At 71.1% G+C, this 55,456-nt stretch carries 60 protein-coding genes and 1 tRNA gene (2 of these 61 cut by a window edge); 33 read left to right on the plus strand and 28 right to left on the minus strand.

Annotated features, from left to right (window positions below; translation table 11 throughout):
- The 4 genes from AC1DXJ_RS12620 to AC1DXJ_RS12635 form a co-directional block, all read right to left on the minus strand.
- On the minus strand, positions 1-364 hold the start of the coding sequence (locus AC1DXJ_RS12620) for a lysylphosphatidylglycerol synthase transmembrane domain-containing protein (protein ID WP_477637126.1). Its footprint begins 671 nt before the window's first position; the window shows 364 of its 1,035 coding nt (coding positions 1-364); the start codon lies at positions 362-364; its stop codon lies beyond the left edge, outside the window.
- A gap of 215 nt (positions 365-579) precedes the next feature.
- Positions 580-1,662, minus strand: a complete 1,083-nt coding sequence (locus AC1DXJ_RS12625; protein WP_477637127.1) for a glycosyltransferase family 4 protein — start codon at positions 1,660-1,662, stop codon at positions 580-582.
- The gene (locus tag AC1DXJ_RS12630) at positions 1,659-2,057 is read right to left on the minus strand and encodes a 6-pyruvoyl trahydropterin synthase family protein (protein ID WP_477637128.1); all 399 of its coding nucleotides are present in this window, start codon (positions 2,055-2,057) and stop codon (positions 1,659-1,661) included. The genes AC1DXJ_RS12625 and AC1DXJ_RS12630 overlap by 4 nt, the downstream gene beginning before the upstream one ends.
- A 3-nt stretch (positions 2,058-2,060) precedes the next feature.
- The gene (locus AC1DXJ_RS12635; RefSeq protein ID WP_477637129.1) at positions 2,061-3,044 is read right to left on the minus strand and encodes a zinc-dependent alcohol dehydrogenase; all 984 of its coding nucleotides are present in this window, start codon (positions 3,042-3,044) and stop codon (positions 2,061-2,063) included.
- 143 nt (positions 3,045-3,187) lie between these two features.
- Here AC1DXJ_RS12635 and AC1DXJ_RS12640 point away from each other — a divergent pair, with 143 nt between their 5' ends.
- The 3 genes from AC1DXJ_RS12640 (at position 3,188) to AC1DXJ_RS12650 (ending at position 6,180) form a co-directional block, all read left to right on the plus strand.
- Positions 3,188-3,994 (plus strand): CDP-alcohol phosphatidyltransferase family protein, encoded by an 807-nt coding sequence (locus AC1DXJ_RS12640; RefSeq protein WP_477637130.1) that lies wholly within the window; start codon positions 3,188-3,190, stop codon positions 3,992-3,994.
- A complete protein-coding gene (locus AC1DXJ_RS12645) occupies positions 3,991-5,670 on the plus strand; it encodes a CDP-alcohol phosphatidyltransferase (RefSeq protein ID WP_477637131.1) in 1,680 nt (559 codons plus the stop codon). The genes AC1DXJ_RS12640 and AC1DXJ_RS12645 overlap by 4 nt, the downstream gene beginning before the upstream one ends.
- A gap of 120 nt (positions 5,671-5,790) precedes the next feature.
- Positions 5,791-6,180: a hypothetical protein gene (locus tag AC1DXJ_RS12650; protein ID WP_477637132.1), complete on the plus strand. Its 390-nt coding sequence runs from the start codon at positions 5,791-5,793 to the stop codon at positions 6,178-6,180.
- A 46-nt stretch (positions 6,181-6,226) separates the two neighbouring features.
- Here AC1DXJ_RS12650 and AC1DXJ_RS12655 read toward each other — a convergent pair whose 3' ends face one another.
- Both AC1DXJ_RS12655 and AC1DXJ_RS12660 read right to left on the minus strand, forming a co-directional pair.
- Positions 6,227-6,598, minus strand: coding sequence for a thioredoxin family protein (locus tag AC1DXJ_RS12655; protein WP_477615183.1), 372 nt, complete (start codon positions 6,596-6,598; stop codon positions 6,227-6,229).
- 2 nt (positions 6,599-6,600) lie between these two features.
- Positions 6,601-7,227, minus strand: coding sequence for an SIMPL domain-containing protein (locus AC1DXJ_RS12660; RefSeq protein WP_477637133.1), 627 nt, complete (start codon positions 7,225-7,227; stop codon positions 6,601-6,603).
- 23 nt (positions 7,228-7,250) lie between these two features.
- Between AC1DXJ_RS12660 and AC1DXJ_RS12665 the strand changes: the two genes are divergently transcribed.
- From AC1DXJ_RS12665 to AC1DXJ_RS12720, 12 genes are all read left to right on the plus strand, one after another.
- Positions 7,251-7,946: a class I SAM-dependent methyltransferase gene (locus AC1DXJ_RS12665; RefSeq protein ID WP_477615185.1), complete on the plus strand. Its 696-nt coding sequence runs from the start codon at positions 7,251-7,253 to the stop codon at positions 7,944-7,946.
- Entirely contained in the window at positions 7,946-8,410 is a 465-nt protein-coding gene (locus tag AC1DXJ_RS12670) for a hypothetical protein (protein ID WP_477637134.1), read from the plus strand. Before AC1DXJ_RS12665 ends, AC1DXJ_RS12670 begins: the two co-directional genes overlap by 1 nt.
- Positions 8,411-8,427: 17 nt before the next feature.
- Positions 8,428-9,882 carry an NAD-dependent malic enzyme gene (locus AC1DXJ_RS12675; RefSeq protein WP_477637135.1) on the plus strand — a complete coding sequence of 485 codons (1,455 nt, stop codon included), beginning with the start codon at positions 8,428-8,430 and terminating at the stop codon, positions 9,880-9,882.
- Positions 9,875-10,294: a VanZ family protein gene (locus AC1DXJ_RS12680; RefSeq protein WP_477615188.1), complete on the plus strand. Its 420-nt coding sequence runs from the start codon at positions 9,875-9,877 to the stop codon at positions 10,292-10,294. Before AC1DXJ_RS12675 ends, AC1DXJ_RS12680 begins: the two co-directional genes overlap by 8 nt.
- A gap of 216 nt (positions 10,295-10,510) precedes the next feature.
- A complete protein-coding gene (locus AC1DXJ_RS12685; RefSeq protein ID WP_477615189.1) occupies positions 10,511-12,832 on the plus strand; it encodes a DEAD/DEAH box helicase in 2,322 nt (773 codons plus the stop codon).
- A gap of 128 nt (positions 12,833-12,960) precedes the next feature.
- Positions 12,961-13,527, plus strand: a complete 567-nt coding sequence (locus AC1DXJ_RS12690; protein WP_477615190.1) for a YqgE/AlgH family protein — start codon at positions 12,961-12,963, stop codon at positions 13,525-13,527.
- 31 nt (positions 13,528-13,558) lie between these two features.
- Positions 13,559-13,861 (plus strand): DUF3039 domain-containing protein, encoded by a 303-nt coding sequence (locus AC1DXJ_RS12695; RefSeq protein ID WP_477615191.1) that lies wholly within the window; start codon positions 13,559-13,561, stop codon positions 13,859-13,861.
- Between the two features lie 140 nt (positions 13,862-14,001).
- Entirely contained in the window at positions 14,002-14,964 is a 963-nt protein-coding gene (locus AC1DXJ_RS12700) for a zinc metalloprotease (protein ID WP_477615192.1), read from the plus strand.
- Between the two features lie 129 nt (positions 14,965-15,093).
- Positions 15,094-16,845, plus strand: a complete 1,752-nt coding sequence (locus tag AC1DXJ_RS12705; protein ID WP_477615193.1) for a DEAD/DEAH box helicase — start codon at positions 15,094-15,096, stop codon at positions 16,843-16,845.
- A gap of 44 nt (positions 16,846-16,889) precedes the next feature.
- Positions 16,890-17,282 (plus strand): hypothetical protein, encoded by a 393-nt coding sequence (locus AC1DXJ_RS12710; protein WP_477615194.1) that lies wholly within the window; start codon positions 16,890-16,892, stop codon positions 17,280-17,282.
- A 93-nt stretch (positions 17,283-17,375) separates the two neighbouring features.
- A complete protein-coding gene (locus AC1DXJ_RS12715) occupies positions 17,376-17,783 on the plus strand; it encodes a hypothetical protein (RefSeq protein ID WP_477615195.1) in 408 nt (135 codons plus the stop codon).
- 74 nt (positions 17,784-17,857) lie between these two features.
- A complete protein-coding gene (locus AC1DXJ_RS12720; RefSeq protein ID WP_477615196.1) occupies positions 17,858-18,067 on the plus strand; it encodes a dodecin in 210 nt (69 codons plus the stop codon).
- Positions 18,068-18,076: 9 nt separating this feature from the next.
- On the opposite strand, the gene AC1DXJ_RS12725 is transcribed toward AC1DXJ_RS12720, so the two are convergent.
- Positions 18,077-18,565 carry an Lrp/AsnC family transcriptional regulator gene (locus AC1DXJ_RS12725; RefSeq protein WP_477637136.1) on the minus strand — a complete coding sequence of 163 codons (489 nt, stop codon included), beginning with the start codon at positions 18,563-18,565 and terminating at the stop codon, positions 18,077-18,079.
- A gap of 92 nt (positions 18,566-18,657) precedes the next feature.
- On the opposite strand from AC1DXJ_RS12725, the gene hppD reads away from it, so the two are divergent.
- The gene (gene hppD, locus AC1DXJ_RS12730; protein ID WP_477637137.1) at positions 18,658-19,878 is read left to right on the plus strand and encodes a 4-hydroxyphenylpyruvate dioxygenase; all 1,221 of its coding nucleotides are present in this window, start codon (positions 18,658-18,660) and stop codon (positions 19,876-19,878) included.
- A 137-nt stretch (positions 19,879-20,015) separates the two neighbouring features.
- Entirely contained in the window at positions 20,016-20,990 is a 975-nt protein-coding gene (locus AC1DXJ_RS12735; RefSeq protein ID WP_477615199.1) for an RDD family protein, read from the plus strand.
- A 3-nt stretch (positions 20,991-20,993) separates the two neighbouring features.
- Here AC1DXJ_RS12735 and fahA read toward each other — a convergent pair whose 3' ends face one another.
- Positions 20,994-22,244: a fumarylacetoacetase gene (gene fahA / locus AC1DXJ_RS12740; RefSeq protein WP_477615200.1), complete on the minus strand. Its 1,251-nt coding sequence runs from the start codon at positions 22,242-22,244 to the stop codon at positions 20,994-20,996.
- Position 22,245: 1 nt separating this feature from the next.
- Positions 22,246-23,100: a hypothetical protein gene (locus AC1DXJ_RS12745; protein ID WP_477615201.1), complete on the minus strand. Its 855-nt coding sequence runs from the start codon at positions 23,098-23,100 to the stop codon at positions 22,246-22,248.
- Positions 23,101-23,176: 76 nt separating this feature from the next.
- On the opposite strand from AC1DXJ_RS12745, the gene AC1DXJ_RS12750 reads away from it, so the two are divergent.
- Positions 23,177-24,475, plus strand: a complete 1,299-nt coding sequence (locus AC1DXJ_RS12750; protein WP_477615202.1) for a homogentisate 1,2-dioxygenase domain-containing protein — start codon at positions 23,177-23,179, stop codon at positions 24,473-24,475.
- Between the two features lie 154 nt (positions 24,476-24,629).
- On the plus strand, positions 24,630-26,561 hold the full coding sequence (locus AC1DXJ_RS12755) for a bifunctional metallophosphatase/5'-nucleotidase (protein WP_477615203.1): 1,932 nt from the start codon (positions 24,630-24,632) through the stop codon (positions 26,559-26,561).
- A gap of 12 nt (positions 26,562-26,573) precedes the next feature.
- Here the strand turns inward: AC1DXJ_RS12755 and AC1DXJ_RS12760 are convergent, their stop codons facing one another.
- The 9 genes from AC1DXJ_RS12760 to AC1DXJ_RS12800 form a co-directional block, all read right to left on the minus strand.
- Positions 26,574-27,665, minus strand: a complete 1,092-nt coding sequence (locus AC1DXJ_RS12760; RefSeq protein WP_477615310.1) for a uroporphyrinogen-III synthase — start codon at positions 27,663-27,665, stop codon at positions 26,574-26,576.
- 20 nt (positions 27,666-27,685) lie between these two features.
- On the minus strand, positions 27,686-28,903 hold the full coding sequence (gene cobA / locus AC1DXJ_RS12765) for a uroporphyrinogen-III C-methyltransferase (protein WP_477615204.1): 1,218 nt from the start codon (positions 28,901-28,903) through the stop codon (positions 27,686-27,688).
- The gene (nirD, locus tag AC1DXJ_RS12770; protein WP_477624380.1) at positions 28,900-29,370 is read right to left on the minus strand and encodes a nitrite reductase small subunit NirD; all 471 of its coding nucleotides are present in this window, start codon (positions 29,368-29,370) and stop codon (positions 28,900-28,902) included. Before nirD ends, cobA begins: the two co-directional genes overlap by 4 nt.
- The gene (gene nirB, locus AC1DXJ_RS12775; RefSeq protein ID WP_477615206.1) at positions 29,367-31,946 is read right to left on the minus strand and encodes a nitrite reductase large subunit NirB; all 2,580 of its coding nucleotides are present in this window, start codon (positions 31,944-31,946) and stop codon (positions 29,367-29,369) included. The genes nirD and nirB overlap by 4 nt, the downstream gene beginning before the upstream one ends.
- A 10-nt stretch (positions 31,947-31,956) precedes the next feature.
- Positions 31,957-33,558: an FAD-dependent oxidoreductase gene (locus AC1DXJ_RS12780; protein ID WP_477637138.1), complete on the minus strand. Its 1,602-nt coding sequence runs from the start codon at positions 33,556-33,558 to the stop codon at positions 31,957-31,959.
- The gene (locus AC1DXJ_RS12785) at positions 33,555-35,765 is read right to left on the minus strand and encodes a molybdopterin oxidoreductase family protein (RefSeq protein ID WP_477637157.1); all 2,211 of its coding nucleotides are present in this window, start codon (positions 35,763-35,765) and stop codon (positions 33,555-33,557) included. Before AC1DXJ_RS12785 ends, AC1DXJ_RS12780 begins: the two co-directional genes overlap by 4 nt.
- A 34-nt stretch (positions 35,766-35,799) precedes the next feature.
- Entirely contained in the window at positions 35,800-37,224 is a 1,425-nt protein-coding gene (locus tag AC1DXJ_RS12790; RefSeq protein ID WP_477637139.1) for an MFS transporter, read from the minus strand.
- Between the two features lie 131 nt (positions 37,225-37,355).
- Positions 37,356-37,946: an isochorismatase family protein gene (locus AC1DXJ_RS12795; RefSeq protein ID WP_477637140.1), complete on the minus strand. Its 591-nt coding sequence runs from the start codon at positions 37,944-37,946 to the stop codon at positions 37,356-37,358.
- Positions 37,947-37,974: 28 nt separating this feature from the next.
- Entirely contained in the window at positions 37,975-39,282 is a 1,308-nt protein-coding gene (locus AC1DXJ_RS12800; protein WP_477637141.1) for a nicotinate phosphoribosyltransferase, read from the minus strand.
- A gap of 71 nt (positions 39,283-39,353) precedes the next feature.
- Here AC1DXJ_RS12800 and clpS point away from each other — a divergent pair, with 71 nt between their 5' ends.
- The 5 genes from clpS (at position 39,354) to AC1DXJ_RS12825 (ending at position 42,728) form a co-directional block, all read left to right on the plus strand.
- On the plus strand, positions 39,354-39,644 hold the full coding sequence (clpS, locus tag AC1DXJ_RS12805; protein WP_477624419.1) for an ATP-dependent Clp protease adapter ClpS: 291 nt from the start codon (positions 39,354-39,356) through the stop codon (positions 39,642-39,644).
- 1 nt (position 39,645) lies between these two features.
- Entirely contained in the window at positions 39,646-40,281 is a 636-nt protein-coding gene (locus AC1DXJ_RS12810) for a DUF2017 domain-containing protein (protein ID WP_477632582.1), read from the plus strand.
- 85 nt (positions 40,282-40,366) lie between these two features.
- Positions 40,367-41,218 (plus strand): glutamate racemase, encoded by an 852-nt coding sequence (murI, locus tag AC1DXJ_RS12815; RefSeq protein ID WP_477615212.1) that lies wholly within the window; start codon positions 40,367-40,369, stop codon positions 41,216-41,218.
- The gene (locus AC1DXJ_RS12820; protein WP_477632583.1) at positions 41,215-41,991 is read left to right on the plus strand and encodes an MBL fold metallo-hydrolase; all 777 of its coding nucleotides are present in this window, start codon (positions 41,215-41,217) and stop codon (positions 41,989-41,991) included. The genes murI and AC1DXJ_RS12820 overlap by 4 nt, the downstream gene beginning before the upstream one ends.
- Before the next feature lie 17 nt (positions 41,992-42,008).
- A complete protein-coding gene (locus AC1DXJ_RS12825; protein ID WP_477615214.1) occupies positions 42,009-42,728 on the plus strand; it encodes an MBL fold metallo-hydrolase in 720 nt (239 codons plus the stop codon).
- A 25-nt stretch (positions 42,729-42,753) separates the two neighbouring features.
- Here AC1DXJ_RS12825 and AC1DXJ_RS12830 read toward each other — a convergent pair whose 3' ends face one another.
- Positions 42,754-43,566: a deoxyribonuclease IV gene (locus AC1DXJ_RS12830; RefSeq protein WP_477637142.1), complete on the minus strand. Its 813-nt coding sequence runs from the start codon at positions 43,564-43,566 to the stop codon at positions 42,754-42,756.
- Positions 43,567-43,622: 56 nt separating this feature from the next.
- Here AC1DXJ_RS12830 and rph point away from each other — a divergent pair, with 56 nt between their 5' ends.
- The 7 genes from rph to AC1DXJ_RS12865 all read left to right on the plus strand — a co-directional run bounded on the left by rph (position 43,623) and on the right by AC1DXJ_RS12865 (position 48,141).
- Positions 43,623-44,387, plus strand: coding sequence for a ribonuclease PH (gene rph / locus AC1DXJ_RS12835; protein ID WP_477632585.1), 765 nt, complete (start codon positions 43,623-43,625; stop codon positions 44,385-44,387).
- Positions 44,384-44,992, plus strand: a complete 609-nt coding sequence (rdgB, locus tag AC1DXJ_RS12840; RefSeq protein ID WP_477637143.1) for an RdgB/HAM1 family non-canonical purine NTP pyrophosphatase — start codon at positions 44,384-44,386, stop codon at positions 44,990-44,992. The genes rph and rdgB overlap by 4 nt, the downstream gene beginning before the upstream one ends.
- Positions 44,993-45,100: 108 nt before the next feature.
- Positions 45,101-45,185 (plus strand) — tRNA-Leu (locus tag AC1DXJ_RS12845).
- A 46-nt stretch (positions 45,186-45,231) separates the two neighbouring features.
- A complete protein-coding gene (locus tag AC1DXJ_RS12850; protein ID WP_477615218.1) occupies positions 45,232-45,822 on the plus strand; it encodes a TMEM175 family protein in 591 nt (196 codons plus the stop codon).
- 4 nt (positions 45,823-45,826) lie between these two features.
- The gene (locus tag AC1DXJ_RS12855; RefSeq protein ID WP_477637144.1) at positions 45,827-46,453 is read left to right on the plus strand and encodes a DUF1684 domain-containing protein; all 627 of its coding nucleotides are present in this window, start codon (positions 45,827-45,829) and stop codon (positions 46,451-46,453) included.
- Positions 46,454-46,460: 7 nt separating this feature from the next.
- A complete protein-coding gene (locus AC1DXJ_RS12860) occupies positions 46,461-46,712 on the plus strand; it encodes an Ada metal-binding domain-containing protein (protein WP_477637145.1) in 252 nt (83 codons plus the stop codon).
- Between the two features lie 58 nt (positions 46,713-46,770).
- Entirely contained in the window at positions 46,771-48,141 is a 1,371-nt protein-coding gene (locus tag AC1DXJ_RS12865) for a CoA transferase (RefSeq protein ID WP_477637146.1), read from the plus strand.
- On the opposite strand, the gene AC1DXJ_RS12870 is transcribed toward AC1DXJ_RS12865, so the two are convergent.
- The 4 genes from AC1DXJ_RS12870 to AC1DXJ_RS12885 are packed head-to-tail and all read right to left on the minus strand — an operon-like array spanning position 48,142 to position 50,702.
- Positions 48,142-48,891 carry an energy-coupling factor ABC transporter ATP-binding protein gene (locus AC1DXJ_RS12870; RefSeq protein ID WP_477615222.1) on the minus strand — a complete coding sequence of 250 codons (750 nt, stop codon included), beginning with the start codon at positions 48,889-48,891 and terminating at the stop codon, positions 48,142-48,144. It lies immediately after the preceding gene.
- Positions 48,888-49,649: a cobalt ECF transporter T component CbiQ gene (gene cbiQ, locus AC1DXJ_RS12875; protein WP_477615223.1), complete on the minus strand. Its 762-nt coding sequence runs from the start codon at positions 49,647-49,649 to the stop codon at positions 48,888-48,890. Before cbiQ ends, AC1DXJ_RS12870 begins: the two co-directional genes overlap by 4 nt.
- 1 nt (position 49,650) lies before the next feature.
- The gene (locus AC1DXJ_RS12880; protein ID WP_477615224.1) at positions 49,651-50,016 is read right to left on the minus strand and encodes a PDGLE domain-containing protein; all 366 of its coding nucleotides are present in this window, start codon (positions 50,014-50,016) and stop codon (positions 49,651-49,653) included.
- Positions 50,013-50,702: an energy-coupling factor ABC transporter permease gene (locus tag AC1DXJ_RS12885; RefSeq protein WP_477615225.1), complete on the minus strand. Its 690-nt coding sequence runs from the start codon at positions 50,700-50,702 to the stop codon at positions 50,013-50,015. Before AC1DXJ_RS12885 ends, AC1DXJ_RS12880 begins: the two co-directional genes overlap by 4 nt.
- Before the next feature lie 164 nt (positions 50,703-50,866).
- On the opposite strand from AC1DXJ_RS12885, the gene bcp reads away from it, so the two are divergent.
- Together bcp and AC1DXJ_RS12895 are read left to right on the plus strand one after the other, a co-directional pair.
- A complete protein-coding gene (bcp, locus tag AC1DXJ_RS12890; RefSeq protein ID WP_477615226.1) occupies positions 50,867-51,337 on the plus strand; it encodes a thioredoxin-dependent thiol peroxidase in 471 nt (156 codons plus the stop codon).
- A gap of 34 nt (positions 51,338-51,371) precedes the next feature.
- Positions 51,372-51,659 (plus strand): DUF3618 domain-containing protein, encoded by a 288-nt coding sequence (locus AC1DXJ_RS12895; protein WP_477615227.1) that lies wholly within the window; start codon positions 51,372-51,374, stop codon positions 51,657-51,659.
- A gap of 54 nt (positions 51,660-51,713) precedes the next feature.
- Here AC1DXJ_RS12895 and AC1DXJ_RS12900 read toward each other — a convergent pair whose 3' ends face one another.
- The 5 genes from AC1DXJ_RS12900 to AC1DXJ_RS12920 form a co-directional block, all read right to left on the minus strand.
- Positions 51,714-52,199: a rhodanese-like domain-containing protein gene (locus tag AC1DXJ_RS12900; RefSeq protein WP_477615228.1), complete on the minus strand. Its 486-nt coding sequence runs from the start codon at positions 52,197-52,199 to the stop codon at positions 51,714-51,716.
- Complete coding sequence (locus AC1DXJ_RS12905) at positions 52,196-52,681, minus strand: cysteine dioxygenase (protein WP_477615229.1); 486 nt, start codon at positions 52,679-52,681, stop codon at positions 52,196-52,198. The genes AC1DXJ_RS12900 and AC1DXJ_RS12905 overlap by 4 nt, the downstream gene beginning before the upstream one ends.
- Before the next feature lie 428 nt (positions 52,682-53,109).
- Positions 53,110-54,354 (minus strand): glycoside hydrolase family 1 protein, encoded by a 1,245-nt coding sequence (locus tag AC1DXJ_RS12910; RefSeq protein ID WP_477615230.1) that lies wholly within the window; start codon positions 54,352-54,354, stop codon positions 53,110-53,112.
- Entirely contained in the window at positions 54,269-54,850 is a 582-nt protein-coding gene (locus tag AC1DXJ_RS12915; RefSeq protein ID WP_477615231.1) for a VOC family protein, read from the minus strand. Before AC1DXJ_RS12915 ends, AC1DXJ_RS12910 begins: the two co-directional genes overlap by 86 nt.
- A gap of 6 nt (positions 54,851-54,856) precedes the next feature.
- A protein-coding gene (locus AC1DXJ_RS12920) for an FAD-binding oxidoreductase (protein WP_477615232.1) crosses the window boundary here: on the minus strand, positions 54,857-55,456 show its final stretch. It continues 798 nt past the right edge of the window; 600 of the gene's 1,398 nt are visible here — the last part of the coding sequence; its start codon lies off the right edge, out of view; it ends in the stop codon at positions 54,857-54,859.

Consider the following 55,456-nt stretch of genomic DNA (forward strand, 5'->3'; position numbering starts at 1 on the left):
AGATGACGGACCGGAGGCCCTTGCCCGTGTCGCCGTGGTGGCGACCGAGCCGCACACCGCGGTGGACGTCCCCGAGCACCCCACCTGGGGTCGCCGTGTTGAGGAACTGGGAGCGGTAGCAGGCCGCCACCGCTGGGCGCAGCGGCACGTCCGCACCGAGCCCGGCGGCCACGAGGCTCCACCGCCAGGCGCAGCAGACCGTCGTGGCCGCGGTGAGGACCAAGGCCGCACCGAGCGACCACGCGTCGATGGCCCGCAAGGCGTGGAGCGACGAGCCGAGGCCAAGCTGCCACACGACGAACCCCAGGACGGCCGCCCCACCAAGGCGCTGGGTCACGACCGAGCCGCCCACGCGCAGCGCCACGGTTGACACACCTCTTGCCCCGCGCGACCAGTCGGGGTGAGGTCCAGTCATCGGCACGGCACGCCCCTCCAGGGTGGTTCCCACGCGGACCTGTCCCGGAGGGACATCGCCTGCACAAGCACTGACGTATGCCGCGTGGCCGGGGTTCACCTCCGCCCGTCGGCTCGAGATGCGCCGGCGGGCCGGTCGCCCGTGGGAATGGCTCACGGTGAGGGTCATGCCGCGACCTCGGCGAGCACGGCGGCGACCACTTGTGCCGTCGTCGACCACGGCGACAGCGTGGTTCGGCGTGCGCGGGCGGCAGCCCGGAGCCGAGCGCGGAGGGCAGCATCCTCGAGCCAGGACCGCACGGCCCGGCCCAGCTCGTCCGGCCCCGGCGGCACGAGCAGGCCCGGCACCGTGCCGTCGGGAGCTGTCCCCATCGCCTCCGCTACGCCGCTCACCGAGGTCGCGATGACCGGCAGGGCACGGGCCAGCGCCTCGGTGACGACGAGGCCGTACGTCTCGATCCGCGACGCGTGGACGAGCACGTCGGCCGCGGCATACGCCAGGTCGAGGTCGCGACCGGCGAGGGGACCGACGAAGGTGACCCGGTCGGCGATCCCCGCCTCATGGCACTGCGCTCGCAACCGGGCGACGTGGTCGGGGGCGAGGTACAGGGACCCGGCGCAGACGAGCCGCCACGGCAGGTCGTGCACGGAGGCCAGCGCGTCGAGCAGCGCGCCGTGGCCCTTGGCGGGGACGACCGCTGCCACGCAGAGCAGCTCGCCACCCGACGGGGTGCCGGCGCGAGGCGTGGCACTGTCGACTCCGGGCTGGGCCACCCGCACCCGGTCGGGAGCCAGGTCATAGCGGTCCACCAGCCACCGCCTCGTCCAGTGGCTGGTGGTCAGGACGGCTGCGGAGGCCTCGAGGACCGCGCGCTCACCCTGCGCGGGGTCGGGTTGCTGACCCGGCGGCTGCAGGGGCTCCAGCGGGCGCGGGTGACCCAGTGGCAGGTGGACGAGCACGACGACCCGAAGCCGGTCCGTCTCCGGCACGAGCACGTCGGGCGTGCACGACGCGACCAGACCGTCGACCAGGAGCACCGCCTCCCGTGGCACGGCCGCCAGCTCGCCCGCGAGGGTCACGCGGGTTCGGGCGTCGGGGTGTGGCCAGGGACCGGGCACCGCATGGACCTGCACCGACCACCCGAGCGCCGAGAGCTCCGAGCAGACCCGACGGTCGTAGGTGTTGCCCCCGCTCGGCCGTGCTGGGTCCTCGACGCTGTCGGGGACGACGACGTGCACGGTGGTCACAGGGTCCGCTCGTAGCTCGCCCACGCCACCGGGGACTCGGACAGCGTCACGGTGAGGGCACCGACGCGCCGGGCGGTGTCGCCGAGGTCCCCGGCGCGGACGCGGTCGGCCAGGCGGTCGGCCACCAGGCGGGCCAGGACCTCGGTCGTCGTGTTGGTGTCCGTGAGGGCCGGGTCCTCGTCCAGGTTGCGGTAGTTCAGGTCGGCGAGCACCTCGTGCAGCTGGGCCACCGCCCGCCCGATGTCGACGACGATGCCGTCCTCGTCCAGGGTCTCGGCGTGAAACGTGGCGTCGACGACGTAGGTCGCACCGTGCAGTGCCTGGGCCGGTCCGAAGACCTCGCCGCGGAAGCTGTGGGCGATCATCATGTGGTCCCGCACGGTCACTGTGAACACGGTCTACCCCTGGTCGTAGGTGATGAGGTGACAGATCGCCGGGAGGTTTCCGTCGTGGAGCGCGGCCATGACCTGCGGCAGCTCGTCGAACGTCGACCGGCCGGTGACCAGGGCGTCGAAGGCAGGGTCGCGCAGGAGCTCGAGGGCCAGGGAGAGCCTGTCGGCCGGGGTGCGGCGCGAGCGTCGGGCCGGCGAGACCATTCCGACCTGGCTGGCGCGGATACCCAGCCGGCGTGAGTGGAACGCACCGCCGAGGGCGAGTTGCACCTCACCCTCGCCGTACCAGCTGAGCTCCACCACCTCCCCCTCGGTGACGAGCAGCTCCAGGGACAGCTGGAGGCCCTCCGAGCTCGCGCTGGTGTGCAGGACGAGGTCCGCGCCACCCCGCTCCACCTCGTCAGGCACGGCGAAGCCGACGCCCAGAGAGGCCGCCACCGCGGCACGGGACTCGTCCACGTCGACCAAGGTGGTGCGGACTCCGGGAACCTGCGCAAGCAGCCGCGCGACGCAGCACCCGACCATGCCGGCTCCCACCACGACGACCCGGTCACCGACCAGGGGAGCGGCGTCCCACAGGGCGTTGACCGCCGTCTCGACCGTGCCCGCCAGCACGGCGCGCTGGGGAGGGATGCCGTCCGGCACGACCGCGACCGCGCCAACCGGCACGACGTACCTCGTCTGGTGGGGAAAGAGGCAGAACACCGTCTGGCCCACCAGATGGTCCGGGCCGTCCTCGACGACCCCGACGTTGAGGTAGCCGTACTTGACCGGCCCCGGGAAGTCGCCTTCCTGGAAGGGAGCCCGCATCGCGGCATACTGGCTCTGCGGGACGCGACCCCCGAAGACGAGGGTCTCGGTGCCGCGGCTGATCGCCGAGTACTCGGTGCGCACGAGGACCTCCGCGGGTCCGCACGCGGGAAGGGCCGAAGGCCGGATCTCACCGACCCCGGGTTCGGCCAGCCAGTACGCGCGGGCAGCGGCGGACACGAGCCCACCCTAGCCATCGCCCTCACCTCACCACTGCGGGTTTCCCTCCAGCCGGATCGAGACCTGCAGGGGAGCTGGGACCCGTGAACGCCGGTGCAGGCTGGGCCGTCCTAGAAGTCAGACGTTGCGACAGAGGAGGTGCGGTGCGCTCGTTGCGAGCCCTCCCGGTCGGCAGCGCAGTCGCCCAGCTGGTGCTGCTCGGCGCCCTTGAGCGGGCGGCCCACGTCGGCGCCGCAGGGCTGGCGACAGGCCTCGGGTGCGCCCTGCTTGGTGGGTCGCTCCTGGCCCGGGCCCTCACCGGCTGGCGACCGCATCGCCTGGGGCCAGGCGATCATGTCACGGTGACCCGGGCCACGCTCGCGTGCGTCGTGGCGTCGCTGACCGCGCAGTCCCTTCTCGGCCAGGCGCACCTCCCCGGTCACGAGCTCCCGACGGTGCTCGTGGCGATCGCGGGGGTGGCGCTGGTGCTCGACGCGGTCGACGGGTGGGTCGCCCGGCAGACGGGGACGGCGACACCGTTGGGCGCCCGGATGGACATGGAGGTGGACGCCTTCCTCATCCTCGTGCTCAGCGTTGCTGCCTCCATGGTGCTCGGCTGGTGGGTCCTCGCCATCGGGGTCTTCCGCTACGCGTTCATGGCAGCCACCTGGGTGGCGCCATGGCTCAGCGGGACCGTGCCACCTCGCTACTCACGCAAGGCGGTTGCCGCCCTACAGGGCATCGTGCTCACCGTGGTCACGGCACAGCTGCTGCCCCGGGAGGTCTCCGGCGCCGTCGTCGTGGTGGCACTCACCCTCCTGGCCTGGTCGTTCGGGACGCAGGTCGCCGAGCTGTGGCCGGCTCGGCGGCAGAGGGTCGGACGGCACGGGATCACAGGTGACGTCATCGCCTCCCGCGCGCGGCCCGTGGGTCCTGAGACCGGGAGCCAGCCGGCGAGGGTGCTCGAGTGACGCGCCCGTCGAGGAGGCGTCGCCCGGCGCGACTGGCCGGGACGATCGGCGCCGTCGCGACCGGCCTGATCGTGTGGGTGGTGCTCGTGGCGCCCGACGACGCCATCGGCAGACCGGTGGACTGGCTGGGGCGCCTGCCGCTCGAGCCCCTCGTGTTCCTGGCGGTGGTCCTCGTGCTGCCCTCGCGGTGGCGAGAGCCGCTCGCCCTCGTGGGCGGCCTGGTGCTGGGGGTCCTCACGGTGCTCAAGCTCCTCGACCTCGGCTTCACCTCGGCGTTGAGCCGACCCTTCGACGTCGTGACCGACTGGACCTACCTGCGGGACGTGTACGGCCTGGTCGATGACTCGGCGGGCCGCACCGCTGCGACCGCGGCCGTCATCGGTGCGGTCGTCCTGGTCCTCGGCCTGCTCGTGGGGTGCCCCTTGTCGGTGCGCCACGTGGTGCGGCTGCTGCATCCCCGCGTCGACCGCCACCGGCGTGGCTGGGCCACGGTCCTCGCCGTCGCGGCCGGCACGTGGCTCGCGGTCGCGGTCGCCCACGTCCAGGTCGCCCCGGGCACGCCTCTCGCGGCCACGCCGGCCGTGGGGCTCGTCACGGGCCACGTGGGTCAGGTTCGCTCGGCGGTGCGCGACCACGAGGTCTTCGCACGCGCGATCGCGAGGGACGCCTTCGCGGCGACGCCGGCCGGTGACCTGCTGTCCGGGTTGCGCGGCAAGGACGTCCTCATCGTCTTCGTGGAGAGCTACGGCGAGGTGGCGGTGACCGGCTCGCCGGAGTCGGCGTCCGTCTCGTCGACGCTGGCCAGAGGCACGAGCCAGCTGCGTTCGGCCGGCTACTCGACGCGGAGCGCCTGGCTCGACTCACCCACGTTCGGGGGCACCAGCTGGCTGGCCCACTCCACCCTCCAGTCGGGTGTCYGGGTGGACAGCCAGCGGCGCTACGACCAGCTCGTCGCCACCGACCGGCTGACCCTGAGTGGCGCCTTCGAACGCGCCGGCTGGCGCACGGTGGGCGACGTCCCCGCGAACCGCAGCGACTGGCCCCAGGGCCGGTCCTTCTACCGCTATGACCAGGTCTACGACGCGCGCAACGTGGGGTATGCCGGCCCACAGTTCGGTTACGCGACGATGCCGGACCAGTACACGCTCAAGGCGTTCGCCGACCGGGAGCTGTCGACAGGGGCCCGCGCCCCGGTGATGGCCGAGATCGACCTCGTGACCAGTCACGCCCCTTGGGCTCCGCTCCCGACCATGGTCGACTGGTCGTCGGTCGGAGACGGCTCGGTGTTCGGCCCCGTCCGCGCCCGGGCCCAGACGAGGGCCCAGACCTGGCGCGACCCCGAGTCAGTGCGAGCGGCCTACGGGAAGTCGATCTCCTACTCGCTCGAGAGCCTCGTGTCCTTCGTGCGGACGGTCCACGACGACAACCTCGTCCTGGTGCTGCTGGGCGACCACCAGCCCTCGACCGTGGTCTCAGGACCCGGGGCCAGCCACCGGGTGCCGGTCACGATCGTGGCGCACGACCCGGGCGTGACGCAGCGGGTCAGTGGCTGGAACTGGCAGGAGGGCATGCGTCCCGGTCCCGACGCGCCGACCTGGCGGATGGATGCGTTCCGCGACCGCTTCCTGGCGGCGTTCGGTCCGCCCGCGGACCCGCCAGTGCAACAGGACCACTGAACGCGAAGGCCACTGAAGGCGAAGGCCACCGAACGCGGCGACCACTGAACGGGAACCGCCCCTGAACCGTCTCCACCACCAGGACGCCCGTGCGGCGTCGGCCGGGAGAAGGAGGGCGTCATGAAGTGGCGAGCACTGGGTGCGGCGGCACTGGTGGTGTCGGCTGCGGACCACCTGAAGCTCTGGTTCGGCGGCGTGCGCCACCAGTCGGTCGGGCCCGCCTTCCTCGTGAACGTCGTCGCCGGCGTGGTCATCGCGGTCCTGCTGCTGCGCTGGGAGCACTGGGTGCCGGCGTTCCTGACCTTGGGCTTCGGAGCGTCCACGTTGGGCGCGTTCGTCCTCGCCACGACCGTGGGCTTCATGGGGATCCACGACCGGTGGGAAGGCTTCTACGTCTTCGCGGCCGCGATCTCCGAGGTGGTCTGCATCCTGGTGGGCGGCCTGCTGCTCCTGCACTGGTGGACGAGCAGGTCGGCCAGCCACGGCCCCTCGCTCGCGGCGCACCGCTGACGCGGGGCGGCCGATCGCCGAGCGGTGGAGCAGACGAACGCGGCGATTAGCTCTGGGTGGCCTTCTGCGACTCGATGTCCGCGCGTACGGCGTCCATGTCGAGGCCCTGCACCTTGGTGATGACGTCCTCGAGCATGGGCGCGGGTAGCGCGCCGGCCTGGGCGAAGACGAGGATGCCGTCGCGGAACCCCATGAGCATGGGGATCGAGGTGATGTTCGCGGCGGCGGCGAGCGCCTGCTCGGCCTCGGTGTCCACCTTGCCGAAGACGACGTCGGTGTGCTTCTCCGAGGCACTCTCGAAGACCGGTCCGAACCGCTTGCACGGGCCGCACCACTCGGCCCAGAAGTCCACGAACACGGTGCCTCCCTCGAGGATCGTCTTCTCGAAGTTCTCCGCCGTCAGCGTCGTGCTTGCCATCTCTAGGTCCACTCCCATCGGACCGCGACGGTCGCGGTCACCGAGTTCTCGCCCAGCTCGACGGACAGGTCTGCCGCCTTGCCGGCTGCCATCATCGCAAACCGGGGCTGGGCTCCACCCCGATCAACATCGGACAGCCGCTCAACCTTCCCGAGCTCGCGGCCGGCCAGCGCGGCATACTGCTCCGCCTTCGCCCTGGCGTCCGCGAAGGCGGCCTCGCGCGCCTGGGCGAGCAGGGGTGCGGAGTCGGCGAGCTCGAGCCCGATGTGGTCGATCGTGAGGGCGTTGCCCGCGACGCCGGCGAACGCGGCGACGAGGCTGCCGACCAGGGCCGGGTCACGCACCGTCACCGACAGGCTCTGGTATGCCGTGTACCCGACCACAGTGACCCCCTCGCGGTCGTGCCGCGGGTGGACGCCGGTGCCCGTCGTCCGCAGGTCCGCGTCCAGCACGCCGTGGTCGCGCGCGGCCTGGGCGAGTCCCTGCGCCCGGCTGCCTGCATCGGCGAGGGCGGACGACACGTCGTCGCCGTCGCAGCGCACCCCGGCCCTGACGCGGACCACGTCCGGCGCCGCGGACGCGGTGCCGGAGCCGGTGACTTCCACGTGTGACCCGCTGTGTCGTGTCATGCGTTCAGCCTAGGCTGGAGCCGATGAGCACTCCTGGACCTTCCACAGATGTGATCCGCCGCTACTGGGACGACTTCGCCGCCGAGTACGACACCTACCCCGACCACGGGCTGCTCGACTCCGACATCCGCGCCGCGTGGAAGGACCTGCTGCGCACCTGGCTGCCGACGACGCCTTCGCTGGTGGCGGACCTGGCCTGCGGCACGGGCACGATGAGCGTGCTGATGGCCGAGATGGGCCACCAGGTGCGAGGCATCGACCTGTCACCGGAGATGGTGCGGCGAGCGGTGGCCAAGGCTGCACCGTTCGGGTCGGCCATCGAGATCGCGGCGGCGGACGCGAGCGAGCCGCCCTTCGAAGCGGGTTCGTTCGACGTGGTCTTCGCCCGTCACATCCTGTGGACGCTTCCGGACCCCACGGAGGCGCTGCGTCGATGGGCCACCCTGCTGAGGCCCGGCGGCAGGATGGTGCTCGTCGAGGGGCGCTGGGGACTGGAGGCTGCCGACGGCAAGCCGGACCTGCCCTGGCGTGCCGGCGTGCCATCCGACGAGCTCGCCGCCGTCGTCCGCGAGCTGGTCGGGGAGACGGTGGTGGTGCAGCTGACCGACACCGTCTTCTGGGGTCGCGAGATCGAGCACGAGCGCTACCTGCTTCGCGCGATGTCCCCGACAGCGGCCCCCGCAGCTGCCCCGACGGCGGCCCCGACGGCGTCGGCCTGATGCGGGCCCGGGCGCGGCGGGTCAAGGTCGTCGGCTGGGCGCTTGCCGCGCTCGCGGCACTCATGCTGCCGTGGACGGCCTACCTGTTCGTGGCGTTGCCCGGCACCGCGCCGGCAGCGCACTTCGACCTCGCGTGGGGCGGCTTCGACGTGGCGCTCCTGGTCCTGCTGGCCGTAACCGGGTGGGCGGCGCTGCGTCATGCGCGCTGGCTCGGCGCCGTCGCGGGTGCCACCGCGGCGCTGCTCGCGACCGACGCGTGGTTCGACGTGGTGACGGCGCCGACGCCGAGCGAGCGGTGGGTCGCCCTGGCGATGGCCGTGGTCGTCGAGCTGCCGTTGGCGGTGGTGTGCGCCTGGCTCGCCGTGAGGGGGCAGGAGCTCGTCGAGCAACGGCTGGCCCTCGGCCTGCGGCGCCGTCGCGTCGCCGGCCACGATTCGGCACCGGTTCGGCGTACCCCGCGGTAATCGGGAGAATGCCGACCATGAGCGCAGCCCCGTCCGTGTCCAACTCCATCACCGTCCGGTTGACCCTCCCGGCCCGCGCCACTGCGGTCTCCGAGCTCACCGGCGTCATCGAGAAGGGCGGCGGGCTGGTCACCGGGCTCGACGTCACCGCCTCCGGCGCCGACCGCCTGCGCGTCGACGTCACCGCGGCTGCCCGCGACACCACCCACGCCGACGAGCTCGTCGAGGCGATGCGCGGGGTGCACGGCGTCGAGATCGGCAAGGTCTCGGACCGCACGTTCCTCGCCCACCTGGGTGGCAAGCTCAAGATCGAGTCCAAGGTGCCGATCCGCAACCGCGACGACCTGTCCCTGATCTACACACCGGGCGTCGCGCGGGTCTGCCTCGCCATCGCCGAGAACCCCGCCGACGCCCGGCGACTGACCATCAAGCGCAACACGGTGGCCGTGGTGACCGACGGCTCGGCCGTTCTGGGGCTGGGCAACATCGGTCCCTTGGCCGCGCTGCCGGTGATGGAGGGCAAGGCCGCGTTGTTCAAGCGGTTCGCCGACATCGACGCCTTCCCGATCTGCCTCGACACCCAGGACACCGAGGAGATCATCCACACGGTCAAGGCGATCAGCCCCGTCTTCGCGGGGATCAACCTCGAGGACATCTCGGCTCCCCGCTGCTTCGAGATCGAGGCCCGGCTGCGTGACGAGCTCGACATCCCCGTCTTCCACGACGACCAGCACGGCACCGCGATCGTCACCCTGGCCGCCCTGCGCAACGCCCTGCGCGTCGTCGGCAAGGACCTGAGCGAATGCCGGGTGGTGATGTCGGGCGCCGGTGCCGCCGGCACCGCGATCCTCAAGCTTCTGCTCAAGGCCGGCGCCACGGACGTCGTGGTGGCCGACCAGTTCGGGGTGCTGCACCCCGACCGTGAGGACATCGCGTCGGGAGAGCACCCCGCCCTCGCGTGGTCTGCCGCGAACACCAACCACCGCGGTGTCTCAGGCACGCTCAAGAGCGCGCTCGCCGGCGCCGACGTCTTCGTGGGTGTCTCCGCCCCGGGGATCCTCACCGGGGAGGACATCGCCACCATGAACGACGGGGCGATCGTCTTCGCCATGGCCAACCCCGAGCCCGAGGTCGACCCCATCGCGGCAGCCCAGCACGCCGCCGTCGTGGCCACCGGTCGCTCCGACTTCGCCAACCAGATCAACAACGTGCTGGTCTTCCCCGGCGTGTTCCGCGGACTGCTCGACGCAGCCTCCACGTCCATCGACGAGGACGTGATGCTGGCCGCCGCCAAGGCGCTGTCCGAGGTCGTCCACCCCGACGAGCTCAACGCGGCCTACATCATCCCCAGCGTCTTCCACCCCGACGTCTCCAAGGTCGTGGCCGCTGCGGTCAAGGCGGCGGTGCTCGGCACGACGCCCGAGGCAGTCGTGACGAGGCGGATGGCTGAGGAGCCCGAGCTCATTGGCTAGTGCGTCACCCGACGACCAGACTCCTGCGGGCTCGCCGCCCGCCGTGCTCAGCGCGGAACCGGGACAGGCAACCGTGGTCGTCGGCCCACGTCACGTCGTCTTCGGGCTGTTGCTGCTCGCCCAGCTGGCCGCGCTCTACTGGCCGCGGGTCGACCTCCAGGGCCCGGTGACGTGGAGCGACAAGGTCGTCCACGTCCTGCTGTTCCTGCTCCCCACGGTGGCGGGGCTGCTGGCCGGCGTGCGCCCGGCATACGTGGTGGGGTTGTTGGCCCTGCACGCGCCGGTGAGCGAGCTCGTCCAGCACTACCTGCTGCCGAACCGCTCAGGTGACCCGTGGGACGCCGTGGCGGACCTTTCCGGGGTGGTGCTCGGGGTCACGTCCGTCGTGGTCGGGCGGGCCTTCCGGCGCTGATAGACTGCTCTGGCTCAGTTCGGCGGCGCCTGGCAGCGCCAAGAGGTGGCATAGGCGCCACAGACGCATTCCCTACTCCGACTGCAGTCCCACCGGATGACAACTGTTGATCCGGTCCAACGGGCCCCAAGGGCCTGAGGCTCGTCTTCTTTCGTTGCCCTCGCCAGGTCGCTCGAGACGTGTCTACCTCGAGTACCTGAAGTGAGTTGAATATCAGTGCCCAAGAACCTGCGATCCGGCGCGCCCAAAAAGGCCCGGTGGACCCCAGAAAAGAAGGCTGACGCGAAGAAGGGCCCCAAGAAGGCCCACCGCGGCCAGTCCTCCGCGCCCTCCAGTGGCAGCTCGTATGCCGCTCGGCCGGCTCGCGACGGTGACCGTCGCCCCGAGCGTTCCGAGCGTTCCGAGCGTTCCGAGCGCCCGGCCCGCAGCTACGACCGCAGCGACCGTCCGGCCCGCACGTTCAACCGTGACGACCGTGCGCCGCGCAGCTACGACCGCAGCGAGCGCCCCGCGCGCAGCAACGACCGCGACGACCGCGGTGCGCGCAGCTACGACCGCAGCGACCGTCCGGCCCGCACGTTCAACCGTGACGACCGTGCGCCGCGCAGCTACGACCGCAGCGAGCGCCCCGCGCGCAGCTACGACCGCGACGACCGCGCCCCCCGCACCTTCAGCCGCGACGACCGTCCGGCTCGCCCCTTCAACCGTGACGAGCGGCCGCAGCGCCGCGACTCCACCCGTGACGACCGCCCGGCTCGTCGCAGTGACCGTAGTGCCAGTGACCGTAGTGACAGCCGTGGTCCCCGTCAGTACACCAACCGTGAGGACCACCGAGTGACCAGCTTCAACCGCGATGACCGTGCGCCGCGCAGCTACGACCGCAGCGACCGCCCGGCCCGCAGCAACGACCGCACCGACCGCCCGGCCCGCAGCTTCGACCGCGATGACCGCGCGCCGCGCAGCTTCGACCGCAGCGACCGTCCGGCCCGCAGCTTCGACCGCAGCGACCGTCCGGCCCGCAGCTTCGACCGCAACGACCGCCCGGCCCGCAGCTTCGACCGCAACGACCGCGCGCCGCGCAGCTTCGACGCCCAGGTCGACCCCGAGGCCGAGCGCATGGAAGCCGACACCTGGGTGAAGGCCACCCGCAAGACGGTCGACGGTCCCGTCACCGTCGACGCCGACAACGGCTTCGCCGGACTCGGACTCACCGAGCGTCTCGTCGAGCGACTGGCCCGCGACGGCATCACCACGCCGTTCCCGATCCAGGCCGCGACGATCCCGGACGCGCTCGCAGGCATGGACATCCTCGGCCGTGGCCAGACCGGCTCCGGCAAGACGCTGGCCTTCGGCCTGCCGATGCTGTCCCGTCTCGCCGACGGCGACAAGGCTGCCCCCCGTCGTCCGCGTGCGCTCGTGCTGGTCCCGACCCGCGAGCTCGCCATGCAGGTCTCCGACGCGCTCGAGCCCCTCGTCCACGTCCTCGGCCTCAAGCACAAGCTCGTCGCCGGTGGCCTGTCCTACACGACCCAGATCAGCGCCCTGAACCGCGGCGTCGACCTGCTCATCGCCACCCCCGGCCGGCTCAAGGACCTCATCGAGCGCGAGGCCGTGCAGCTCCGCGACATCCAGATCGCCGTCCTCGACGAGGCCGACCACATGGCTGACATGGGCTTCATGCCCGAGGTCACCGCGATCCTCGACCAGATGCCAGCCGGCGGCCAGCGGATGCTCTTCTCGGCCACCCTCGACAAGGGTGTCGACAAGCTCGTCGAGGGCTACCTCACGAACCCCCAGACGCACTCCACCGACGACGCCAAGGCCTCCGTCACCACGATGGAGCACCACGTGCTGCTCATCGACCCGATGCACAAGAAGACGATCACCGCCGAGGTCGCCAACCGTGAGGGGCGCACCGTGGTCTTCGTGCGCACCAAGCTCGGTGCCGACCGTGTGGCCCTCCAGCTGCGCGAGCAGGGTGTCTTCGCCGCGGCGCTGCACGGTGGGCTCAACCAGGGCGCGCGCAACCGCGTCCTCGGCGCCTTCCGTGACGGCAGCCTGCCGGTCCTCGTAGCCACCGACGTCGCCGCCCGCGGCATCCACGTCGACGACGTCTCTGTGGTCCTGCAGGTCGACCCGCCGGCCGACCACAAGGACTACCTGCACCGCTCGGGCCGTACCGCCCGCGCAGGCGACAAGGGCACCGTCGTGACCCTCGCCCTGCCGCACCAGCGTCGCACTATGGAGCGGATGGCCAAGGACGCCGGCATCGACGCCGTCCCGACCAAGGCGATCCCCGGTGACGCGCGCCTCGCGGCAACCGGCGCCGTGACCCCCAGCGGCATCCCGGTTCCCGAGGACAAGGTGCGCCGCGTCCTGGAGGGTCCGAAGCGCGGTGGCGGACGCCCGTCCAGTGGTCCCCGCGGCGGTGGCCCCCGTGGTCCCCGTCAGGGTGGCGGCAACCGCTCCTACCGTGACGACCGCTCCGGTGGCGCGCGCGGCGACCGGCCCAGCTACTCGCGCGCGGCACGGGGCTGAGCCACCCGGCATACCCGGCCCTCGGGTGACGCGCGCGGCAGCTGACCGCCGCAGCACCTGAGGTCCACATCAACTGAATGGCCAAAGCCCCGGTCCCCGCGACCGGGGCTTTGGCACGGGCAGGCAGAATGGGACCCGTGGAGACCACCGACCTGTCGGGCAACCTGCTCGTCGCGACGCCCCAGATCGTCGACGGGGTGTTCTGCCGCAGCGTCGTCCTCCTCCTGCACCACGACGCGGAGGGCGCGCAGGGCGTGGTGCTGAACCGCCCCATGGATGCGCGGGTGGACGTGGTGCTGCCCGACTGGCAGGCCTACGCCACCGCTCCCTCCGTGCTGTTCGAAGGCGGACCGGTCGGCCTCGACAGCGCGCTCGGCCTCGTCACCGTCCCGGGGGACTCCGAGCCGCTGGGGGTCAAGCGGCTGTTCGGCGGCCTGGGGCTCGTCGACCTCGACACGCCTCCGGCGATCGTGGTGCCCGAGGTGGCGGGCCTGCGGATCTTCGCGGGGTATGCCGGGTGGTCACCCGGGCAGCTCGAGGAGGAGGTCGCGTCGGGCAGCTGGTACGTCGTCGAGTCGGAGGGGCGCGACGCCTTCGACGACGACCCCGAGCAGCTCTGGACCCGCGTGCTGCGTCGCCAACGTGACCACCTGGCGTTCGTGGCGACCTTCCCGACCGACCCCGAGATGAACTGAGCCGCAGCACCGCCCGGCATACAATCGGGGGATGAGCGAGCCCCAGATCCCCCTGGACGACCCGCTGGTCCCGCAGGCCCAGCCCTCCACCACGACCGCGGTGCTGGAGCGCGAGCAGGTCGAGGAGCAGCTGCAGGAACCGGGCGACCACGAGCGGTTCTCGCACTACGTCCGCAAGGAGAAGATCCTCGAGAGCGCCCTGTCCGGCGACCCCGTCGTGGCCCTGTGCGGCAAGGTCTGGGTGCCGGGACGCGACCCGAAGAAGTTCCCGGTCTGCCCCACGTGCAAGGAGATCTACGAAGGGCTGCGCGCGCCGCAGGACGGCGGCGAGTGAGCGGTCGCACTCGCCGGGTCGCCCCCAAAGCCTGAACGACTCTTTACCTTTGTGCGTCCCTGAACAGGGGCGATGCCTCCTAGCGTGCGAGGTCGAGCCACCTCCCAACCCGGGAGGTGGTGACCCGCGAAAGGACGCACATGTTGCTTCGCTCTCGAATCGCCCTGTCCACGTTGGTGTGGGGGGCCGCCGCACTCGGCCTCGGCCAGGGCAGCGCACTCGCCCAGCCGATGGCCGGCGAGTCCACGGTCGCCGCCGACTGCGCCACGCACTCCGACTCGGTCAACGCCGCCCGGAGCGCGCAGGGTGGCAACCGCAAGGACGGCAACGAGCTGTCCGCCGCCCAGACCAAGGCCATGGAGGCCGGCCTCGCCAAGGCCATGGCAGCCAAGGGCTACACCAAGGCGGCCAACGGCTCGGCCAGGAAGCCCGGCGGTGGTGGTGCGTTCACGCCCACCTCGGTCAACGTCTACTTCCACATCATCACCAGCGGCACGACCGGCGACGTCTCCGGTCTGGTCGACGCCCAGCTGAGCGTGCTGAACAGCGCCTACGGCGGCTCTGGCTTCTCGTTCGTCAAGGCCGGGGTGAATAAGACGAACAACGCCGGCTGGTACAACCTCTCGCAGGGCAGCAGCGCGGAGCGGGCCATGAAGACGGCCCTGCGCCAGGGCACCATGGACGACCTCAACATCTACACCGCGAACCTCTCCGGTGGGCTGCTCGGGTGGGCGACCTTCCCGAAGTCGTCGTACGACGTCATGGACGGCGTCGTCGTCCTGGACCAGAGCTTGAAGGGTGGCAACGCCGCGCCCTACGACGAGGGTGACACCGCGACCCACGAGGCGGGGCACTGGTTCGGGCTCTACCACACGTTCCAGGGCGGCTGCGCGGGTCAGGGCGACTACGTCACCGACACGGCAGCCGAGGCCTCGCCGGCCTTCGGGTGCCCGACCGGACGGGACACCTGCACCAGCCAGGCCGGCCGCGACCCGATCACGAACTTCATGGACTACACGGACGACGCGTGCATGGACAACTTCACGCCCGGCCAGATCGTCCGGGCGCAGAACGCCTGGGTGACCTACCGACAGGGCCGCTGACCGATTCGGCCGGTAACGCCCCATCCATGACGCCTCCCGGCGACACGCTCTAGCACACCCCCGAGGCCCCGGCTCAGACGCCGGGGCCTCGGCATGTCGTCTCGCCGCACCGGATACCGTGGCCGCCCTATGAGTACCGCCGCCGCCTCCCACCTGTCACCAGCGTTCCCGGAGCGGGCGGCCTGGGGGACGGCCGCCAAGCTGCGTGCCTGGCAGCAGGCCGCGCTCACGGCATACCTGCAGGCGGATCCCCGAGACTTCCTGGCCGTGGCGACGCCCGGCGCGGGAAAGACGACGTACGCCCTCCGCCTGGCCACGGAGCTCCTCGGCCGCGGCACCATCTCGGCCGTGACCATCGTGGCGCCGACCGAGCACCTCAAGACCCAGTGGGCCGACGCCGCCGCCAAGGTCGGCCTCCACATCGACCCGAAGTTCTCCAACTCCTCGGCCCGCCACTCCAGCGAGTACGACGGGGTCGCGCTGACCTACGCACAGGTGGCGAGCAAGCCGTCGCTGCACCGCACCCGCACCGAGTCCGCGCCCACCCTCGTGATCCTGGACGAGATCCACCACGGCGGCGACGCGCTGTCGTGGGGCGACGCGATCCGCGAGGCGTTCGAACCCGCGACCCGCCGCCTCGCGCTGACGGGCACGCCGTTCCGCTCCGACACCTCCCCCATCCCGTTCGTCACCTATGCGGAGGACCGTGACGGCATCCGCCGCTCGTCCGCCGACTACACCTACGGGTATGCCGAGGCGTTGCGTGACGGCGTCGTGCGCCCCGTGCTGTTCCTCGCCTACGGCGGCGCCATGCGCTGGCGCACCAAGGCCGGCGACGAGATCGCGGCCCGGCTCGGCGAGCTGCTCACCAAGGACTCGATGGCGCAGGCATGGCGCACCGCGCTGGACCCCAAGGGGGAGTGGATCCCGTCGGTCCTGGCTGCAGCCGACAAGCGCCTGACGGAGGTACGCCGTGGCGTGCCGGATGCGGGCGGCCTCGTGATCGCGTCCAACCAGACGGCGGCTCGCGCGTACGCGCGGATCCTCGAGGCCCTGACCGGGCAGAAGCCCACCCTGGTGCTCTCCGACGACGCCGGTTCCTCGGCGCGGATCGAGGAGTATGCCGCGAGCGACTCGCGCTGGATGGTGGCCGTCCGCATGGTGTCCGAGGGGGTCGACGTGCCGCGGCTGTGCGTGGGCGTCTACGCCACCTCGACGTCCACCCCGCTGTTCTTCGCGCAGGCCGTCGGCCGGTTCGTGCGGGCCCGCCGCCGCGGGGAGACGGCTTCGGTCTTCCTGCCGTCCGTGCCCGTGATCCTCGAGCACGCGGCCCGGCTGGAGGACGAGCGCGACCACGCCCTCGACCGGGTCGCCAAGGACGACAGCGCCGCGTCGATGTGGGCCGAGGAGGACGCCCTGCTCGACGCCGCGAACCGCACCGCTCGCACGCCTGACATCGACGCGATGGCCTTCGAGGCGCTGGAGTCGGACGCGGAGTTCGACCACGTGCTCTTCGATGCCAAGCAGTTCGGGCTCAACGCCGTGACGGGCTCGGAGGAGGAGCAGGAGTACCTCGGCCTCCCGGGCCTGCTCGAGCCGGACCAGATGGCGGTGCTGCTGCACGAGCGGCAGACGGCCCAGAGCACCCGTCGGCCCCGCAAGGTCGAGCAGCCGGTGTCGGCCCACCGGGCCCTCGCCGCGCAGCGGCAGGAGCTCAACAAGCTCGTGGCCGCCTATGCCCGCAAGAAGGGCACGCCGCACGGCGTCGTGCACAACGAGCTGCGACGAGCCTGCGGCGGCCCGTCACTCGACGAGGCCACCTCGGAGCAGGTCGTGGCCAGGGTCGAGAAGATCAGGGCCTGGTTCGTCGGTCGTCGCTGACGTTCGTCCTGCGCCCGGTAGGGATGAGGTGACATGCTGCCACCATGGACGAGGCTGACACCATCTGGAACCGTGCGGCGCTCGAGGCCGGGGGACCGACCCCGGGCGTCGGAGACGAGGCGCTCGCGGCTGCGTTGAGGTTGCACAGCTCCGCGATGTCGAGCGGCGTCCTGGACGCCGTCCAGAACATGACCGACGAGGAGCTGGACGCCGCCGAGGCCGGCTACCGCTGGCTCCATGTGCCCGCAGCGTCGGAGGCCATTGCGGCGGTGCGTCGCGAGATCGCCGCTGGTGCGCTGGACGACGACGACCGGGCCAGTGCTCTCGAGCTGTCCGCGGACAACCACTACGACGAGGCCATCGAGGACGACGCAGCCCTCGACAACGCCTTCCGTGCCCGGTTGGGCACCGACCCCGACGCCTTCTCCTCGGTCTAGCCCGGGCCTCGGTCCAGCCCGGGCCTCGGTCCAGCTCGACCGACCGGACGCGGACGTTGCGTGGTGATGGGTGTTCACGACAGGGTGGCGGGCGTGGATCTCGTCAACGTCGTCTGGATGCTCACCGCCCTCGCAGCGGTGGTCGTGTTGCTCACCCGCTCGCGGCTCATCGCCACGGAGAAGCAGTCGGGGGTGACCGAGACCCCGCGTGGCCTGCTGAACACCCACACGGCGCTCGGGGTCGTCGCCCTGTGCGCGTGGGTCGCCTGGCTGGTCGGCGCGCCACGTCTGGTCGGCTGGGCGGCCATGGTCGCGTGGTGGGCGGTCGTCGTGATCGGCCTGCTGGTGCTGGCCCGGTGGGTGCCGACTCGTGGCCGACACGCCACCGGGGCCACCGACGACGGCTGGGCGCACGGGCCATGGCTGTCCGCACTGGGGCACATCGGCATGCTGCTGGGCATCTCCTTCTTCACGTGGTTCTTCGTGGGCGACCGCCTCTGAGGGTGGTCCGTCGGCGCCTGCGCCGCTAGCGTGACGAGGACGGCGACGCTGGGCCGCCGAGGACGGAGCAGGCAATGGCCAACCACGTGTACTCCATCTCCGAGGTCGTCGGCACCTCACCCGACAGCGTCGAGTCCGCCGTGGCGAACGCCGTCACCCAGGCCACGAAGACGGTGCGCAACCTCGACTGGTTCGAGGTGCAGAGCGTCCGCGGTCAGATCTCCGACGGTGCTATCGCCCACTGGCAGGTGACCGTCAAGCTCGGCTTCCGCCTCGACGACTAGGGGCCGGGGTTAGGGGGTCTCGGCCGCGGCACGGACCAGCGGCAGGGTGCGCAGCGGGATGCGCGTGGCCAGCGAGATGGCCGTGTTGGCCCGGATGACGTGCTCGTCGTCGACGACGGCATCGATGACGCGTTGCAGGTCGGCGTTGTCGCGCGCGACGATGTGGATGTAGAGGTCCCCGGAACCGGTGATCGTGTGTGCCTCCAGCACCTCGGGGATGCGCGACAGGTGGTCGACCACGGGGGAGTGGCCTCGGCCCTGCCGGATCTCCAGCGTGCAGAACGCCGACACCGGGTAGCCCATCGCCGCCGGGTCGATCTGGGGCGCCCACGACCGGATGACGCCGCGCTCGACCAGGCGGTCGAGCCGGGCCTGCACGGTCCCGCGTGCGACGCCGAGCTCGCGGGAGGCGCCCAGCACCCCGATCTGCGGCGCCGTCGTGAAGAGGGTGATGAGCCGTCCGTCGAGCTCGTCCAGGTTCATGGTCACATTGTCCATCTCGAAGGGTGTCCAAGCCAGCATTCTGCGCAGACTGTGCACCGCAGCGGCATACAGTTGCACACTCGCCGACCAGGCGCCACGCTGCACAGATGACGACCCACGCCACCGACACGTCCCTTGACCTGACCCCGCAGGAACGCGAGGCGAACCTCGACATCGAGCAGCTCAAGCAGCTGGTCGGCCTCGTCGAGTACGACGAGAGCAAGGACCCCTTCCCCGTCACCGGCTGGGACGCCATCGTCTTCGTCGTCGGCAATGCGAGCCAGACCGCGCACTACTACCAGTCGGCCTGGGGGATGGAGCTGGTCGCCTACAGCGGACCCGAGAACGGCCAGCGCGACCACAAGTCGTTCGTCCTCAAGTCCGGCTCGATCCGGTTCGTCGTCAACGGCGCGGTGAGCCCGGACAGCCCGCTCATCGAGCACCACGCCAGGCACGGCGACGGCGTCGTCGACATCCCCCTCGAGGTGCCCGACGTCGACAAGTGCGTCGCCCAGGCCAAGCGGTCGGGCGCCCGCGTCGTCCGTGAGGCCGAAGACGTCACGGACGAGCACGGCACGGTGCGGATCGCGTCCATCGCCACCTACGGCGAGACGGTGCACACCCTCGTCGACCGCTCCCGTTACGACGGTCCCTACCTGCCCGGCTACGTCGCCAGGCAGTCGACGTGGGTCAAGCGCGAGGGTGCGCCCAAGCGCCTCTTCCAGGCCCTCGACCACATCGTCGGCAACGTCGAGCTCGGCAAGATGGACGAGTGGGTGACCTTCTACAACAAGGTCATGGGCTTCGTGAACATGGCCGAGTTCGTCGGCGACGACATCGCCACCGACTACTCCGCGCTGATGTCCAAGGTCGTCGCCAACGGCAACCACCGGGTGAAGTTCCCCCTCAACGAGCCGGCGATCGCCAAGCGCAAGAGCCAGATCGACGAGTACCTCGAGTTCTACAACGGCCCCGGTGCCCAGCACCTCGCGCTCGCGACGAACGACATCCTGCGCACCGTCGACGAGCTGCGCGCCAACGGCGTCGAGTTCCTCGACACCCCGGACTCCTACTACGAGGACGCCGAGCTGCGCTCGCGGATCGGTCAGGTGCGGGCACCCATCGAGGAGCTGCAGAAGCGCAAGATCCTCGTCGACCGCGACGAGGACGGCTACCTCCTCCAGATCTTCACCAAGCCGCTCGGCGACCGCCCGACCGTGTTCTTCGAGATCATCGAGCGGCACGGTTCGCTCGGCTTCGGCAAGGGCAACTTCAAGGCGCTGTTCGAGGCCATCGAGCGCGAGCAGGACGCCCGCGGCAACCTCTGAGTCGCGCCCCAGGTCGAGGGCTGGGTATGCCGGGTGGTGACCACCCGGCATACCCAGCCCTTCTGCTGTGCGCGCTGGGGCCACGCGGCCGGGGACGAGTGGCGTGAACGTCTCGGCCAGCGTGAGACGCTTGGGGCATGAGTACGCCAACGACTCCCGGCTGGTACGACGACCCGCAGGACGACACCAAGCTGCGTTACTTCGACGGCGTGATCTGGAGCAACCACACGACGCCCCGGTCCACCCGTCCGACGGCAGCAGCCTCGCAGACCGGGCAGCAGCAGTTCCCGGGTCAGGGACACCCGCCCCAGTACCCGGGCCAGACACAGGGCCAGACACAGGGTCAGGGTCAGGTGCAGGACCAGCCGCAGGGGCAGCCTCCGCAGGCGCCGGGCGGGTCTGCCTCGCCGCCGGCCACCGGAGCGGGCGCACCGGGACAGCAGTACCCGGGCCAGCAGTACCCGGGGCAGCAGTACCCGGGGCAGCAGAGCCCGCAGTTCCCCGGCGCCCCCCAACAGGGTGGCTGGAACGCCCCCGCCTACCCGGGGATGCAGCCTGCGGCGACCACGCCGGACGGCCAGCCGCTGGCCGGGTACTGGCAGCGCGTCGGCGCCTACCTCATCGACGGCATCATCCAGTTCCTGATTCTCCTGGTGCTCGGCGGGTGGCTGGCCTTCAAGGCGATCCAGCCGGTGTGGGACGAGATCACCACCGCCGTCGACTCGGGGGACACCTCGACGCTGGACAGCATCAACACCAGCGCCGTCAACTACGGCTACCTGCTTGCCTTCGGGGTCGTCGGTGCGCTGATCGGGTTCGCGTACGCCATCTTCTTCCTGACTCGCACGGGGGCGACTCCCGGCAAGTCCGCAATGGGGATCAGTGTGCGGTTGCGCGAGCGCCCGGGACCGCTGACCGTCGCCGTGGCTGCGAGGCGCACCTCAGTGCAGGCCGTGCTGAGCCTGCTCGGCAACATCCCGCTGGTCGGCAACCTCTTCTCGCTGGCAGCCTTGGTGGACCTCCTCTGGCCCGCCTGGGACGACAAGAAGCAGGCGCTCCACGACAAGCTCGCCAAGACCAACGTGGTCGTGGGCAAGCAGCCGCGCAGCTAGGACTCAGCGCGCCGGGAGGATCGTGCCGCTGACCTCGGCCAGGTCGAGGCGAACGCCGTCCGCGCCGGTTGCCCACGCGCGCAGCACGACGGTGTCGCCGTCCTCGAGGAAGGTGCGCTCGCTGCCGTCATCGAGCCGGACCGGTTCGGTGCCGTTCCACGAGAGCTCGAGGAAGCTGCCGCGGGTGTCCTTCGCGGCGCCGGAGATGGTGCCCGAGCCGAAGAGGTCACCGCTGCGGATCGAGGCGCCGTTGACCGACAGGTGGGCCAGCATCTGGGCGGGCGACCAGTACATGTCGCGGTACTCGGGTCGGGCGACCACGCTGCCGTTCCACTCCACCTCGAGGTGCAGGTCCAGTCCGAACACGGAGTCGGCGTCACCACGCAGGTAGGGCAGCGGCTCTGGGTCCTGGCCGGGAAGCGGCACCCGGGCCGACGCCAGGGCGGCCAGCGGGGTGACCCAGGCGCTGATCGACGTGCCGAACGACTTGCCCAGGAACGGTCCCAGGGGGACGTACTCCCACGCCTGGATGTCCCGGGCGCTCCAGTCGTTGAGCAGGACGACACCGAACAGGTGCTCCTCGGCGGCTCGGCCGACCTCGACCGGCTCGCCCAGGGTGGTGCTGCCGCCCACGACGAAGCCCAGCTCGGCCTCGATGTCGAGCTTGCGGCTCGGGCCGAAGGTCGGCGCCTGGTCGGTCGGGGCCTTGCGCTGGCCCTGCGGCCGCACGACGTCGGTCCCGGAGACGACGACCGTGCCCGAGCGTCCGTGGTAGCCGATCGGCAGGTGCTTCCAGTTCGGGGTGAGCGGCTCGGAGTCGGGGCGGAAGATGCGCCCGACGTTGGTCGCATGGTGCTCGCTGGCGTAGAAGTCGACGTAGTCCGCGACCTCGATCGGCAGGTGCAGGGTGACGCCCTCGAGCGGGAGCAGGTGTGGCCGGACGCCGTCCTCGTGGACGTCGTCGGTGAGGATCTCGACCAGCCACGCGCGGGCGACCGCCCAGGCCTCGTGCCCCAGCTCGAGGAAGGGGTTGAGGCTCGGCTGTTCCCACGCCGCCGTGAGGTCGGGGCCCTCACCCACGCCGAAGGCGTCACGACCGATGCGCGCCACCTCGCTGGCGTCGAGCACCCAGTCGCCGACCCGCACACCGACCCGCGGGGCGGTGTCCGGCGTCGAGAAGACGCCGTAGGGGAGGTGGGCGACCCCGAAGGGGTGGTCGGCGGGGAGGTCGAGCCAGGTGCTGGCGGAGGACAAGTCAGGCTCCTTGGACGAGGCCGAGCGTGGTGAGCTCGCCGATCGGGTCGGTCACCTCACAGCATCCGTATGCCGTGAAGAAGGCGCGCACGATCGCCGCGTCAGCGGCGCTCATGCGGGTGATCTGGGGGACGAGGACGGCTGGATCACGTTCCGCCAGAAGGGGAACGAGCTCATCGACGTCCTCACCGTTGAGTGCCCAGCGCACCGCGGCCAGGACGTTGAGGAGGCCATGCTGCTCCTGTCCGTCATGGGTGCCCCGGACGGTGTGGTGCAGCCCCCCGGTGAGCTTGAACCCGAGGTCGTGGTCGATGGCCGTCCGGATGAACGTCGCGAGCTCTCGTTCGTCAGGCCAGGCCCACGTCTCTGTGGCGCCCGTGCGGAACTTCGCCTGCAGCGCAACGGAATCCGAGGCATCCGCAGCTATGTCGGCGATCGCGGCGAGCTGGTCGGCCCCCCGCGGCACCTCGAGGCTGACGGGCAGCCCGCCGAAGTCGGTGGCCCGCCAGTCGGGCGTCCAGCCGAGCTCGACCCCGGTCACCTCGACGAGTGCGGTCGACCGGAGTTGCCGCACGGCGGTGGCCACCTCGACGCGGGGCGTGCCCGGCCGGCCGATGACCACCACGGTCAGGGGTGTGCCGTCGAGGAGCCCGGCGAGGTCACGAGCGGCGGAGGCGGGGACGAGCAGCGGACCCACGCACGCGGCATACCCGCTGGTGCGGTGGAGGCGGTGCCGGCGCACCGCCTCGGGAAGGGGGGCGTTGCCCGGGGGGAAGACGGCGGCGTCGTCGACCAGCGAGGCGAACAGCGACGGCTCGGCCGGGCGGTCGGCGAGCGCCTCCGGCAGCGATGTCATGGCGGTGAGGCTACTAGGGTGGGGCGGGGCCGAGGACCCGGCCCGCACCGACGCGAGACCACACCGAGGTGGACCTGTGGCGCACTACCAGGCGATGGGCAGCATCCCGCCCAAGAGGCACACCCAGCACCGCCGGCCGGGGGCCCGCGGCACGAAGGGCGAGCTGTACTACGAGGAGCTCATGGGGGAGGAGGGGTTCTCCTCGGACTCCTCGCTCCTCTACCACCGCAACATCCCCTCGACCATCGCGGGCGCCCGGGAGTGGTCCATCGGTGACCTCTCGACCAGGCCGAACCACCCACTCGTGCCGCGCCACCTCAAGCTGCACGACCTCTTCGAGGCCAAGGACGTCAAGAGCACCGATGTCGTGACCGGGCGGCGCCTGGTCCTCGGCAACGGTGACGTCCGCATCTCGTATGCCGTGGCCGGGGCTCCCAGCCCGTGGTACCGCAACGGGATCGGCGACGAGTGCGTCTACGTCGAGCGTGGCAGGGCACGCGTCGAGACGGTGTTCGGGGCCTTCGACGTTGCCGAGGGCGACTACCTCGTGATCCCGCGAGCGACGACGCACCGGTGGATCCCGAAACGTTCCACCAAGGAGCCGTTGCGGGCCTACTGCATCGAGGCCAACTCGCACATCACGCCGCCCAAGCGCTACCTGAGCAAGTTCGGCCAGCTGCTCGAGCACGCGCCCTACTGCGAGCGCGACCTCCGCGGGCCGTCGGGTCCACTCCTCGCGGAGGACGTGGGGGCCAAGGCGGACGACGAGACCGACGTCTTCATCAAGCACCGCGGAAACGGGCCGTCCAGCAGTGGCGGCATCGTGGGAACCGTCCACACGCTCCCGTTCCACCCGCTCGACGTGGTCGGCTGGGACGGCTGCCTCTACCCCTACGCGTTCAACGTGCGCGACTTCGAGCCGATCACCGGCCGCGTCCACCAGCCGCCGCCCGTGCACCAGGTCTTCGAGGGCTGGAACTTCGTGATCTGCAACTTCGTGCCGCGCAAGGTCGACTACCACCCGCTGTCGATCCCCGTGCCCTACTACCACTCCAACGTCGACAGCGACGAGATCATGTTCTACGTCGACGGCGACTACGAGGCGCGCAAGGGGTCGGGTATCGGCAAGGGCTCCGTCTCGGTGCACCCCGGCGGCCACGCGCACGGGCCGCAGCCCGGTGCCTCCGAGGCCTCGATCGGGGTGGAGTTCTTCGACGAGCTGGCGGTCATGGTCGACACCTTCCGCCCGCTGGAGCTCGGCGAGGGTGGCCGGGCGGTCGATGACGGCGCGTACGCCTGGTCGTGGAGCCGGGGTGGTGCTGCCTCTGGCGGGACCACCCGGGGCGCCGAGGGATCGGACTACAGCATCGGGTGACGCCGGGTTGAGTGCACAATGCCGGTTTTGTGCACACCATGGTCGGCTATCCGCCACAGCGGTTAGGGTGGAAGAACCGCCACGTCGACGCAGCCGTGGCTCGCGCCCCGGGCACTCCGTCGAGAGCCCGGACACCCTCAGGTTGGAGGCACTCATGACGTCCGCCCGCACCGTCGCCCGGGAGCTCGCCGTGCAGGAGCGCAGCCGTCGCGAGATGATCGCGATGGCCGTGGTCGGAGGAGCTGGGGCCGCCTTCTTCGGGGGTGCGACCCGTGCGGACGCTGCGCTGGACGCGGGGCCCGCCGCGAGGCCCGGGGCTGCCGGCACGCCGGGGCGGTTCCGCCTCACCGTGCTGGGGACGACGGACACCCACGGCAACGTCTTCAACTGGGACTACTTCAAGGACGTCGAGTACGACGACTCGGCCCACAACGACATCGGGCTGGCCAAGATCTCGACCCTCGTGACGGCCCTGCGTGCCGAGCGGGGCTCGGCCAACACCCTTCTGCTCGACGCCGGTGACACGATTCAGGGAACGCCCCTGTCGTACTACTACGCCAAGGTCGATCCGATCACCATCCCCGGCGGTCCCGTCCACCCGATGGCCAAGGCCATGAACGCCATCGGCTACGACGCGGCGGCGCTGGGCAACCACGAGTACAACTACGGCCTCGACACCCTGCGCACCTTCGAGTCGCAGTGCGACTTCCCGCTGCTGAGTGCCAACTCGGTCGACTGGGCCACCGGCGCCCCGATCTTCAAGCCCTATCTCATCCGCACCTTCAAGGCGCGTGGTGGCAAGGACGTCAAGGTCGGCATCCTCGGCCTCGTGACACCGGGCGTCGCCATCTGGGACAAGGCCAACGTCGAGGGTCAGGTCCGCTTCCCGGGCATCGTCGAGCAGGCCAAGGTCATGGTCCCCAGGCTCAAGGCCGCCGGCTGCGACCTGGTCATCGTGTCCTGCCACTCGGGAGCCAAGCCCGGGTCGTCCTACGGTGACGCGCTGCCCTTCCCCGAGAACGCGTCGCGCCAGCTCGCCGAAGAGGTGGCCGGCGTGGACGCCGTGCTCGTCGGCCACGCCCACGTCGAGATCGTCGAGGAGCTCGTGCCCAGCAAGGTCACGCCGGGCAAGAAGGTCCTGCTGACCGAACCGCTGAAGTGGGGCATGCGGCTGTCGGTGATGGACTTCGACCTCGAGCTCGTCAAGGGGCGCTGGCAGCTGGTCGCTTCGCACTCGCACGTGCTCAACGCCAACGCGGTGCCCGAGGACCCGGAGGTGGCAGACCTCGTCCGTGACGACCACGCGGTCGTGCGCACCTACGTCAACTCCGTCATCGGCCGGTGCACGGTCGCCATGTCAGCGGCAACCGCACGGTTCGAGGACACCGCCGCGATCGACTTCATCAACCACGTCCAGGCCGAGGCAGTGAAGGCTGCCCTGGTGGGCACTCCCGACGAAGTGCTTCCGGTGCTTTCCATCGCCGCGCCGTTCAACCGCGACGCTGCCATCCCCGCCGGCAACGTCACGGTCCGCGACATCGCCGGCCTCTACATCTACGACAACACGCTCCTGGGGATCCGCTTCACGGGGGCACAGGTCAAGGCCTACCTCGAGTTCTCGGCCGCCTACTTCAAGACCGTGACCAGCCCCGGACCGTACGCGCCGGACGACGTGACCGGCGCCCTGAGCCCCACGACCGGGAGCCCCATCCCTGACTACAACTACGACATCATGGGCGGCCTGGACTCCTCGCTGGCCTACGACATCGACATCGCCCTGCCCGTGGGGCAGCGGATCGTCGACCTCACCTACCACGGCCAGGCCATCGATCCTGCGGCACAGTTCGTCATCGCCATCAACAACTACCGCCAGTCAGGTGGTGGCGGCTTCCCCGGAGTGACCACCGCGCCGGTGCTGTACAACGCGCAGGTCGAGATCCGACAGCTCCTGATCGACTGGACGGTCGACAAGGGGGCCAACAAGGAGCCCATCGACCCGACCACGTTCACGACCTACGACTGGAAGCTGGTCGCCAACGGTGAGCCCGTCATCGTCGAGGGCGCGGCCGAGGGTGGGCGGCACTAGCGTCGCAGGACCTCAGGTCGTGGTGAGCCGGTAGCCGCGCTTGACCACTGTCTGGATGAGTCCCTTGTGTCCCACGGCCTCACGAAGGCGGGCCACAGCCACTTCGGCGGTGTGAGGATCGGTCGAGTCGCCCGGCAGCACCGCCAGGACCTGCGCTCGCGTCACGACCTCGCCCCCGGCCGAGGTCAACACCCGCAGCACCTCGAGCCCGCTGGGGGACACGGGCAGCACGTGGTCGTCGAGCAGGGCCACGGTACGACGGACCTGGAGGCGCCCGGCGCTGGTCAGGACGGCTGAGGTCTGGGCTTGTTCGTAGTGGCTGACGAGGGTGCGCACCAGCGCGCCGAGGCGGCCCCGGTCGGGCACGATCGGCTCGATCCCCCTGTCCTGCAACGGTTTGGCCGTGATCGGGCCAACCGCGGCCATCACCATCGTGCCGCTGTGGACCCTGGACAGCACGAGCTCGCCCACACCCTGGGCGTCGACCTCGGCCAACCAGGCGGCCGCCCCAGGAGCCGAGGTGAAGACGGCCGCGTCGATCTCGCCGTCCGCGGCCGCGATGACGGACAGCTTCAGCGCCACGGGGTCCGGTGGCGGCCCCCAGCGGTACACGACCAGGCTGCGGACCAGCGCCCCAGCCGCGGCGAGCTCGGTGTCGAGGCCGTCGGCACCGGCGCCATGGTGCTGCACCGCGATCCGTTGCTGGGCAACGCCTTCAGCGAGCAGCAGGTCGAGGATCTCGGCGCTCGTCTCGGACTCCGCCACCCAGTCGGCCTGCAGCCCGGCTGCCTGGATCGCCCCGTGCGCCTTGGGGCCTCGCGCGATGATGCGGGCTCTCGAGAGAACCGTGACGAGCTGCTCAGCCAGGCCCGCGGCGTCGGCCGCCTCCACCCAGCCGCGGAACCCGATCCCGGTCGTGATCACGACGGTCTCGGGGGGCTCGGCGAGCAGCTCCCTGGTGTGGGCGAGCAGCTCCTCGTCGTGCTCGTGAGGCACGATGCTGAGGGCTGGGGCGTGCCGGACACTGGCGCCGCGGCGGGTCAGCGCGGAGGCGAGCTCGCCCGATCGACGGTCGGCCGTGATGAGCACGACGCAGCCGGCCATGACCTGGCCCAGGCGAGCGCTCACGCGCAGCCCTCGAGGAACCCCGGCGCCGCAACGGCACCGATGACGATCACGGCCGGAGCCCTGACGCCGCCCACTGCGCAGACGTCGGCGATGGTCGAGATGGTCCCTGTGGTGACCCGCTGGGTGGGCAGGCTGGCGTTCTCGACGACCGCGACCGGGATCGTGTCGGAGGCGCCGGCGTCCAGCAGCCGGGACATGTGTTCGGCCAGCAGGGAGACGCCCATCAGCACGACGAGGGTCGCCTCGCCGCGGACGACGGCAGAGACCGCAGTGTCGTCGAGCCGGCCGTGACCGTGGGCCACGTGCAGAGCACCGACCGTGCCCCGATGGGTGACGGGAATGCCTGCGACGGCAGGAGCGGACAGCGCCGAGCTGACGCCCGGCACGACTTCCACCGGTATGCCGTGGGCAGCCAGTGCCAGCTGTTCCTCGCCACCGCGTCCGAAGAGGAAGGGATCCCCACCCTTGAGCCGCACCACCAGCCGTCCACGCCCCGCCTGCTCCACGAGGATCGCGTTGATCTCCTCCTGGGTGACCGCATGCAGGCCCGGGGTCTTGCCGACGTCGATGACCTCCACGTCGGACGGCAGGTCGGCGAGCACGCTGGTCGGGCCGAGCCTGTCGGTGACGACCACATCCGCCTCTGACAGGAGGCGCCGCGCGCGCAGGGTCATCAGGTCCGCAGCGCCGGGCCCGCCCCCGACGAGCACCACCCGCCCCTGACCGGCTCGTGCACGTGCTCGACGGTGCCGGAGGTCGACCTCGCCGTTGCGCAGGCTCGCCGCGAGCTGGTCGCGGACAGCGCGAGCGCGTGCCGGGTCGGGAGCACCCTGGGACACGACCGCGAGGCTCAGGCCGGCCAGGTCGGTCGTCGCCGGGGTGCGGGCCGAGCCGTGCTCGGCCGCGCTGGCACAGATGCTCCACACCCGGCGCGCGGTCGCCCACGCGCAGACCATGGTGTTCGTCCGCGGGTCGTCGGTGGCGGCATGGACCAGCCAGACCCCCTCGACGTCGGACTCCTCGACCTCCCTGTCGTGCCAGCCCACTCGTGCGGCTGCGACCAGGTCGACGAGGTCCTCGCAGAGATGGGGAGCCACCACCGTGACGACTGCGCCGTCCGCGACCAGCCGGGCTGCCCGACGTGCGGCAACGGGGCCGCCACCGACGACCAGCACGGGGCGATCCGCGACCTCGAGGCCGACGAGCGTCGTCACCCGGCACCGTGCTGCACGGTCAGGTCAGGCTCAACGGTCAGGTCAGGCTCAACGGTCAGGTCAGGCTGAACGGTCAGGTCTGGCTGACCCGGCAGGAACGGCCGCCCGATGCTGATCACGCCGTCGAGCAGCTGCACCGGGTAGACGAGCAGGTGCCGGGCGTCCTTCCCGACGGAGTCCAGGCACTCGCCGGTTCGCAGGTCGAAGACCTGCTTGTACATCGGTGAGGCGACGGTCGGTGCTCCGCCGCGGGTGCCGACGATGCCCCGCGACATGACGTGGGCGCCGCTGTACGGGTCGAGCTGCTGCACGGCATACACGGCGTCGTCGTAGGCGCGGAACAACGCGACCTGGGCACCGTCCACCAGCGCGCAGGCACCGCGCTCGCGGGGCAGGTCCTCCAGGGCACAGACCGGCTGCCACGTCGCTTCCGCTGCACGTGACGAGAGGCTCATCTCGGCGGTCATCGGCGCACCTCCAAGGTCGTTCCGGCGATGAGCACCGAGCCATCGGTTCGTTCGGTCGGCGTGGCCGGTCGGGCCTGACCACGCTCGCTGACGTAGGCGAGGGAGTCGTCGGCCTGGTCCGGCGCGTTGACGAAGGACCCGAACCGGCGCAGCTTCTCGGGGTCGTCCAGCGCAGCAGCCCACTCGTCCTCGTAGCCGTCGACGTGGCCCGCCATCGCGTCGTCCAGGTCAGCGGCGATGCCCAGGGAGTCCTCGAGCACGACCGCCCGGATGGCGTCGAGCCCGCCCTCGTGGTCCTCCACCCACATCGCGGTGCGCTGCAGCCGGTCCGCGGTGCGGATGTAGTACATGAGGAAGCGGTCGATGGTGCGCACGAGGGTCTCGGTGTCGAGGTCCTCGGCGAGCAGCTGGGCGTGCTTGGGGGTGAAGCCGCCGTTGCCGCCGACATAGAGGTTCCAGCCGTTGTCGGTCGCGATGACCCCGACGTCCTTGCCTCGTGCCTCGGCACACTCCCGCGCACAGCCCGACACCCCCAGCTTCAGCTTGTGCGGGGACCGCAGTCCGCGGTAGCGCAGCTCCAGGGCGATGGCGAGACCGACCGAGTCCTGCACGCCGTAGCGGCACCAGGTCGACCCGACGCACGACTTCACGGTGCGCAGCGACTTCCCGTAGGCGTGGCCGGACTCGAAGCCCGCGTCGACGAGCCGCTTCCAGATCTTCGGGAGCTGCTCGATGCGAGCCCCGAACAGGTCGATCCGCTGGCCACCGGTGATCTTGGTGTAGAGCCCGAAGTCCTTGGCGACCTCGCCGATGACGATCAGCCCCTCGGGCGTGATCTCGCCGCCCGGGATGCGAGGGACGACCGAGTAGGAGCCGTCCTTCTGCAGGTTGGCCATGACGTGGTCGTTGGTGTCCTGCAACGAGGCCCGCTCACCCTCGAGGATGTGTCCGGTGCCGAGCGAGGCGAGGATCGAGCCGATGACGGGCTTGCAGATGTCGCAACCGCGGCCTGTGCCGTGGCGGCCGATGATCTCGCTGAAGGTCGTCAGGCCCTGGACACGGACCACGTCGAACAACTGTGCCCGCGAGAGCCCGAAGTGCTCGCACAGGGCGTTGCTCACCTCGACGCCGGACTTCTCGAGCTCGGTGGTGACGAGGCGCTTGACGAGCGGGAGGCAGGAGCCGCAGCTCGTCCCGGCGCGCGTGCACGCCTTCACCCCGGCGAGGTCGGTGCAGCCGTCCTCGGTCACCGAGCAGCGGATCGCCCCGGCGGAGACGTTGTTGCAGGAACACACTGTCGCCTCGTCGGGCAGGTCGCCCGCCGGTGCCGGCGCGGACCCCTCGGGGAGGAGGTATGCCGCCGGGTCGCCACCCAGGGGGCGACCCACCATCGGGCGGAGGGCGGCATACGCACTGGCGTCGCCGACGAGGATGCCCCCGCGCAGGGTGCGGGCGTCGTCGGACATGACCAGCTTCTTGTAGACGCCGGCGACCGGGTCGGAGATGACGACCTCGAGGCCGCCGGGCTCGGCGGCGAAGGCGTCGCCGAAGGACGCGACGTCGACCCCGAGCAGCTTGAGCTTCGTGGACAGGTCGGCGCCGGGGAAGGTGCCCTCGCCACCGAGCAGCCGGTCGGCGACGATCTCGGCCATGGTGTAGCCGGGGGCGACGAGTCCGAGGGTCCGTCCACCGATGCAGGCGACCTCGCCGACAGCCCAGACGGCGGGGTCGGCGGTCGCGCAGGAGTCGTCGACGACGACGCCACCGCGCTCGCCGACCTCGAGTCCGGCGTCCCGCGCGAGCTCGTCGCGCGGTCGGACGCCCACGGCGAACACCACGACGTCGACGTCGAGGGGAGCGCCCTCGGCGAACTCCATCTTCGCGACGCGGCCCAGGCGACCGACGATCTTGGACGTGGCGGTGCCGGTCCGGACCGTGACGCCCAGGGCCTCGATGAGCCGGCGCAGTGCCTCGCCGCCGCCGTCGTCGACCTGGAGGGGCATGAGGCGCGAGGCGAACTCGACGACTGTCGTGCCGACCTCGAGCGCGGTGAGGGCGCCAGCGGCCTCCAGCCCGAGGAGCCCGCCGCCGACGACTGCTCCGCGCAGGGGTCGGCCGAGCTCCTCGCGCAGCTTCTCGACGTAGGCGCGCAGGTCGGCGACGTCGTCGATGGTTCGGTAGACGAAGGCCCCACGGAGGTCCTTGCCGGGGACCGGGGGCACCGCGGCATACGAACCCGTCGCCAGGACGAGCGAGTCGTAGGGGAGCGTGCGGCCGTCGGACGTCGCCACCGTGCGGGCCTCACGGTCCACCGCGGTCGCGGCGACGCCGCGGCGCAGGGTGACCAGTGGGTCGTCCCAGAGCTCCTGCCCACCGAGGGCGAGGTCGTCGGGGTCGCGCCCGGTGAAGTACGACGTCAGGGCGACCCGGTCGTAGGGTGCCCGCGGCTCCTCGCACAGGAGCGTCACCGCCCACTCGCCGGCGGTGTCGCGCGAACGCAGGGCGTCCACGAGGCGTCGGGCGACCATGCCGCCGCCGACCACGACAAGCTGGCGCGGAGACGGGTTCTGGACCATGGCGGCCACGTTAGGAGACCGCGGTTTCAGGGCTGTGGATCACGTGTTTCCCCTTCGTTACGTGGTTCTCACCCAGGCGGAGGTCGGAGGGTGAGGAATGGGCGGGGGCGGTGTCGCCCGCTGCGCTCGGGCCCGCGCTGGACGAGAGCCAGTCCACGAGGGCGCACACGTCGTCGGTGCACCCACCGCAGCCCGTGGTGGCGCGGGTGGCGCCGGCGACCTGGTCCACGGTGCTTGCCCCCTCGTGGACGCACGCCGAGATGTCGGCCTTGGTGACGCCGTTGCAGCGGCAGATCGTGGTGTCGTCGGGGATGGCGCCGGGCGAGGTGGGCGCGCTCGTCGGGTGCGGCGCGAGGGCGGGCAGCAGCAGGTATGCCGGGTCGGCAGGCACCGGTGTGCGTCGGGTGTACGTCGTGACGAGGTCTGCCGCCACCGCGCCGGCACCGACGCAGGTGGCGCCGACGAGCCTGCCGCCGGACACGACCACCTCGATGTGGCGGCCGACGTCGGGGTCGCTGAGGCGCAGCGTGCGCTGTGCCGGGTCGTCGACCCGCTGCGAGCCACACACCCCCATGGTCACGACGTCGAGGCCATGCGCCTTGAGCCGCACGACGTCGCTGCCGACCGTCGACGGTTGCCGCGACGTGGAGGTCGGCCTTGGCGCCGAGGGATCCGGTGTCGTGGCGTCTCCGCACAGGTGCGCGGCGAGCCGTCGCGACTGGTCCCAGCCCTGGGCGACCAGGCCGGTGCCGCCCTCGGGCGGCTGGGCACAGTCGCCGATGGCGAAGACGCGGGCGTCGTCGGGCGAGCGGAGGTTGTCGTCGACGACGACGCCGCGGTCGACGGTGAGGCCCGCGGCGCTGGCCAGGGCGGTGCTGGCGAGGGTGCCGGTCGCGAGCACGAGCAGGTCGGCGGGGACCACCTCGCCGTCGTCCAGGCGCAGGGCGTGGAGCCGACCGCCCTCGACCAGGGCTTCGGTCGCGCCCACGCCCACGCGGTGGTCGATGCCCAGACCCGACATCGCGAGCTCGACGACCCGCCCGGCCTCCTCGTCGAGCTGGCGCTCCATGAGGGTGCTCGCGGGGTGGATGACGGTCACGGCCACTCCACGCCTGGCGAGTCCGCAGGCGGCCTCCATGCCCAGCACGCCCGCGCCGAGGACGACGGCGCGGTGGGCGTTCAGCGTGGCGGCGACGATCTCGCGGGCGTCGTCGATGGTGCGCAGGGCGTGGACGCCACTGGTGAGGTGGTTGCCGGTCCACAGACCGGGGAGCGGGGGAACCCGCGCCGCCGAACCGGTGGCGAGGACGAGGCGGTCGTAGCGCAGGCGTGCGCCCTCGTCGGTGACCACGAGCCGGTCCTCGCGGTCCACGTGGGTCACGCTCTCGCCGCGCATCACGTGCAGCCGGGAGCTGGAGGGAGTCGGCAGCGTGAGGGCGGCCAGGTCGTGCTTGCCCGCGACGACCTCGCTGAGCAGCACCCTGTTGTAGGGCTCGCAGCCTTCCGCGCCGACGACCGTCACCTCGAACCGGCCGGCAGCGTCGGCGCCCAGCAGGTCCTCGACGAAGCGCGAGCCGACCATGCCGTTGCCGACGACGACCAGGCGGGTCATGTCCGGGCCTCGGCAGTCACGCGGTGGGTGCCCTGGTCCGCGAGCTGCACTCGCGCCGGGGTGACCTCGACGGCGCACACCTTGAACTCGGGCATGCCCGAGATGGGGTCGGTCGCGTCGCTGGTGAGGCGGTTCGCGCTGCTGGTCCCTGCCCAGTGGAACGGCATGAACACGGTGTCCGGGCGGATGGAGTCGGTGATGCGTGCCGGGACGGCGACCGAACCCCGGCTCGTCGTCAGGCGCAGCCTCTCACCCTCGACGACGCCGAGTCGGGCAGCGAGCAGCGGGTGCACCTCGACGAAGACGCCGGGGACCGCTGTCGCCAGCGCCGGGACCCGTCGGGTCTGGGCCCCGGACTGGTAGTGCTGCAGGACACGGCCGGTGATGAGGTAGAGCGGTGCGTCCGGGCGCAGGTCGTCCGCCGGTCCGACGTGGTCGACGGCGAACATCCGGGCACGCCCGTCCGAAGTGGGGAAGGACTCGCCGAACAACCGTGGCGTGCCCGGATGCGGGGCCTCGCCGTGAGCAGTTTCGGGACACGGCCAGAACAGGGCCTCCCCGGTATCGAGGCGGCTGTGGCTCAGGCCGCTGTAGTCGGCCCGTCCGCCCCGACTCGCCCGGGCGAGCTCGTCGAAGACCACGCTCGGCTCGGTGTCCCAGGTGCCTGCCGAGCCGAGACGTGAGGCGAGCTGGGCCCAGACCCACAGCTCGCTGCGCACACCAGACGGGGCGTCGACCACCTTGCGGCGTCGGATGACCCGGCCCTCGAGCGAGGTCATCGTGCCCTCCTCCTCGGCCCACTGCGTGACGGGCAGGACGACGTCGGCGAGCATCGCGGTCTCCGACGGCACGAAGTCGCAGACCACGAGGAGGTCGAGCGCACGGAGCCGGTCAGCGACCGGCTGGGCGTTGGGAGCACTGACGAGCAGGTTGGAACCGTGCACCAGCAGGGCGCGCGGGCCACCTGGTGTGCCCAGCGAGGCCAGGAGCTCCACGGCCGGCTTTCCCTTTCCCGGCAGCGACGACTCCGGGACACCCCAGACACCCGCCACGTGGGCGCGCGCGTCGGGGTCGTCGATCATCCGGTAGCCCGGGAGCTGGTCGGACTTCTGGCCGTGCTCGCGGCCCCCCTGGCCGTTGCCCTGACCCGTGACCGCGCCGTACCCACTACCCAGGCGGCCGGGCAGGCCGAGCAGGAGGGCGAGGTTGATCGCCGCCGAGACAGTTGCCGTCCCTTGTCGGGACTGTTCCACGCCCCGTCCGGTGAGGACGAATGCTCCACGTCCGCCCTGCGCGGGACTCGCCGCGGCCAGCAGCCGGGCGCAGTCGCGCAGCAGCCCAGCAGGGACACCGCACACCTGCTCGGCTCGCTCCGGCCACCACGCGGCGCAGCGTCGGCGCACGTCCTCGAGGCCGGTGGTGCGGGCCTCCAGGTAGTCGGCGTCCGTGAGGTGCTCCGAGAGCAGGACGTGGGCGATCGCCAGGAGGACGACCAGATCGGCGCCGGGCACGGGCTGCAGGTGCAGTCCCTGGCCGTCCTTGGCGAGGTCCGCCGTGGCACTGCGGCGGGGGTCGAAGACCACGAGCCCGCCGCGCCCACGAACGTCCGCGAGGTGGGCGACGGAGGGTGGCATGGTCTCGGCGAGGTTGCTGCCGAGCAGGAGGACGGCGTCTGCACCGGCGAGGTCGGTCAGGGGAAAGGGCAGGCCGCGGTCGATGCCCAGCGACCGGTTGGCCGCCGCGGCCGCGCTGCTCATGCAGAACCGGCCGTTGTAGTCGATGTTCGCCGTGCCGAGGGCGACGCGCGCGAACTTCCCCAGCTGGTAGGCCTTTTCGTTCGTCAGGCCGCCTCCGCCGAACACGGCCACCGCGTCGGCGCCGTCCTCGCTCCGGATCCGCAGGAGCCGGTCCGCCACGAGGTCCAGCGCCTCGTCCCAGCCGACCGGGGCCAGCTCACCGTCGCCCCCGCGCACGAGCGGAGTGGTCAGCCGCCCGGGGGTCGTCAGCAGCTCGCCACTCGTCCAGCCCTTCTGGCACAGGCCTCCCCGGTTGGTGGGGAAGGCCCGGCCCTCGACGGTGACGCCGTTGGCACCGTCGAGTCCGGGGGTGGCCGTGAGGGTCTGGGCGCACTGCAGCGCGCAGTACGGGCAGTGGGTGGCGACGCCCGGGCTCCCAGCGCTGGTGGCGCTGGGAGTCGGGCTGCCGATGGTGTCGGGCGTGGGGGTCAATGGGTTTCCCGGCTCAGATCGTCTCGCCGGCGAGCGACGAGCTGCGCCGCGCGTACACGGCATACGTCGTCGCGGCCATGAGCAGGTAGGCGACGATGAAGACCCAGAGCGCTGGGACCAGCGAGCCGTAGTGCGCCWTCGCCATGGCGAAGCCGCGGGGGATGAAGAAGCCGCCGTAGGCGCCGACCGCACCCGCGATCCCGATGCAGCCCGCAGCCGTCTTGCGCGCGATCGGGAGGCGCTCCGGGCTGACGCCCGCGCGGAAGACCGCGGGGATCATCCGGTAGGTCGCGCCGTTGCCGATGCCGGCACCCACGAAGAGCACGAGGAAGGAGCTGAAGAAGACGACGAAGCTGTGCGACTTCAGCCCCTCGATGGCGCCCAGAGCGCCTGCGGCGAGCAGCACGAACGAGGCGATCGTGACGCGGGCGCCGCCGAGCTTGTCGGCGACCATGCCGCCCAGCGGCCGGGTGAGCGCGCCGATGAGGGCGCCGAGGAACGCGATGGTCGTCGGGGTCTCGGGGAACTGCGTCTTGAGCAGCGTCGGGAACGCGCCCGAGTAGCCGATGAACGACCCGAAGGTGCCGATGTAGAGGAACGAGATGATCCAGGTGTGCCGGTTGCGGGTCGCCGCGGCGAAGCTGCGGTAGTCGGACTTGGCTCCGGTGAGGTTGTCCATCCCTCGCCAGGCCAGGATCGCAGCGATCACGGCCAGGGGGATGAACATGAGGCCGGCCCGCTCGAGGTGGGTCCCCGCCCCGATGACGATGACCGCGGGCACGACCATCTGCACGAGGCCCGTGCCGAGGTTGCCGCCGGCTGCGTTGAGGCCCAGGGCCTTGCCCTTCTCCGCCTCGGGGAAGAAGAAGGAGATGTTCGTCATCGAGGAGGCGAAGTTGCCGCCGCCGAAACCGGCGAGGGCCGCGCACGCGAGGAGCAGGCCGAACGACGATGTGGGCTGCGTCACCACCCACGCCAGTGCAGACGCGGGGATGAGCAGCAGCAGGGCCGAGATGATCGTCCAGTTGCGTCCGCCGAAGCGCGGGACGGCGAACGTGTAGGGGATCCGCACGGTCGCGCCGACCAGGCTGGGTACGGCGATGAGCCAGAACTGCTGGTCGAGCGTGAGGCTGAACCCGGCTGCCGGCAGCAGGGGGACGACCACGCTCCAGAGGGCCCAGACGCAGAACCCGAGGAACTCGGCGAAGACGGAAAGGCTCAGGTTGCGCCGGGCGATCGAGCGCCCGCCCCCGCGCCAGAACGTCGGGTCCTCAGGATCCCAGTGGTCGATCCAGCGGCCGGACCGGTGGATCGGGGCAGACGTGGTGGTTGAGGTGGTGGTTGAGGTGGTGGTTGAGGTGGTGGCAGGTGTGGCGCCGGCCGTGCTGGCCGGCGCCGTCGCGGTGGCGGAGTCGCCCGAGGTCAGGTTCGTGGTCACCCGGGAAGCGTGACAAACGGATGTTTCGCACCCCTGCGACCGCCGTAAAGCGCTCGTAACACTTGCCGCACAGTCCCGTCATCGGGTCTGTGAGAAGTTCCGGGTGGGAGGAGGGGTAGGCCGCGCGGCTCCTACGCCCTCACGACCTCACCACGGGTGGCGACCTCTGCAGCAGCCAGGTCGGCCAGCGCTGCCGCCGTGCTCTCGGGAGAAACCCCTGCGGTGAGGTCGAGCAGCACCGTCGTGTCGAAGCCCTCCTCGGCGGAGTCGAGGGCGGTCGCGCGCACGCAGTAGTCGGTGGCGATGCCGACCACATGGACCTCCTCGATGGCCCGCTCGCGCAGCCAGTCGGCCAGGCCCACCGTCACGTCCGCCTGCACGGTGTGTCCTTCGAACCCGCTGTAGGCCGCGCTGTGGTGGCCCTTGCGGAAGATCGCCTCCACGAACTCGAACGCCGGTTCGGCCGCCGGGTGGAACAGTGCACCGTCGCTGCCCACTCGGCAGTGCACCGGCCAGCTGTCCACGAAGTCAGGGGCCCGGCTGAAGTGCGCGCCAGGGTCGTCGTGCCAGTCGGCGGTGGCGACGATCGCGGCATAGTCGTCGTGGTGGGCGAGCACGTGCTCGCTGATCCGTCGCGCCACCTCGGCGCCCCCCACCACGGCGAGGGAGCCCCCCTCGCAGAAGTCGTTCTGCACGTCGACGATGACCAGCGCGAGGCTCATGCTTCGCACGCTACTGCCACACCAGCAGTCACTCGCCGTCGAGGTACGCCGTCGGGATCGCGGGCTCCCCGCGCTGCAGCTTCCGGGCGGTGGCAGGGAGCTCGGCGCGGGAGGCCGCGTGTCGCGCCCGGGCGGCCTCGAGGTCCAGCACGGCGTCATCGACGACCCGGCCGGCGGTCATCAGCGGCACGAGCAGCACGCGGTCGTCCCCGTCGTCGAGCGGGGGCGCTCCGATGCCGACCACCTCTGCCTCGGCGATCCCGCGGGTGTTGCGCCGGCGCAGCGCATACTTGCGGCCGGCGACCGAGGCCTTGTCCTTGCTCCGCTTGGCGACGCCGACCATCGTCCCGGAGTCGTCCTCGCGGGACACGAGCTTGTAGACCATCCCCGCCGTCGGCGCACCCGAGCCGGTGACCAGCGAGGTCCCGACGCCGTAGCGGTCCACTGGCCCGGCGGCCAGTGCCGCGATCGCGTACTCGTCGAGGTCGCTGGTCACGATGATCTGGGTGCCCGCGGCACCGAGACGGTCGAGCTGCTCACGCACCTCGCGCGCCTGGACGAGCAGGTCGCCGGAGTCGAGCCGGACTCCTCCGAGCTCCGGCCCGGCGAGCTCGACGGCGAGGGCGACCGCGGCCGGGACGTCATAGGTGTCGACGAGCAGCGTGGTGCCCTTGCCCAGCGAGGCGATCTGGGCGGCGAACGCCTCCCGTTCGTCGTCGTGCAGCAGGGTGAAGGCGTGCGCCGCGGTGCCGGCGGTCGGCACACCGAAGCGTCGCCCGGCCTCCAGGTTCGACGTGGTCGCAAACCCCGCGATGTAGGCCGCGCGGGCGGCGGCGACCGCAGCCTCCTCGTGGGTGCGGCGAGAGCCCATCTCGATGCACGGCCGGTCTCCCGCAGCCGAGGTCATCCGCGACGCAGCAGACGCGATGGCGCTGTCGTGGTTGAGGATCGACAGCACCAGCGTCTCCAGGACCACCCCGTGCGCGAAGTCCGACTCGACCACGAGCACGGGTGAGCCGGGAAAGAAGCACTCGCCCTCGGCATACCCGACGATGTCACCGTCGAAGCGGTAGTCGGCGAGGAAGTCGAGGGTCGCGGCGTCCACGATCCCGCGCAGCTGCTCCAGCTCGCCCTCGCCGAACCGGAACTGCTCGATCGCGGGGATCAGCCGCCCCGTCCCGGCCACCACGCCGTACCGGCGTCCCTCGGGCAGCCGCCGGGCGAACACCTCGAACACGCAGCGGCGGGAGGCCGCACCGCTGCGCAGGGCGGCCTCGACCATCGTGAGCTCGTAGTGGTCGGTGAGCAGCGCCGTGCTGGGTGAACGTGAGGTCACCTCGGCAGCCTAAGGTGGTGGCCGTGCCGCATGCTGTCCACCTGGAGATGTCCGTCGAGATGTCCCTCGAGATGTCCCTCGCGCCCGTCGAGCAGGAGAGTGTCTCCACCGACGAGCGCGCCGAGGTCGACGTCCCGTGGATCACGTTGGTGTGGAACGACCCGGTCAACCTGATGTCGTACGTCACGTTCGTCTTCCAGAGCTACTTCGGCTACTCCAAGTCCAAGGCCGAGCGGCTGATGATGGACGTCCACACCAAGGGCCGCGCCGTCGTCTCCACGGGCGCCCGCGAGCGCATGGAGACCGACACCGAGGCGCTCCAGGGGTATGGGCTGTGGGCCACCTTCCAGAAGGACAGCTGACGTGGCACGTGGGTTCAAGCGGCGCGATGGCCGGTACGTCGCGAAGCTCGACGCGGTCGAACGCGGCCTCGTCGTCGGGCTGATGGAGCAGGTGCTCGAGCTGGTCGAGCCCGAGCAGCCCGTCGAGGGTGTGCCCGGTGCCGCGGACGGCGACGAGTTCGACCAGATCGTGGCCGGGCTGGGTGGCATCGGCATGGGGGTGTCGTTGTCGGCGGCCGACCAGGTGCCCGAGCTGGGCGGTTCGGTGCCGCGGGAGCGCGATCCGGCGCTCGAGCGCATCTTCCCGACCGCCAACCGCGAGGACGACCAGATCGCGGCCGAGTTCCGGCGGCTGACCGAGGACGGCCTGCGAGCCCGCAAGTCGGCGAACCTCACGACGGCCATCCGGGCGCTGTCCGGCATCGAGGACCAGAAGCTCTCGCTCGAGCAGCCACAGGCCCTCGCCCTGCTCATCGCGCTGACCGACGTGCGGCTGGTGCTGGGGGAGCGGCTCGGGCTCCAGCGCGACGACGACTTCGACCTGCTGGAGGAGCAGGTGTCGGGCCTTCCGCCGGACGACCCGGCGGTCTACGCGCTGGCGGTCTACGACTTCCTCACCTGGTTGCAGGAGACCCTCGCCCACGCTCTCACCCCCTGACGCCCGGGCGCCCAGACCGCCGGTGTGACACACCAGACGTCGGGTTGATGGGGTGCAGGGGGAGGGCGGCACCTAGCCTTGACCCGTGGCGGATGCACCCATCGGGATCTTCGACTCGGGCTACGGCGGGCTGACCGTCGCACGCGCCGTGCTCGACCAGCTCCCGCACGAGTCGATCGCCTACTTCGGGGACACCGCCCGGGCGCCCTACGGTCCCCGCCCGATCGCTCAGTCCCGCGAGTTCGCCCTCGAGTGCCTCGACCGCCTGGTCGACCATGGCGTGAAGGCCCTCGTGATCGCCTGCAACACCGCGAGCGCCGCCGTGCTGCACGACGCCCGCGAGCGCTACGACGTGCCCGTGGTCGAGGTGATCCGCCCGGCCGTACGACGCGCGGCGCGAGCCACCCGGAACCATCGCGTCGGCGTCATCTCCACTCGGGGTACCCACCAGTCCGGCGCCTACGTCGACGCCTTCGCCGCGGCACCTCACCTCGACGTGACCAGCGTCCCGTGCCCACGGTTCGTGGAGTTCGTCGAGTCCGGCGTCACGAGCGGACCGGAGGTCATCGACGTGGCCCGTGGCTACCTCGCCCCGTTGGTCGACGGCGACGTCGACACCCTGGTCCTCGGGTGCACGCACTACCCGCTCCTCACCGGGGCCATCTCGTACGTCATGGGTGACGGCGTCACCCTGGTGTCCTCCGCGGACGAGACGGCCAAGGACGTCTACCGCGTGCTCGCCGACTCCGACTCGCTGCGGCCCGCCCACCTGCCGCCGCCGAGCCACGGGTTCACGACGACCGGGGACGCCGCGGAGTTCACCCGGCTCGCCCGTCGGTTCCTCGGCCCCGAGGTCGGGGCCGACAGCGATGCCGTTTTCGGGAACGCAGTGGTCCGGTCCGTTGCTGCGCCGACCGCCACGGGAGGGGCCCGATGAGGCTCACGGTCGTTGGTTGTTCGGGCTCCTTCGCCGGTCCCGACTCGCCCGCCTCCTCCTACCTCGTGCAGGCAGAGCACGCCGGCCGCACCTGGTCGGTCGTCCTCGACCTGGGCAACGGTGCTCTTGGGCCGCTGCAGCGCTTCGTCGACCTGGCCGAGATCGACGCTGTCTATGTCAGCCACCTGCACCCAGACCACTGCGTCGACGTGTGCGGTCTCTATGTCACCCGCAAGTACCGGCCCGGCGGTCGGGTTGAGGGCCAGCTCCCGGTGCATGCCCCCACGGGTGCCGAGGAACGCTTCGCCCTGATGTACCACGGGCTCGAGCACGGGGGGATGAGCTCGGAGTTCGCGGTCCACGAGCTCGCCGACGCCCAGGTGACCCAGGTCGGCCCGTTCACCATCACGGCATTTCGCGTGAACCATCCGGTGGAGGCCTACGGGTTCCGCGTCGAGGCCGACGGCGCGGTCCTCGCCTACACCGGTGACACCGACACCTGCGAGGCGCTCACACCGTTGCTGACCGGGGCTGACGTGGCGCTGGTCGACAGCGCCTTCATCGACGGGCGCGACGCCACCGTGGGTGTCCACCTCTCCGGCACCCGCGCGGGTGCCGCCGCGGTGGCCGCGGGTGGGGTGCGGCGACTGATGCTCACCCACATCCCGCCCTGGAACGACCCCGAGGTATGCCGCGCGCAAGCCGCCGCCGTCTGGTCGGGTCCGCTGGACCTCGCCGTGCAGGGCAAGACATACGAGGTCAGCGGCAGCTGATCGCCTAGGCTCTCGTCATGGCCAGAGCGGCAGCCGTTCCCATCGCGCCTGGTGTCTGGCGCATCCCGTTGCTCGGTGACTTCGTCAACGGCTTCATCCTCCGCGACGCCGACGGCCAGGTCACGCTCGTCGACATGGGTATCAAGCAGTCCGGACCCAAGGTGATGGCGGCCCTCACCTCGATCGGCTCCGGACCGTCCGACGTCACCCGGCTCCTGCTCACGCACGCCCACCCCGACCATGCGGGCGGCGCGGCTCACGTGGCTGCGAGGACCGGGCTCGACTTCGGCATCCACGAGGACGACGCCCCCTTCGCGGAGGCTGGTCACACCGCCCAGCGCGACCAGTCGTTCCTGCTCGCGAGGCTCATGACGCGGTTCTTCGGGACCAACGCCTTCCCCGCGGTCACGGTGGGGGAGCGGCTCGTCGACGGCCAGGTGCTCGACGTCGCGGGAGGCCTCGAAGTGGTGCACACACCGGGGCACTCACCCGGCCACGCGGCATACCTGCACCGTGAGTCCGGGGTGCTCATCACCGGTGACTCGATCTTCAACGTGCGCGGGCTGCGGTGGCCGATCAAGTCGTTCTGCACGAACTTCGCGCTGACCCAGAAGACGGCCCACCGGCTGGCCGAGCTCGACTACACGACCGCGGCGTTCACGCACGGTCCGCACCTGGCCGACAACCCGCGAGACCACATCCGGCGCTTCCTCGCCACGCACCCCCTGGTCGACTGAAGGATGCACGCCGACTGAGCCTCGGTCAGAGGCGCTCGCGAAGCCAGTCGAGGTCGGCGCGCTGACCGTCGAGGCCGCCGCGGGTCTCGATGACGACCGGCGCGCCCGCTGCCCGGACCACACCGGCCAGCTCGTCGGGGTCGATCAGGCCCTCGCCGAGGTTGGTGTGGCGGTCCGCCCCGGAGTCGAACTCGTCGCGGCTGTCGTTGCAGTGCACGAGGTCGATCCTCCCGGTGATGGCCTTGATCTCGTCGACGGCGGTGGCCAGCGCGATGCCCCCGGCGTGCGCGTGGCAGCTGTCGAGGCAGAAGCCGACGTTGTCGGACCCCTCGGCGCTGCCGATGGCGTCCCAGACCCGGGCGATGCGCTCGAGGGTGCGGGCCATGGCGTTGTCGCCACCGGCGGTGTTCTCGAGGAGCAGCGGGATCTTGAGGTCGGTGGCCTCGATCGCCTTGCGCCAGTTGTCGAAACCCTTGTCGACCTCTTCTGCCTTGTCGACGTGGCCCCCGTGGACGATCAGCCCCTTGGCCCCGATCGCGGCGCCGGCGTCGATGAACTGCTGGAGCAGCTTGCGGCTCGGGATGCGGATCCGGTTGTTCGTCGTCGCGACGTTGATGAGGTAGGGCGCATGGACGTAGAGGTCGACGTCCGCTGCCTCGGCGGCGGCACGCAGCGCCTCGGGACCGCCCTCGAAGTCGTACTCGGGACCCTTGTAGCCCTGCGGGTTGCCCAGGAAGAACTGGCTCAGACCCGCGCCGCGCTCCCGGGCGGCGCTGACCGGGTCTGCCGAGTCGACGTGGGCACCGAGCCGCTGGGCGGGAGAGGTGGTGTCAGCCATGGGTCCAGCCTAGGCCGGACCACCGACGTCGGGCAGGGCCCCGTTAGCCTTGCGGCGTGACTGACACGAGCCCCACCACCCGCCACGACGGACGCACCCCCGACCAGACCCGCGAGGTGCGCATCACGCGCAACTGGCTGGACCACGCCGAGGGCAGCGTGCTCGTCGAGTTCGGCCGCACGCGGGTGCTGGTGGCGGCGTCGTTCACCGAGGGCGTGCCGCGCTGGCTCAAGGGCAAGGGCACGGGCTGGGTGACCTCGGAGTACGAGATGCTGCCGCGCTCGACCAACACGCGCTCAGACCGCGAGTCGCGCAAGGGCAAGGTCGGCGGTCGCACCCACGAGATCAGCCGGCTCATCGGTCGCAGCCTGCGCGCCATCATCGACACCAAGGCGCTGGGCGAGAACACCATCGTGCTCGACTGCGACGTCCTCCAGGCCGACGGCGGGACGCGCACGGCCTCCATCACGGGGGCCTACGTCGCCCTCGTCGACGCCATCGAGGACGCCCGCGCCAAGGGGCTCATCCGCAAGGATGCCCAGCCCCTCACCGGGTCCATCGCGGCCGTGTCCGTGGGCATCGTCAAGGGTGAGGCGGTCATCGACCTCGACTACCCGGAGGACTCGACCGCCGAGACCGACATGAACGTCGTCATGACCGGCGATGGTCGCTTCGTCGAGGTGCAGGGCACGGCCGAGAACGGCGCGTTCGACCGCGAGATGCTCGACAAGCTGCTCGACAAGGCCACTGTCGGGTGCGCCGACCTGACCCGCAAGCAGCAGGAGGCGCTCGCCACCACGCCCCGCGAGCGGCTGCTGTGACCCGGGTCGTCCTGGCCACCCGCAACGACCACAAGGTCGGTGAGCTGCGGGCGATCCTCGCCGACGTGTGTGAGGAGCTCGGCCTCGAGATCGTGGGGGCGTCCGAGTTCGAGGGCGCGCCGGACGTCGTCGAGGACGAGGTGACCTTCGAGGGCAACGCCCGCCTCAAGGCCGTGGCGCTCGCCGCCCACACCGGGCTCCCGTCGCTGGCCGACGACTCGGGCCTGGCCGTCGAGGTGCTCGGCGGAGCACCCGGCATCTTCTCGGCGCGCTGGTCGGGTCGACACGGCGACGACCAGGCCAACCTCGAGCTGCTGCTCGCGCAGGTCGCCGACGTCAAGGACGAGCACCGTGCGGCAGCGTTCGTCTGCGCGGCGGTGCTGGCCCTGCCCGACGGCACGGTGCGCAGCACCGAGGGGCGTATGCCGGGTGCCTTGGCTCGAGAGCCCAAGGGCGCCAACGGTTTCGGCTACGACCCCGTCCTCGTCGTCGAGGGCGACACGCGTCACGCCGCCGAGCTCAGCCCCGACGAGAAGAACGCGATCTCGCACCGCGGCAAGGCCTTCCGCGCGATGGTCCCGCACCTCCGCGAACTCCTGGGCTGACCCGCGCTGCCCTCGGTGAGTGAGCGCCAACCCACTCATTCCCGCTCGTGGAGAGTCGGTTGGGGCTCACTGAGCGACGCAGCGGCGACCGCTAGGCTGGCGCCCCACGCGCAAGTGGCGGAATTGGCAGACGCGCCAGGTTTAGGTCCTGGTGCCTTCGGGTGTGCGGGTTCAAGTCCCGCCTTGCGCACCAGTCAGGGGCGGCCCAACCGTCGGTGGGGTGTGCCTAGACTCCCAGCATGCGAACCGGCCGGCTCGAGGCGTTCAGCGACGGCGTCCTCGCCATCCTCATCACCATCATGGTGCTCGAGCTCAAGGTCCCCGAGGAGCCGACGTTCGAGGCCCTCCGACCGTCCCTCGTCGGCCTTCTGACCTACTTGCTCAGCTTCATCTACCTCGGCATCTACTGGAACAACCACCACCACATGTTCCAGCTGGTCCGGCACGTGAGCGGGGCCATCCTCTGGGCCAACCTCGGGCTGCTGTTCATGCTCTCGCTCGTGCCGTTCACGACGGCGTGGATGGACGACACCCGGTTGGCCCAGCTGCCGGTCGTCGTCTACGGGGTCAACCTGTTGGGGGCCGCCGTCGCGTACTACGTCCTCCAGCTGGCGGTCTTCCGCCGCGACGGGCCGGACGGCCTCCTGCGCCAGGCGGTCGGCCGCGACCTCAAGGGCAAGCTGAGCCCCGCGGTCTACGTGCTCGGCATCCTCGGGTCGTTGGTGGCACCGTGGCTCGGGGTGCTGGCCTACGTGGCCGTTGCCATCACCTGGCTCGTTCCCGACCGCCGAGCCGAGCGCTTCATCCACGACCACGCCCTGGAGGACTGATCCCGTGCCCGAGCCGGACGACGACGACTTCACCTACCCGCCGGCGCTCGCCGTCGCGTCGTGGCGGCGCGAGGTGCATGCGTTGTATGCCGCGGTGCGCGCCGAGCCTGACCCCGTCACCGCCCACGCGCTGTGGGTCGACGCCCGCTCGCGGCTGTTCCTCGAGCACCCCGCCTCCCCGCGCCGCGAGGGCCAGCAGCTGAGGCACGCGCCGTACGACCCGGCATACCGGTTCGTCGTCGAGGTCGAGGAGGTCGACGACCAGGAGCCGTGGGAGTTCCGGTCGGCGACCGACGGGATCGTGCCGTTCGCCGGCGCCGGTCGCGTCACGCTCGAGGGCCTGGGGACCCTCGACCTCTGGTGGCTCAACTCCTACGGTGGCGGGCTGTTCCTGCCGGTGCGCGACGGTTCGGCAGGCACCGAGACCTACGGAGCCGGGCGCTACCTGCTCGACACGGTCAAGGGCACCGACCTCGGCCGTGACGACGAGGGGCGTTGGGTGGTCGACCTCAACTTCGCCTACAACCCCTCGTGCGTCTACGACTACCGATGGGTGTGCCCGCTCGCCCCGGCGGCCAACCGGCTCGAGGCGAGCACCCCTGTGGGGGAGCTGCTCCCCGAGGGCTACTAGGGCCACCGTGTTCACCCTCATCGGGGCCAACGGAAAGCCTTGTGCGAGCGAGGTTCCCGGGACGCTCGGTGGCAACCGCCGGGGCAAGCTCTACGGACGCCTCGACTGCCCGTCCGCCTTGCGCGCCATCCGGCAGGGCGGCTACGTCCAGCACCGCGTCTTCTTCGCTGACGAGGCGAGCGCCATCGCCGCGGGCTACCGGCCCTGCGGCACCTGCCTGCGCGCCGAGTACGCCTCCTGGAAGGCGACGCGGCCCTGACCCCCCGAGGTTGCCCTGCCGATCCGGGCGACCTCAGGAGTCGGCATAGAGTCGACCCGTGAACCACCTTCTGCGCGAGGTGCTCCCGGCCCTCGGCCTCGACGAGGGGTATGCCGCGGCGCACCTCGACGTGGTCGACGGCAGCGCCCTCCCTGCCGCTCTACCGGTGAACACCCTCGCCTGCGGCTCGGTTGCCGCGGCCGGTCTCGCCGGTGCCGCGCTGCGCGGCCTGGACCGGGTGCAGGTCGACCCGCGCCAGGTGTCGGTGTCGTTCCGGAACGACCAGGTGCAGACCGTGGACGGCGTGCACGAGCCCGGCTTCGCGACGCTGTCAGGGTTCTTCGAGGCGGGGGACGGCTGGGTCCGCACCCACGCCAACTATCCCCATCACCGGGCGCGGTTGCTGCGGGCCCTGGGTCTGGCCGAGGAAGCAACCCGCGAGGATGCAGCCGGGGCCATCGCCGAGCGGTCGGCCCAAGAGGTCGAGGACGTCGTGACGGCCGACCACGGCATCGCGGTGCGAGTGCGGTCGGTGGGCGAGTGGATGGCCTCCGATCAGGGCGGCGCCGTGGCCAGTCACGACGTGCTCTCGGTGAGGACCATTTCGGGCGGGGGTCCCTCAGGAGTCTCTTCGGCGGCCCCCGTCCCCGTGCCCGAGCGCCCGCGGGTCCTCGACCTCACCCGGGTGCTCGCCGGGCCGGTCGCCACGCGGACCCTGGCATTCCTCGGCTGTGACGTGCTGCGGGTCGACAGCCCGCACCTGCCCGAGCTGGAGGCCCTCCACCTCGACACGGACGCGGGCAAGCGCTCGACGCTGGTCGACCTGCACGACGAGCATGCCCGACACCGGCTCCACGACCTGTTGGCCGAGGCCGACGTGCTGGTGACCGGCTACCGGCCCGGTGCGCTCGCGGCCTACGGGCTGGACCCGGACCACCTCGCCGAGCAGCACCCCCAGCTGGTCTGCGCAACCCTGACGGCCTGGACCCCGACCGGGCCCTGGGGCAGGCGTCGGGGGTTCGACAGCATCGTCCAGGCCGCCACCGGGATCTCGCTCATCGAGTCGCGTGAGGGGGCGACGCCCGGAGCACTGCCCGCGCAGGCGCTGGACCACGCGACCGGCTACCTCCTCGCCGCCGGGACCCTGGCTGCCCTGCGTCGACGGGCCACCGAGGGCGGCACCTGGCGGGTCGAGGCACACCTGGCCCGAACGGCCCACTGGCTGCTCCAGACAGATGCGCTCGACGCGCCAGCCGCGGCGATCGACGACCCGAGTCCCTGGCTGGTCGAGTCCGACACGGCCTACGGTCGTGTCGCCCAGTCGCGCCCGGCTTTCGGAGTCGATCACGCCCCCAGGGAATTCGCGTCGGTGGGGCGCCGATGGGGTAGTGACCCAGCCGTCTGGGACCCGGCCGACCGCGTGTCCTGACTAGGGCGCCGCCATGGTCCGCGGGTCGAAGCCGAACGGCAGCTCGAGCCGGTGGGCAGTCATGAGGGCGTCATCGGTGAGGACGTCCCGCGTGGGCCCGTCGGCAACGACGACCCCGTCGGACAGCACCACCGACCGCGGACACAGCTCGTAGGCGTAGGGCAGGTCGTGGGTGACCATCAGCACCGTGACGTCGAGGGAGCGGACGATGTCGGCGAGCTCGCGCCGCGACGCGGGGTCGAGGTTCGACGACGGCTCGTCGAGCACGAGGATCTCGGGCTCCATCGCCAGAACGGTGGCGACCGCCACGCGACGACGCTGCCCGAACGACAGGTGGTGTGGCGGACGGTCGATGAAGTCGACCATCCCCACGCGGTCGAGGGCCGCGAGCACCCGCGCCTCGAGGGCGGCCCCGCGCAGCCCGAGGTTGGCGGGTCCGAACTCCACGTCGGCGCGCACCGACGGCATGAAGAGCTGGTCGTCGGGGTCCTGGAAGACCACCCCCACCCGGCGCCGGACCTCCTGCAGGTTCTCCTTGGTCACCGGCATCCCGGACACGGCGACGGTGCCGGCGCCGGCGGTCAGGATGCCGTTGAGGTGCAGCACCAAGGTGGTCTTGCCGGCACCGTTGGGCCCGAGCAGGGCGACGCGTTCGCCTTGGTGCACATGGAGGTTCACGCCGAACAGTGCCTGGTGGCCGTCCGGGTAGGCGTAGGCCAGACCCTGGACGTCGAGGACGGGAGTGGTCACGCGGCCACCACCACGAGCAGGGTGGCCAGCGCCACAGCAGGGAGGATGCCGGCCACGCGCCACTGCTCGGCCGTGGCCGTCGCAGGGTGCGTCACCGGCAGCGTGCCGTTGTAGCCGCGCGAGAGCATCGCGAGGTGGACGCGCTCGCCGCGTTCGTAGGAGCGGATGAACAGTGCCCCCGCCGTCGTCGCCAGCACCGGCCAGGCCCGGACCGAGCGGGCCTGGAAGCCGCGCGACTCCCGCGCGACCTTCATCCGTGCCAGCTCGCCGGTGACGACTTCAAGGTAGCGGACCATGAAGCCCATGATCTGCACGAGCTGGTGGGGCAGGCGCAGTCGTTCGAGCCCGGCCACGACGTGCCGCGGTTCCGTGGTGGTCGCGAGCACGAGTGAGGCCATGACGCCGAGGGTGCCCTTGGCCAGCAGTGCCCACCCGCCGATCAACCCCTGCTCGGACAGGTGGAGTGGGCCCACGGCGACCCGGGGCCCGGTCGCGACGAACGGCATCAGCAGGGCGAAGACCACGAAGGGCACCTCGACGACCATTCGCCTGGCGTAGTAGCCGAAGGGAACGCGGGAGGCGCGCTGGGCGAGGAGGACGAGCAGGAGGTACACGGCATACGCGGCGAACGCGGTGCGCGGGGTGAGGACGACGGTGAGGACGAAACCCAGGAGCGCCAGCAGCTTGAGGTGCGCCGGGAGGCGGTGGACGGGGGAGTGCCCGTGGAAGTGCAGGTGGTGACCGTGCCCCGCGCCCACGTCAGTTGTCGCCGTCGGTGGACGCGTCGCGGGAGGGCGCGCGGACCGGGTCGCCTTCGCCTCGACGGCGGACGGCGAGGAAGAGGCCTCCGGCGATGACGAAGACGAGGGCGCCGCCGACGATGCCTGCCACGCCGCCGGAGACGCGGGCGTTGTCGATGCCGCGGGTCGAGTACCCGGCAAAGGGTGAGCCGTCGCTGGCGTGGGAACGCGCCGAGCCGAGGAAACCCTGCTCTCCAGCCACGAACACGAGTCCGTCCGGGCTGCTGGAGGCGTAGTAGGAGACGACTCCCGCCAGGAAGAGGCAGACGAGGATGCCGACGACCATGAGGCGCTTGGTGGAGACGCGCGGCCGGGGGGTGCTCATGCCGCCACTCCGTTGCGGATGGTCAGGGTGCGGGTCTCGAGGCTGGGCCGGGCTCCGTGGACGAGGTCGGGCCGGACGGCGACGATGCTGAAGACGGCCAGCCCCGTGATGACCGCCTCGCCGACCCCGATGAGGGTGTGCACGCCCACCATCGCCGTGGCCACCGTCGAGAACGGCACGTCGACCGTGCCGCCCAGCTCGAAGAGCAGCGAGAACGCGAAGGCGGCCGTCGGCACCGAGACCAGGGCCGCTGCTGCCGCGGCCGGCACGACCATCAGCGGGCGCTTCGGCAGCACCTGGCGCAGGACGACGAAGGCCAGCCAGCCCACCCAGACGCCCACCAGTCCCATCAGGGTGATGTTGGTGCCGAGCGCAGTGATCCCGCCGTCGGCCATCAGGGTCGCCTGGACCAGGAGCACCACGGTGATCGACAGGGTGGCCGTGCAGGGCCCGACCAGGACCGCGGCGAGTGCACCACCCAGCAGGTGGCCGGAGGTGCCCGCGGCGATGGGGAAGTTGAGCATCTGCGTGCAGAAGATGAAGAGCGCGACGAGTCCGGCCAGAGGTGCCGTGCGGTCGTCGAGCTCACGGCGCGCACCGCGCAGCGCCAGTGCCACCCCGGCGACCGCGACGACGGCAGTGCCCACCGACGTCGGTGCGTCGAGGAATCCGTCGGGCACGTGCACGGTCGCTCCTGTCTCGAGGCCTTGTGGTGCGGGGCCCGTCGTCCTGTGGATGTCGTCCTGAGGTGGCGGTTGCCCGGCTGGGATAGGTTGGGAACCGCTGGTGGAACCACGTTATTGCAATTTAATCGCAATAACCCTATCCGATCGACGAGGAGCAGACAGCAGTGGCCGAGCGACTGACCGCAGGTGAGACCGCCCCCGACTTCACCCTGCCCGACGACCAGGGCGGCGAGGTCTCGCTGTCCGACCTTCGTGGCAAGAAGGTCATCGTGTACTTCTACCCCGCCGCGATGACCCCGGGATGCACCACGCAGGCCTGCGACTTCAGCGACAACATCAACACCCTCCACCGTGAGGGCTACGAGGTGCTCGGCATCTCGGCCGACAAGCCCGAGAAGCTGGCCAAGTTCCGCGAGCACGACGGCCTCACCATCCGGCTGCTGTCCGACGTGGACCGGTCCGTGATGAACTCCTACGGAGCCTTCGGCGAGAAGAAGCTCTACGGCAAGACCGTCGAGGGCGTCATCCGCAGCACCGTCGTCGTCGACGAGGCCGGCAAGGTCTCCCACGCTTGGTACAACGTCAAGGCCACCGGTCACGTCGCCAAGCTGCGCCGCGACCTCGGCCTCGGCTGACCCGTTCTGCCCGCCTGAACCACAAGGAGCCCGCATGAGCGAGAACTCGAGCAAGCCGTCGGCCGACAGCGGCAAGTCCGTCGACCAGATCGAGGCCGACATCGCCGCCGCGCGGGAGCGCCTCGCGGGCACCGTGGACGAGCTGCACACCCGCACGGCCCCGCAGGAGATCGCCCGACGGCAGGTCCAGTCGCTCAAGACCAGGTTCACCGAGGCCACCCGCACCGAGTCCGGCGACCTTCGCACGGAACGCATCGCCGCGCTGGCAGCCGCCGCCGTCGCGCTGATCGGCCTGGGAGCGGCGCGCCGCCGTCACCGCTGAGCCCAGCAGTGGTGAGGTATGCCGCGGGGCCGTGCCCCGGCGGCATACCTCACCTCACGGGGCGGTCGGCAGACCCGCCTCGCGCCACGCGCGGAAGCCGCCGACGATGTCGGTCGCCCGGTGGATTCCCAGGCGCAGCAACGCATCTGCGGCCAGTGACGACGTGAAGCCCTCCTGGCACAGGATCAGCACGCGGGCGTTGTAGGCAGCGATCGGGAGTCGCGCCTCGTGTCGTGGGTCGAGCCGCCACTCGAGGACGTTGCGCTCGATGACGATCGGTCCGAGGTGGGCCGCGACCTCGCCCTCGAAGGCGCGCTGCGCCGCGGGCCGGATGTCGACGAGGACAGCGCGCCCGTGGAGCACCTCCTGGTAGGCGGCGCGGGCGCTGACCCGGTCCAGTCGGCTGCGGGCGTCACTGAGCTGGTCGTCGATGCCGGCGTAGGTCGGGGCGTCCCAGCCGCGACCGGTCTGTGTCGGGGCAGCCGTCGCGGTCGGGTCACTGAACAGGCGGGTCTCCCAGTGGACGGTCGTGGCGGTCACCACTGCTCACCCGCCCGCTCGACGCCGGTCTGTCGCAAGGTGTTGTCCAGCAAGGCGTAGCGGGTCATGCCACGAAGCGCCGGTGAGTAGACGTGGACCGACAGCGCCGGGCGATCGCCGAGGTTGGCCACGTTGTGGATGTGGCGCGGGCCGAACGAACGCCCCTCGCCCTCCCACAGGTAGCGGTCGTGTGCGGCGTTCCCCGACCATGACTGCTCGGCGAGCTCGCCCTTGACCGTGAGGAAGGCGCCCTCCGACTGGAGGTGGTCGTGCCAGCCCGTGGTGGACCCGACCGGCCAGTGGATCAGCCAGATCTCGAGGTGGGCGGTGGCGTCGAGCCGGCGCCAGCTGCGCTCGGTGGCGTCGAGGTCGACCTCGCGTTCGAGGTCGGGGTCGGTGGCGAACAGCTGTGCGGTGCGCAGCAGCTGGCTACGGGTGAAGCGGTTGACGCCGGGTGTGCCGGCGGTGGTGATGGCGGTCATGGTCCTGCTCCTGATCATGGGTGTGGGTCGAGCTGTCGGAATGCGGTGCGGGGCAACACATTCGGAGACAGAGCGAACCCTGCGTCAGGTGCAGGTCGAGGTGGATGCGGTGGTATGCCGCGTGGCTGTGGAGGGATGAAGCCATGGTTTCGTCTTCCGATCGGGCGGCGCGCTCACGATGGGGCGCCGGGGCTGGTGCGGGCTGAGGTCAGGCGCAGCAGCAACACCGCATGACGCCGCTGCACATGGAGCCCATGTGCATGCGGTGCGCCGCGGTGGTCGAAGACATGCCTCTAGTTGAGCACGACGGGTGCGGCGTCGTCCACGGGGAGCGGCGCACGTCTCGCCACGCGGGACGCGATCGGATTGACGTCACCGCGCAGGGGGTCCCCGGCGCGGTGACATCGACCCAGCGGGGGGAAAGGAGGTCACTCTGCGCTCGAGTGTCGCCGCACCAGGGCCGCGTATGCCGCCGCGCTGGGTTTGGGCGTCCGGGCGAAGGTCTCGCGATCGACCTCGTGGAGCCCGAGTGCCGACTCGTAGCCGAAGACCCACTCGAAGTTGTCGAGCAGGGTCCAGTGGAGGTAACCCAGCACCGGTACCCCGTCCGCCATGGCGGCGAGGAGCCCGTCGAGGGCCGGTGCCAGGAACGCGGCTCGCTGGCGGTCGTCGGCGGTCGCCATGCCGTGCTCGGTGACCAGGATCGGCACACCCGTCTCCTCGAAGGTGTACCGGACCGCGCCCCCGAGGGAGGCCGGCTCGATCGCTGAGCCCATCTGGTTTCGCTCGGCGTCGGCGGGCGGAGGGACCTCGCCCGTGCCGTCGTAGGCCATCCGTTCGTAGTTCTGGACGCCGACGAAGTCGTCGTCCCTGGCCAGCTCGAACCACCGGCCATAGACCTCGGCGCGCTTCCGGTCGCGGACGGAGGCGTCGTCACCGGCCACCACGTCGTCGACGACGGCGATCGAGAAGCCGACTGGCAGGTCGGGGCGGCGTTCCTTGATGGCGGCCTTCGCGGCCCGGTGGCCGGCAGTGAGCCCGTCGCCGATCGCGTCGAACTCCTCCGGCACTACGACGTTGGACGCGCGGTACCGCTCGACGCCTGCTGAGACCCCGGCCGCCTCCAGGTTCGCCCGCTCCAGGTCGTGGACGAACTGGGGGATGTGCAGCCACGAGAGGAGCCGGGGCAGGTTCGGCTCGTTGAGCGTCACCGCATGGGAGATGCGGTCGCCGAACCGGTCCATCACGGCTCCGCAGTAGCGGGCAAAGAGCTCAGGGGCGTCCGCGGCCAGCCAGCCGCCCTTGGCGGCGAACCAGTGCGGCGCGGTGAAGTGGTTGAAGGTGATGACCGGCGCCAGCCCCACCGCGATGCAGCCGTCGACCATGGCCTCGTAGTGGTCGAGAGCTTCGGGGGAGAAGGTGCCCTCGTCGGGTTCGACCCGAGCCCACTCGACGGAGAAGCGATAGGCATTCAGCCCCATGTCCTTCACCAGGTCGATGTCCTCCTGCCACCGGACCCAGTTGTTCGTCGCCTTGCCGGAGGGCTCGCGGAAGGGAGTGGGGTCGGTGTGCTCGAGGAACCACGTGTCACTGTTGGTGTTGTCGCCTTCGTTCTGGTGGCCGGCGGTCGAGACCCCCCAGAGGAAGCCCTTGGGCATCGCGATGTCGGTCATGGTGTTCTCCTTGATGGGTGTGGTCGGTGAGTCGGTCCGGCGGGTGGCTGCTCGGGGTGGGCGTGACGAGGTTCGTCCGGTCGAGCAGCTCGACGAGGTTGCCCTCGGGATCCGCCACGTAGGCCATCCGCACGCCGGGCTCTGGCGACGGCCGCGGCGACATGACCGGCCGCGCCCCGAGCGCGATGACGTGCTCGTAGGCCGCGTCGAGCCCATCCACGTCGAAGGCGACGTGGCTGAACGTCTCGGACAGGGCCGCTTCGCCCGGGTCCTGCGCCCGCAGCCCTGGGGCGCTTCCGGGACGGTGCAGGAGCTCGAGCCGGTCCCCGTGCTGTGGATGCCTGAGCATGACGATGTCGAGGTCGAGGGCGTCGACCCGCAGGGTGAGCTCGCGCTCGTAACCCAACGCCGCGGCATACCAGTCCGCTGCTCTGCCGAGGTCGGCAACGCCGAGGCCGACGTGGTCGAGTCGGGGTTGGATCCCGTTGTCAGCCATGGACGTTCAGTCCGTCCGGGTCGCCGTCAAGTAGGTCTCGAACCGGCCCTGCGGATCGCGCGCAGCCCTGATCTGCTCCAGCCGGTCGTAGTGCTCGTCCGACAGGAAGCGGTCATTGCGCCGGCCGAAGTCCGTGTCGCCGAGGTAGACACCGACGCCGCCCTGTGCCGCGACCGAAGCCGTCCGGTCGTGCACCCAGGTCCGGTAGTGCTCATCGTCGGCAGGGTCGGTGTAGATCGCGTAGGTGGCGACGTAGACGTTGCCCTCGACGGAGAACGCCATGTCGGGCAGCTCGCGGGTGGGCGCCCAGCCGTACCAGATCGAGAAGGAGTGCTCCGTGTCCAGCTCGCTCCACAGCCGGGTCAGTGGCGGGGCGAGGTCGGCTGCGCCGGCGTCGGTCCAGGTGCAGTCGACGGCGTACCGGTGGCTCTCCGGGTTCTGCTCGGCCTGCACCACGTTCTCGTCCAGGATCGTCGTCCGTCCCTGGACGTGGCCGAGCTCGCGTCCCGTCAGCGGTCCGTCTGCGAAGGGGCGCAGGAGCTCGGCGCACTCGTCGTCGGTGTCGGCCATGACCGTCGTGTGGATGAGCAGGGTGGTGCCGCCGGG

The sequence above is a fragment of the Pedococcus sp. P2_D9 genome (genome assembly GCF_056404275.1).

Excerpts from the sequence above, each read along its gene's own strand:
- AC1DXJ_RS12650 (WP_477637132.1), top strand. The coding sequence starts at position 5,791 with ATGAAGTGGCGAGCACTGGGTGCGGCGGCACTGGTGGTGTCGGCTGCG.
- AC1DXJ_RS12655 (WP_477615183.1), bottom strand. The coding sequence starts at position 6,598 with ATGGCAAGCACGACGCTGACGGCGGAGAACTTCGAGAAGACGATCCTC.
- AC1DXJ_RS12660 (WP_477637133.1), bottom strand. The coding sequence starts at position 7,227 with ATGACACGACACAGCGGGTCACACGTGGAAGTCACCGGCTCCGGCACC.
- AC1DXJ_RS12665 (WP_477615185.1), top strand. The coding sequence starts at position 7,251 with ATGAGCACTCCTGGACCTTCCACAGATGTGATCCGCCGCTACTGGGAC.
- AC1DXJ_RS12670 (WP_477637134.1), top strand. The coding sequence starts at position 7,946 with ATGCGGGCCCGGGCGCGGCGGGTCAAGGTCGTCGGCTGGGCGCTTGCC.
- AC1DXJ_RS12675 (WP_477637135.1), top strand. The coding sequence starts at position 8,428 with ATGAGCGCAGCCCCGTCCGTGTCCAACTCCATCACCGTCCGGTTGACC.
- AC1DXJ_RS12690 (WP_477615190.1), top strand. The coding sequence starts at position 12,961 with ATGGGACCCGTGGAGACCACCGACCTGTCGGGCAACCTGCTCGTCGCG.
- AC1DXJ_RS12695 (WP_477615191.1), top strand. The coding sequence starts at position 13,559 with ATGAGCGAGCCCCAGATCCCCCTGGACGACCCGCTGGTCCCGCAGGCC.
- AC1DXJ_RS12700 (WP_477615192.1), top strand. The coding sequence starts at position 14,002 with ATGTTGCTTCGCTCTCGAATCGCCCTGTCCACGTTGGTGTGGGGGGCC.
- AC1DXJ_RS12705 (WP_477615193.1), top strand. The coding sequence starts at position 15,094 with ATGAGTACCGCCGCCGCCTCCCACCTGTCACCAGCGTTCCCGGAGCGG.
- AC1DXJ_RS12710 (WP_477615194.1), top strand. The coding sequence starts at position 16,890 with ATGGACGAGGCTGACACCATCTGGAACCGTGCGGCGCTCGAGGCCGGG.
- AC1DXJ_RS12720 (WP_477615196.1), top strand. The coding sequence starts at position 17,858 with ATGGCCAACCACGTGTACTCCATCTCCGAGGTCGTCGGCACCTCACCC.
- AC1DXJ_RS12725 (WP_477637136.1), bottom strand. The coding sequence starts at position 18,565 with ATGGACAATGTGACCATGAACCTGGACGAGCTCGACGGACGGCTCATC.
- hppD (WP_477637137.1), top strand. The coding sequence starts at position 18,658 with ATGACGACCCACGCCACCGACACGTCCCTTGACCTGACCCCGCAGGAA.
- AC1DXJ_RS12735 (WP_477615199.1), top strand. The coding sequence starts at position 20,016 with ATGAGTACGCCAACGACTCCCGGCTGGTACGACGACCCGCAGGACGAC.
- AC1DXJ_RS12745 (WP_477615201.1), bottom strand. The coding sequence starts at position 23,100 with ATGACATCGCTGCCGGAGGCGCTCGCCGACCGCCCGGCCGAGCCGTCG.
- AC1DXJ_RS12755 (WP_477615203.1), top strand. The coding sequence starts at position 24,630 with ATGACGTCCGCCCGCACCGTCGCCCGGGAGCTCGCCGTGCAGGAGCGC.
- AC1DXJ_RS12760 (WP_477615310.1), bottom strand. The coding sequence starts at position 27,665 with ATGGCCGGCTGCGTCGTGCTCATCACGGCCGACCGTCGATCGGGCGAG.
- nirD (WP_477624380.1), bottom strand. The coding sequence starts at position 29,370 with ATGACCGCCGAGATGAGCCTCTCGTCACGTGCAGCGGAAGCGACGTGG.
- nirB (WP_477615206.1), bottom strand. The coding sequence starts at position 31,946 with ATGGTCCAGAACCCGTCTCCGCGCCAGCTTGTCGTGGTCGGCGGCGGC.
- AC1DXJ_RS12780 (WP_477637138.1), bottom strand. The coding sequence starts at position 33,558 with ATGACCCGCCTGGTCGTCGTCGGCAACGGCATGGTCGGCTCGCGCTTC.
- AC1DXJ_RS12795 (WP_477637140.1), bottom strand. The coding sequence starts at position 37,946 with ATGAGCCTCGCGCTGGTCATCGTCGACGTGCAGAACGACTTCTGCGAG.
- clpS (WP_477624419.1), top strand. The coding sequence starts at position 39,354 with ATGTCCCTCGCGCCCGTCGAGCAGGAGAGTGTCTCCACCGACGAGCGC.
- AC1DXJ_RS12820 (WP_477632583.1), top strand. The coding sequence starts at position 41,215 with ATGAGGCTCACGGTCGTTGGTTGTTCGGGCTCCTTCGCCGGTCCCGAC.
- AC1DXJ_RS12825 (WP_477615214.1), top strand. The coding sequence starts at position 42,009 with ATGGCCAGAGCGGCAGCCGTTCCCATCGCGCCTGGTGTCTGGCGCATC.
- AC1DXJ_RS12830 (WP_477637142.1), bottom strand. The coding sequence starts at position 43,566 with ATGGCTGACACCACCTCTCCCGCCCAGCGGCTCGGTGCCCACGTCGAC.
- AC1DXJ_RS12850 (WP_477615218.1), top strand. The coding sequence starts at position 45,232 with ATGCGAACCGGCCGGCTCGAGGCGTTCAGCGACGGCGTCCTCGCCATC.
- AC1DXJ_RS12880 (WP_477615224.1), bottom strand. The coding sequence starts at position 50,016 with ATGAGCACCCCCCGGCCGCGCGTCTCCACCAAGCGCCTCATGGTCGTC.
- AC1DXJ_RS12895 (WP_477615227.1), top strand. The coding sequence starts at position 51,372 with ATGAGCGAGAACTCGAGCAAGCCGTCGGCCGACAGCGGCAAGTCCGTC.
- AC1DXJ_RS12905 (WP_477615229.1), bottom strand. The coding sequence starts at position 52,681 with ATGACCGCCATCACCACCGCCGGCACACCCGGCGTCAACCGCTTCACC.
- AC1DXJ_RS12910 (WP_477615230.1), bottom strand. The coding sequence starts at position 54,354 with ATGACCGACATCGCGATGCCCAAGGGCTTCCTCTGGGGGGTCTCGACC.
- AC1DXJ_RS12915 (WP_477615231.1), bottom strand. The coding sequence starts at position 54,850 with ATGGCTGACAACGGGATCCAACCCCGACTCGACCACGTCGGCCTCGGC.